The sequence below is a fragment of the Ancylobacter defluvii genome (genome assembly GCF_018390605.1).
Classification (GTDB): Bacteria; Pseudomonadota; Alphaproteobacteria; order Rhizobiales; family Xanthobacteraceae; genus Ancylobacter; species Ancylobacter defluvii.
In genome coordinates this window covers 1-49,722 of sequence record NZ_JAHBGD010000025.1, presented here as the reverse complement: position 1 = coordinate 49,722, position 49,722 = coordinate 1, and the positions used below count along the sequence as shown (strand labels likewise).

Below are 49,722 nucleotides of genomic sequence, written 5' to 3'. Positions count from 1 at the left end.
GATCTTCCAGGTTGCCGACTATGGGCTCGTCGGCGACCTGTTCCAGATCGTCCCCGAACTCACGGCGGAAATTGCTGCCCGACACCGGCTTGGCTGACCATGACATGCGTCCCGCAGCCACGGCGCGGCGGCCCCTCCACTCCGCTTCTTCGATTTTCTGATCTATCGGTCGGCCATGCCGTGCGGTTGAACGGTGCGTGCACCCGGTTCTCGCCCCGACCCTCGCGGTTCGAGGTCGGGGCTCCAAACCAGAAATGGGTGGCGGACTTCACCTACATCTGGACTGCGGGGACTGGCTCTACGTTGCCGCCGTCGTCGATCTATTCTCCCGGCGTGTCGTCGGCTGGTGGATGAAGGCCGAGAGACCGCGCAGCTCGTCACCGATGCCTCCTTATGGCCACCGGGCGCGGCGGCAAGCCGGACGGACGTCCTGATGCATCACTCCGATAGGGGCCGCCGACACGCCAGCGAGCCGCTCCAGCGCCTGATGGCCGATCATGGCATCACCTGTTCGATGAAGCGGTCGGGAAACGTCTGGGACAATGCTGCGATGGAAAGCTTCTTCTCGTTGCTCGAGATCAAACGCACGGCGCGCAAGATCTATAGGACGAAGGACGACGCGAGAGCGGACATGTTCGACTACGTTGCGCGCTTCTACAATCGCCGGCACAGGCATAGGCTATCCGAGCCCCGTCGAGTTCGAGGAACGAGCTAAATCAGCTTCACCTCGTGTCCACAGAACCGGCAGCAGGCCACTGCGACGGTATGTACGCTGCGGCTAGCCTGGTCGGCGCGCTTGCCGGCTCGAGCGTCGGCAAGCTGGTGGGTGGCGGGAAGCTGCTCTTCGCCTTCTCATGCTGGCGGGCGGTGTGCTGATGCTTTGAAGGCGCAGCAATCCGGGCGAGCTGGGTACGGAATGGAATCGCGAGAAGGTGGCTTTCGCGTTCATTGGTGGTGGCGCGCTCGGCTGCCTTGTCGGATGGAATGCGCGCGGCGCCTCGCCGGCGATCCGGCCAGTTCACGACGGCGTTCGCAACGCTTATTTTCGTCGGCATGACGATATGCTGTTCCGTAGCGTCTCCGCATTGCTCTCTGAGGGTGCGCCAGAGCTGCGATGGCCGCCAATGCCGAGAGAGAGACGTGCGTCGGCGAATGCGCCGGCACTTGCGCGATCGGTCTTCGGCGAGGGCCGAGCCGCGTTGGATTCTCAGTCCGTCCGTTCCGCCAGCATCCGGGCTGCCCCCATTCCTACGAGCATGGCCGGTACGAAAACCAGCGTGCCGGGGGCGAGCAGGCCGAGCGCTGTGAAAGCCGGTCCCGGACAGAACCCCCCGAGGCCCCAGCCTATGCCGAACAGAGCCGGCCCGATAATGAGGCGCACGTCGATGTCGGTGCGCTTCGGCACCTGAAAGCGTGGCGCGAGCAGCGGCGCCGGGCGCGCCCAGGCGAGGCGGAAGCCGAAAAACGCCACCACCACCGCCCCGCCCATCACGAAGGCCAGCGAGGGGTCGAAGCTGCCGAACAGATCGAGGAAGTTCAGTACCTTGGCGGGGTCGCTCATGCCGGAGATCACCAGGCCGACGCCGAACAGCAGGCCGAGGCCGAGATTGACGAGCAGCGACATGGCGTCAGCCTCCAATCACATGGCGTGCGAACACATGGCGGACGATGAATACCGTGATGAAACCGGTCGCCATGAACACGCCGGTGGCGACGAAGGAGCGCGGCGAGAGGCGAGCGATCCCGCACACCCCATGCCCGGAGGTGCAGCCCCCGCCCCATACCGAACCGAAGCCGACCAGCACCCCTGCGGCCGCCATCAGCGCGGCGTTGGAGGAGACGGTCTGCACCACCGGCGCGCCGGTCACGGCCGCGACGAGGAAAGGCGCGGCGACGAGCCCGATGATGAAGGCGAGCCGCCCGCCGAAGCCGCCGTCGCGATAGGGCGGCAGCAGGTGGCCGGCAATGCCGCTGATGCCGGCGATGCGGCCTTCCAGCAGCATCATCAGCACGGCGCTCAGCCCGATCAGGGCGCCGCCGATCAGCGAGGCGACGGGAGTGAACTCGGTCATGGCCGCGGCTCCGTCCCCACCGTCGCGCCGGGCGCGCAGAACAGGGCGTGCATGGTGGCGATGAAGGTTTCCACCCGCGGATCGGCGAGCCGGTAGAACACCTGCTTGCCCTCCTTGCGGCCGACGATCAGCCCTGCCTCGCGCAGCCCCGCGAGTTGCTGCGACAGGCCGGGCTGGCGGATTCCGAGCATATCCTCCAGCTCGCGCACCGAGCGCTCGCCATCGACGAGGGCGCAGGCGACGAGCAGCCGGTCGGGGTTCGACAGCTTCTTGAGGAAGGCCGAGGCGTCGCCCACCCGGGCCTTCATGTCGGCGACGTCGCCGGAGAGCTTCTCGGTCATCGTCTCAGCTCCAGGGGGCTCCCTTGAGAAGGTCGAGCGGGATCTTGAGATAGCGGACCCCGTTCGATTCCGGCACCGGGAGCCGCCCGCCATTGGTGTTGACCTGCAAGGACTGCAGGATCAGCTTCGGCATGGCGAGGCTTCTGTCGCGCGCTTCGCGAATGGCGACGAACACCTCTTCGGTTCTGCAGCGCGCCATGTGGATGTTCTTCGTCTTCTGCTCGGCCACGGTGGATTCCCACATCGGCTCGCGCCCGTCCGGCTGGTAGTCGTGCCCGGTGAAGATGCGGGTCTCGTCGGGCAGCGCAAGGATGGTCTGGATCGACTTCCACAGCGCTTTTGCGCTGCCGCCGGGAAAGTCCGCCCGTGCCGTGCCACTGTCCGGCATGAATAGCGTGTCGTGCACGAAGGCGGCGTCGCCGATCACATAGGTGACGGAGGCGAGCGTGTGGCCGGGCGAGAACATCACCTTCGCGTCGATTGAGCCGACTTTGAAGCTGTCGCCATCGGTGAACAGACGATCCCATTGCGAGCCGTCGGCCGGGAAGTCCGGCCAATTGTAAAAGCCCTTCCAGAGCGTCTGCACGTCCTTTACTCGCTCGCCGATCGCGGTCGGAGCGCCGGTCTGCTGTTTGAGATAGTGCGCCGCAGAGAAATGGTCGGCATGGGGGTGGGTGTCGAGGATCCACTCGACCTCGTAGTTCCTGGTCCGGATGAAATCGAGCAGACGGCCCGCATTGATCGCGGCGGTCTGGCCGGATTTCTCATCGAAGTCGTAGACCGGATCGATAATGGCGCAGCGCCTTGTCGCCGGGTCAGCGACCACATATTGGATCGACCAGGTTCGCGGATCGAAGAAACCGGTAACTTCGGGCTTCTGTGTCATGGCAGGCTACCTTCCCTGGCGCGGATGCCTATCTGTGCGCGCGCTTGAGCGGGCAGGTGGAGAGGCCGGGGATGGAATAGGGCGGGCAATTGCTCAGCAGAGCCGTGACAAGTGGTAGAGCCCCAATCAAGCCGATCCAGCGCAAACTCCCTTCGAGAAGGAAAATTAGCGAAAATAGGCCGATGACGATGCGCATGCGCGCGATCCGCAAGGCCGACATTGTGGGTCATGATCTTACCCTTGTGTGGCAGCTCTGCCCCCGTCACACAGGGATAATATTATTTACGATAAAACGCAATCGATATTTTGCAATTATCAATCCTTAGGACGAAACCAGGATCGCCGGGCCATCTCAGCCGCCGGTCATAGAAGTCGACCACGTCCTGGTGCATCATCTGGATGCATCCGGAGGAACGGCCTTCCCGGGACGCCTACTCGTGACGGCCGCAGCGGGACTTCTGGATTTCTGCGCTGCCTAGACCAGCCCTGCGAGCACCATGAAGCAAGCGGTGTGGGCAATGGCGAAGGCGACGATTCCGATCGCGCTCAGCGTCTTGATGCCGGCGAGGCCCTGACCGAGAGCGGGCAATACGATGCCGGCGTTGATCAGCCAGACCAGCAGCGCATAGACGAGCCCTTTCTCGAACGCGGCTCCCGGCAGGAGCGCTTTGATCCGCACATAGATCAAGGCCATGCCAAGCCCCACGGCGACCTTGAAGCCGTTGGTGAAGAGCGGGCCGTTCGGATTGGGGAAATGCAGCGTGGCCCAAGCGCGATCGACGCCCAGCCGGTGCAACGCCGGCCCGGTCCACAGTTTCACCAGCCGCTGGAAGCCGCCGCGCGCGGTGACGACGCCGAACCGGTCGGCCAGGCCCAGCAGGAGGAAATTGACCGCCAGCGCGACCAAGCCCGCCAGCAGCGCTTTCAGATAGGCGGAAAGCATCGTCCTCTCCCGCTCAGGCTTCGCTGCGGATCTGGCGGCGCATCTCGTCCGCCAGCGGGTGCAGCCGGTCGGGCGCTATCGCGCCGACGAGGCTGTAGCCTAGTCCGCGGTCTGCCCAGGCGAGGCCGTTAAGATCGCCGTCTGCATGCGGCACCATCGGCACGTCGCGCTCGCTGCGCATCGGACGCGCCAGCATTACGAGCCGCGTTCCGCGGTCGTCATCATACATGAACAGGGCGGCCGGACCGTGCTCGGTCGGCACCACGCGCCCGCCCATGAGCCGATAGCCCGCCGCCGTCAGGTCCGGAATGCCGATCGGACGGCCGATACGCTTGGTGGTCCAGGCTGCGAGCACGTCGCGATCGCTCGCACGGATCTCGACCGGCCGCACCTGGTCGGGCGCATAGGTCGCATAGCTCGCGGCGGCCTCGCGAGCGAGCGCCTGGGCCCCTTCGGAGGTCGGAGGCGTCATGCCGCGCAGCGACCAGCCTCCGGCGGCACCCACGGACAACAGCAGCACCGCAGCGGCCGCCATCGCCCAGCGCGGCGCCCGCCGAGGACGGTGCCGCGCCTCGATCATGCGCGAAAGATCGAGTTCCGTCGGCACCGGCTCGTCGATCACCGGCGCGAAAGCCGCGCGCAGCATGTCGGCCTGCTCACTATGGAGGGCGATGCGCTGCGCAACATCCGGGTGAGCGTCGAGATAGGCAATCACCTCCGCATGACGCGCGGGATCGAGCGTGCGGTCCAGGAGACCGTTGAGGTCGTCTTCGGTGATAGGGCGAGAACTCATTTCACGCTCCGGAGATAGGGCGGCGAGAGGGTCGCGCGCGGTTCGGCGCACATCAGCCCGGCAAGCCGTTCGCGGGCGCGCGAAAGCCGCGACATCACGGTACCGATCGGCACGTCGAGCACCCGCGCGGTTTCGGCATAGGAGAGTTCCTCGACCGTGACCAGCAGCAGCACGGTACGCTGCTCGTCCGGCAACCGTGCCAGCGCCGCGAGCAATTCGCGGTGGCGCAGCCCATCCTCCTGCGGCGCGGCGAGTGACAGGTTCGCAGCATCGGCATCGTCAAGGGCGACATGAACCGGCCGCTGCGCCGAGCGGCGCAGCCGAGTCATGGCGAGATTGTGCAGGATAGCAAAGATCCATGCCCGCGCATCGCTCTCATGGCGCCGCTGGTGCCAGCGGCTGATGGCCCGCTCCAGGCAGTCCTGCACCAGATCGTCCGCCGCCGCCCGCTCGCGCATCAGGGCGCGCGCATAGCGCCTAAGCGCAGGGATGAGCGGCTCGATGAAGCGTACCATCTCCTGGTCCATGCCGTCTCCTTATCGAGAGAAGGCGGGCCGCTCGCCGTTGCGAGACGGTCCGCCTTCATCCCGCGCGGGATGCCTGTCAGTCGAGCGTCTGGCGCTGCACCACGGCACCGAGCCGCGCGGTCGAGCCCTCGGCGATGACAAGATAACGCCGCTGCGCCTTCGCGTCGTTCTGCACGATCTGGCGGATCGGACCGGCGGCGTTGACGATGGCCGACCCGGCCGGATTGGTCATGAAGGCGGAGAGCGGCTCCAGTGCGCCCTTGCCGTCCGGCTGACTGGCCAGCGCGAGCACATAGGGCTTCTTCGGCGCCAGCCCGGTGACCGAGGCCTGCAGGATCTGGATCAGCCCCTGATCGAACAGCGAGACGCTGGTCGGAGCCTTGTCTTTCGCCTTCCCGTCGCTGGCGAGGCTGAGATGGGCCGCCTGCCCGGCGACACCAAGCGGCTGCAGGTTCTGCGTCCCGTCGCCCTCCGCCACTGCGCCGGGGACGTAGTTCACCGCCTGCGGCGCCTGACCGATCGGGATGGTGGCGATCACCTTGTTGCTCAGCGTGTCGATGGCGGCGAGCGCATCGGCGTTCTCCAGCCCGACATAGACCCGCGAGCCGTCGCCCGACGGCCAGATGCCGTGTGGCAACTTGCCGACCGGAATCGTCGCCAGCTGCGAGAAGTCGTCGGTGCGGAACACCTTGATCTCGTTGAGCCCGCCGACCGTCACATAGGCGAAGGTGCCGTTGGCGTTGTGGGCGAAGTTGACGTGATTGGTGATCGGGCCGGTGTCGAGCGTCTTGATGACGTCGAAAGGCGGCTGCGCGTTGAACACCTGCGTCTTGCCGATGTCCTTCAACGTGAACCAGACCTGCTTGCCGTCGGGCGTCACGGCGATGTTCGGGCAGAACGGGCTTTCCTGCTTCACATGGCCGACGATCATATGGTCGGCGACCGAGATCACCACGGTCTCCGGCATGAAGGAGGAGCAGACATAGCCGTATTTGCCGTCGGGCGAGAAGATCTGCATACCCGGGCCGTTCGGCACCTTGATGCGGGTCTTCTCCTCATAGGTCGCCCCGTCCAGCACGGCGATGTAGTCCTCGCCGCGCACCGTGACCCAGACTTCCTTGCCATCCGGCGTGAAGAACGCCTCGTGCGGCGAGCGGCCGACATAGGTGGTGTGCTTTACCATATTGGTCGCGGTGTCGATGAAGGTGATGGAGTTCGAGCCGATCGACACCACGGCAATGGTCTTGCGATCCGGCGAGAAGCCCATGCCGTGCACCAGCACCTGCCCCTTGTAGAGCGGGCTGAAATTCACCGGCTGCGGCTCGCCCAGCCGGATGACCCCGACCAGCCTGTTGGTGGCGGGATCGGTGACGGAGATGGTGTTGGAGAACTGCTCGGCGGCATAGACGCGGTCGCGGCCGCTCAGCGGAATGTCGGGGGCGGAGGCGGCGAACGGTGCTTGTCCGGCGAATGCGGGCACCGCACAGGACAGCATGGCGCCCGCGAGCACGCCGGTCAGGAAAGGATTGTTCATCGGTCGGTTCCTACTTCGTCGGCATCGACATGGCTGGCATCGTCATGTTGCCGGCGGACATCGTGCTGTGGGGTGTGGCAAGGTCGGGCATGGCGGAATGGGCGTGGACGGGGCCTGCCTCCGGCTCGGTCGGCGCCGGCGCGGAAGGCGGCAGCTTCTGGCCGAGCGCGAGGCGCATCGCGGCGATCTCCTGCTGCTGCTCGACCACGATCTCCTGCGCGAGGCGCCGCAGTTGCGGGTTGGTGCCGTAGCGCAGATAGGCAACCGCCATGTCGATCGCGCCCTGATGGTGCGGGATCATCATCGCCGTGAAGTCGGCGTCGATATCGCCGGTCGGCTTCACCTCCATCTCCGCCATCATCTTGTCCATGGCGGCGGTGTTCTCGGCGAGAAACGGCGCTTCGTCGCGGGTGGCGGAAGCCACATCGGTGCCATGGCCGTGGTCGTGCGCCTCGGCCGCGCTGCCGGCCAGGCAGAGCGCGAGCAGCGCGCCGACATGGGACAGGTGTCGTTGTCGCATGGGCTTTTTCCTTCCGGCGCGATGGCGCCTTCGGAAGGTTGGACTCCGGGCCCTCGCGATTATTCCGGCCCGGCACGAATTTTCTCCAGCCCTTCACATTGGCCCGTCCGACGCCCAAGCCGGGCTGGGAGAAATTCGGGGAACTAAGCCCTGCGGGGCGGAATAAATCGGTGTGGCGCGAGTCTCCCGTGTGCAGGCCACATCTGGAGATACACGCACATGCGCCTTTCAATCCTCGCCGCCACCCTCGCCCTCGTCACCGCTTCCGGCTCGGCCGCGCTGGCAGGACCCACTGAGGACCTCGCCAAGTCGCGCGTCGACGCCATTGCCGGCGGCGACCTCGCCACTGTCACCGCCGCTTACGGCCCCGCTGCGACATTGCACTGGGTCGGCGGCCCGCTCGACGGCACCTACAGCCAGCCGGGCAAGATCAAGGAGGTCTGGTCGAAATTCTTCGCCGCCCAGGGCGCCCAGAAGGCGACCATCGCCACGGCCGCCGAGGCGGCCAATCCAAAGGGCGGAACCGTGACCGTCGAGGCTACTTTCGCCGGCAAGAACACCGTCAAGGTGCGCTACGTGCTGCTCTATCGCGACGGCAAGCTGGTCGATGAGATCTGGCAGGTCAATCCCGCCGCAACCTACTGAGCAATCAATCCCGTGGGGCCGGCCAGGATGCCGCCTCACGGGAACTCAACGATCGAGACGTCGTTTGTCGGGGCGGGACCCGCCGACTCATACTCGGCTTGCTGCTCGCCGCATCGACGCGAAGGTTAGGACAAAACGGGCATTGCAAACCTTCGATGCACCGCCTCTCCTGGACCACCATCCCACTCAGGGCATCACGGTGCCGCAGTTGGGATCGAGTATCTGACCGGTGAAGGCATCGCCATCGGCGGAGGCGAGGAACACCACCGAGCGGCCGACATCGCGCGGATGACCCCAGCGCTTGAGCGGGATCTTCTCGCGCACCGCATCCGTATATTCCGGGCCGGCGCGGAAGCGGCCGGTGGCCGTCGGCCCCGGCGCTACACAATTGACGGTGATCTCGGGGGCCAGCGCCAGAGCAAGCGACTTCGACATCGCGATCACCCCCGCCTTGGCCGCCGCATAATGCGGCAGATGCGCGTCGCCGATATAGGCCTGCTCGGAGGCGATGTTGACGATGCGCCCGCCGCCGCGCGCCCGGAGATGGGGAATCGCCGCCTGCGTGAGGAAGAACGGGCCGCGCAGATTCAGATCCAGCATCTCGTCATAATCCGCCTCGGTGATGTCGAGCAGCGGCTTGTGACGTGAATAGCCGGCATTGTTCACCAGAAGGTCGAGGCCCCCCAGCGCGCCCACCGCCTCTTCCATGAGGCGCCGGCATTCGGCGACCTCCGAGACGTCTCCCGCCACCGGAAAGGCGCGCCGGCCCAGCCGCTCGATCTCGCCGACCGCCTCAAGGGTTTCCTCCGGCCGGTTGAAGTCGGCGACGGCGACATCGGCGCCTTCCTCCGCGAGGCAGATGGCGATTGCCCGGCCGATGCTCTCGCGGCGTCCGGCGCCCGTCACCAGCGCGAGCTTTCCCTCAAGCCGTCCCATCGATCCACACTCCAAGGCGCATCACGGCGCCGCGCCGCCAATCGTTGCCGGCTCCAGGGCGAAGGGCCCGCCCCAGCGGCTCAGCCCCACGGGGTTCCGTCCCGCCAGAACGAGACACTTCCACAAAGTGACCGAAATAGAGTCCAGAACGGCGATACCAAGCTCGCGCTCCAGCGTCGGCGCGATCGCCGAGCCCTTGAGATTGGTGCAGACGATGGCGACGGCATCGCAGCCTTCCCGCGCCACTTCGCGCGCCATGCGGGCGATCTCGTCTTCGTCGACCTCGCCAAAGGCGAAATTGTCGCTGAGGCCGAGATGGCGCTCCGCCGTGACGGCAAAGCCGGCCGCCCCCCAATTCGCCTGGATGCGTTCCTGCACGTCGGCACTGTATGGCGTGACCAGCCCGATGCGGCGAAAGCCACCGAGGCGGAACAGGTCGCGGAAGGCGAGCACCGCCGTGCAGGCTTCGATTCCGGTCCGCCGACGGATCGCCGCGCACAGCGCCTCGTCGCGCTCGAAGCCGAGCCAGGCGGCGGAGGTGCCGTTCCAGCCGATGACGTCGACCTTGGCGTCGGCCAGCAGATCGGCGGCGGCGAGAATGCCCTCGGGTGCGAACTGGCCGAGAGCGGCGGGCGACAGGCCGATCTCGGTGACGCGAAAGCGTGAGAAATGCGCGCTTGCATTGTCGAGGTCGGCGAGCATGGCCGAGGTCAGCGGCTCCAGCACCGTGTTCGATGACGGGGTCAGCATGCCGAGCCGTGCGACGGTGCTCTGGGGATGGGATGTTGTCACGACAGTCTCGCTGAGTAGGTCGAAGCATCGATCGGATGACAGGCGCAGCGCGCCCGGATGCGCCGGAGGGCGGGCACCATGCGGGCCACCTCGGCCTCGGCACGGTCGTAGAATGGCGCGAGCGAGCGGAACTCCTCCCGCGCCTCGGCGAGCAATGCGGGCTCGTCGATGCGGGTCAGTCTTCCGCCGTGCATGACGATGGAGCCGTCGACCACGACCGTGTCGATGGATTGTCCGCGCTCGGCGTGAACCAGTTGCCGGAGCAGGTCGTTGGCCGGTGTGAAGCCGACGCCGTCGAGACGGTACATCACGAAGTCGGCCGTGGCACCGACCTTGACAGTCCCGAGGTCATCGCCGCGGCCGAGCGCGACAGCCCCGCCGTGTGTCGCCGCCCGCCAGGCCTCCTCGGCACCGACCCAGTCCTCGGGCTCCTCGCCGCGCAAGCTGTGCAGTGCGGTGGCCAGTCCGACCGAGTTGAGCATGTTGGCGGTATCGGTGGAGGCACAGCCGTCGGTGGCGACGCTGACATTGACGCCGGCATCGAGGAGGGCGCGCAGGGGAGCGATGCCGGAGCCGAGGCGCAGATTGCTCCACGGATTGTGCTGGACGGTGGCGCCGCTGCGCGCGATCAGTTCGATATCGCGCGGGGTCAGCCACACGCAGTGGATCAGCGTCGTCTTCGGCCGCAGCAGACCGATGCGGTCGAGATAGTCGACATAGGTGCAGCCGTGCTCCCGCAGCGCGGTGACCACCTGCAGCCGGGTCTCCTGCACATGGATGATCAGCGGCAGGTCGTGGCGGTCGGCGAGAGCGCGGCAGCGCCGCAGGAAAGCCTCCGAGCAGCGCTGCGGCGCCGAGGGCGAAACGACGAAGCCGACGCGGGAACGTGTCGGATGCCGCTCGGTCGCCAGTTGCTCGGCCAGCGCGAGCAGGTCCTCGCCCGAGGCGCGCGGCGCGGCGTGCAACTCGTCCAGCAGATCGGGCTCGAACTCCTCCTGCACGAAGGGCAGCGCCTCGAAGAATGGCCTGTCCATCATGCTGAGCCCGACGAGGGCGCGGATGCCGATATCCTCGTAAGCCTGGTGAACCGCCGCCAGATGCTCGCGGTCGAGAGCCGCCCCGAGATTGAGGTCGTCGACGAGGGTGGTGGCGCCCGACCGCAACGTCTCGATGGCGCCGATCAGCGTGCGCAGATAGACCTGCCGCGCGGTGAGCGGGATGGGCTGCGGCGGGCGCACGAAATTCATCCAGAGTTCCAGCGGCAGATTGCGGAAGCGCCCCTTCTGGAAATGCTCGTGCGAATGGACGTGGCCGTTGATCATGCCGGGCGCGAGCAGCCTGCCGGCGCCGTCCAGCCGATTGCCGCCATAGTGGCCGGGATCCAGGCTGCCGGCCGGGCCGATGGCGGCGATGCGCCCGGCTTCCACGGCGAGGTCGGCAGGCTCACCGGCGCCGCTATCCCCGAGAATCCGGCAGTTCTGGATGAGAAACGGGTTCAATCGCGGCCACCTGCTGTCCCCAAGAGGCTTAGCCCCGAGGCGTCGAACCTGTCAATATTGAATGCAATCTATGTATGTTGAATTCATATGCATGATATTGAATTTTGTTCAAAAATCATGCACGCAAAATCAATAGTATGGAGGCAAATGGTGGGAGTGGTAGACGAAACAATGGTAGCATGTATTTTCCTGCCAGAGATTCGAGCAGCCCTTCCCATTCAGAGGTAACTTCGTCGATGACCACGCTTCTGAACCGCCGGGATCCGGGACAGGGCAGCGCTTCCGAACGCTCTCCGCTCCATGATGATGTCGTTGATCAGCTGCGGCAGATGATCATCCGCTGCGAACTCGTGCCGGGTGAGAGGTTTACCGAGCAGAAACTGGTCGAGAAGTTCGGCGTCTCGCGCACGCCGCTGCGCGAAGCCTTGAAGATCCTGGCGTCCGAGGGGCTGGTGGAGATGCGCCCGCATCGGGGCAGCTCGGTGTCTCCCATTTCCATCGAGGAGATATCGGAAACCTTCGCCGTGCTCGGGACTCTGGAGGAAATGGCCGGTCCGCTGGTCTGCGATCGGGTCTCGAATGTCGATATCGCAAGGCTCGAGCGCATCAAGGACGAGATGAGCAGCAAGCGCGACGCGACCGATCGCAACAGCTATTTCGAGCTCAACGTCGCCTTCCACCAGTCGATGATCGCGCTCAGCGGCAATGCGGTGCTATCCGCCACCTATAATCAGCTGTTCGGCAAGCTGCAGCGCGCCCGCTATTTGGTGAACGACGACCAGAACCGCTGGAGCGAGTCCGCGCGCGAGCACTCCTGGATCATGGAAGCGCTGCGCCAGCGCGACGGCGCCGAACTCTCCAAACGGTTGAGGGAGCACAATTCCCGCACCGCTCAGGCCGTGCTCGACAAGCTGCGCGGCTGATCCAGCGCGCCGGATCGGACGGCGCTGGCATCCTCCTTGCTGAGAAGGGCAGGGCCCAGCGGCGGCGCGCCGGTCGCGTCCGTCCGTGGCTTCCCGCCTGCATCGCCCTGCTCTTGGGGCATGCCCCCGAATTCGGTGACGCGAGCGCCCGTTGCCCGCGCGAAGGACGATCCATGTCTCAGCCCATGTCTCAGCCCATGTCTCAGCCCATGTCTCCGCCCCTGCATCTGCATATCGACAACCGATCCGCGCTCGGCCCCGTCTTCCAGGCGACGCCCGAGCGCGTCGAGGCGGCGCTGGCGAAGCGCCCGGACCTGCGGGAGCGGCTGAACATCACCATCGGGACGGACGGGGCGGAGTTCGCGCGCGCCATGCAGACGGCCGACATCCTGTTCGGCTGGCAATTCGATCGCGACCTGATCGCACGCGGGGAGGCGCCCCGGCTGCGCTGGGTCCACGCCCATGGCGCCGGCATCAATCATCTGCTGCCGCTCGACTGGCTGCCCAAGCGCGCCGCGCTGACCAATAGTCGCGGCATCCACGCCGAAAAGGCCGACGAATACACGGTCATGGCGCTGCTGATGCTCAACAACCGCCTGCCGGAAAGCGCCACCCACCAGCGCGCCGCGCGCTGGCAGCAGGTGTTTTCCTCCTCCATCGTCGGCAAGGCCGTACTGATCATCGGTGTCGGCCATATCGGTGCCGGTGCGGCGCGCTGGGCCAAGCGCTTCGGCCTTCACGTGGTCGGCATCCGCCGCAGCGGCCGGCGCCATCCGCACGTTCACGAGATGCATACGCCCGACGCGCTGCACGCCTTGCTGCCGCGGGCGGATTTCGTGCTGGTGACCGCGCCGCACACCGACGAGACCACCCACCTCATCGGCGCGCCGGAACTCGGCTTGATGAAGGACGGCGCGGGGCTGGTGAACTACAGCCGCGCCAATCTCGTCGACTATGACTCGCTGCGCGCCGAGCTGGAGGCGGGGCGGCTGAGCGCCGTGCTCGACGTCTTCGATCCCGAACCGCTGCCGGCCTCCTCGCCGCTCTGGCAGACGCCCAACCTGATCATGACGCCGCATTGCTCGTCCGACGATACCGAGCGCTACACGCCGAAGACGCTCGATCTCGTGCTGCGCAACGTCGAGCGCCTCATCGCCGGCAAGCCGTTGCTGAACAAGGTCAATCCGGCCCGTCAGTATTGACGGACCGCCCTCGGGAGGCGCTCTGAATTTAATTCAGCGTCTTCCGTTTGGGGACAAGGCACACCTCTTGCATTCATTTCAACTGACGCAGGCGGCCCTGTCCAACCCCGCCCGCTGGAGGATATACGGATGACAGGTTTCAAGCTTCTGGCTCGTCGATGGGTGCTCGCGGCGCTGGCGCTGACGGCCGCCGGAACGGTGATCGGCACGCCCGCCCGCGCCGCCACGCTGGAGGAGATCAAGGCCCGCGGCTACATGGTCGTGGCCACCGAGGACGACTACAAGCCGTTCGAGTTCCTCGAGGACGGCAAGCCGACCGGCTTCGACAACGAACTGCTGGTCGAGTTGCGCAAGTTCGTCCCCTTCGAGATCCGCCAGGAGATCATTCCGTGGTCCGGCATTCTCGCCGGCGTCGCCAGCGGCAAGTACGACATGGCGCTGACCGCGGTGATCATCACCAAGCCGCGCATGGAAACGCTCGCCTTCACCACGCCGATCGCCGACGCGACGCATTTCTACGTCAAGCGCAAGGACGATAGCTCGATCAAGGAGATCAAGGACCTCACCGGCAAGAAGGTCGGCGTGCAGACCGGCAGCGCCCAGCTCGACAAGCTGCCCGAGCTCCAGGTCATGCTCGACAAGACCGGCGGCAAGCTCGGCGAAGTGGTCCAGTACGGTTCCTATCCCGAGGCCTATCAGGATCTCGCCCTCGGGCGCCTCGACTATGTGGTGAACACCATCATCAACCTGCGCTCGCTGGTGAAGGACAAGCCGGAGGTCTTCGAACTCGGCCAGGCGGTTTCCGGCCGCACCGTCCCGGCCTGGGCGATCAAGAAGGGCAACACCGAGCTCGTCGAGCTGATCAATGCCTTCCTTGCCGAGCAGAAGAAGAACGGCAACCTCGCCAAGTTGCAGGAGAAATGGTTCGGCCAGTCCTTCCCGGATCTGCCGGTCCACTTCGAGCCCTGATGTTCCCCGGGTCCTGATGTTCCTCGGGTCCTGATGTTCCCTTGCCGACCGCCTCGTGCGGTCGGCGGATGGCCGCTCATGACATTCAACGCCTTCCTCTCGCTGCTGCACGGCGCCGGCGTGACGATCTCGGTCTCCCTGGCCGGGATCGCACTGGGCGTGCCGTTCGGCCTGGCGCTGGCGCTGCTGCGCTGGCAGCGGGTGCCGCTGCTGGCGCCGCTCGCCACCGTCTATGTCAGCCTGCTGCGCTCGACGCCGGCGGTGACGCTGTGCCTGCTGATCTTCTTCGCGCTGCCGGTCATCGGCATCGAGATCGACGCGTTGAGCGCGGCGGTGGCGACGCTTACCCTCAACACCGCGGCGTTCAATTGCGAGATCTGGCGCTCCGGGCTGATGAATTTCTCGCGCGATCAGATCGAGGCGGCGCGCACCTTCGGCATGAGCGGCCCGCTCACCTTCCGGCGCATCATCTTCCCCCAGCTCTGGCGCACCTGCCTGCCCAGCCTCGTCAACGAGATGACGCTGCTCATCAAGTCGAGCACCGCCATCGCCGTGATCGGCGTGGCGGAGATCACCCGCGCCGCCATCCGCATCGGCGCGCAGACCTATGATCCGCTGCCGCCCATGCTGGTGGCGACCGGCATCTACATCGTGCTGGTGCTGGTCTTCGTCGGCCTCCAGCGCTTCACGGAGCGCGTCTACGGGCATGCGGGAGGCGCGGCATGATGCGCGACTTCTCCCTCATCTGGCAGAGCGCCGACCGCCTGCTCGACGGCTTGATCAACACCGTCCTGCTCAGCCTCGTCGGCGCCGCGCTGGCGCTGGCGCTCGGGGCGCTGCTGGCGATCCCGCTGATGGCGTCCAATCCGGTGCTGCGCCTCGTCAGCCGCGGCTTCGTCGACCTGATGCGCTGCGTGCCGTTCCTGATGCTGACCTATCTCGTCTATTACGGCCTGCCGCGGCTGGGGCTGCGCTTCGACAACTGGACGGCCGGTCTCGTCGCCATCGTCGTCTACAACACCGCCTACATGGCCGAGATCATTCGCGGCATCTGGAGCCGGCTGGAGCGCGAGACCATCGAGGCGGCCGTCGCCTTCGGCTTCCACGGCTGGCGTCTCGTTTCCCGCATCATCCTGCCACAGGTCATGCTCGCCGCTGGACCAATGATCGGCAACCAGCTGATCCAGATCATCAAGGACACCGCGTTCCTGACGATCATCGCCGTTCCCGAGCTGACCCACGCCGCCAACAGCATCCAGGCGCAATACTTCATCCCGTTCGCGACCTTCATCACCGCCGTGCTTATGTACTGGGCCCTGTGCATGGTGGTGGAGGTAGGGGTCTATGCTGTCGAACGTATCGCGGAGAGGCGACGCTGATGACTGACACTGCCGTCAAAGCTAATGACATCTCGGTCTTGGAAATCAGCGGCATCACCAAGACTTTCGACGACAAGGTTGTACTCGACGGCGTCTCGCTGACCGTCGCGCGGGGCCAGACCGTTTGCCTGCTGGGACCGAGCGGCTCGGGCAAGTCGACACTGTTGCGCTGCGTGAACTGGCTGGAGAGGCCCGACCAGGGCACCGTCCTGCTGTGTGGTGAACGCATCGGGATGCGCAAGGGCGGCGTGGTGCCGATGGGCAACGCCGAGCTCGCCAGGCTGCGCATGCGCATGGGCACGGTGTTCCAGCACTTTAATCTCTGGCCGCACCTGACGGTATTGCAGAACATCATCGAGGCGCCGGTCCATGTGCAGAAGCGGCGGCGCGACGAGGTGATCGCCGAGGCCGAGGCGCTGTTGGAGAATGTGGGACTTGCCGACAAGCGCGATGCTTTCCCCAGCCGGCTGTCGGGCGGGCAGAAGCAGCGCGTCGGCATCGCCCGCGCGCTGGCGATGAAGCCGGAACTCCTGCTGTTCGACGAGCCGACCTCCGCGCTCGACCCCGAGCTGGTAGGTGAGGTGATCGCGGTGATGAAGAGCCTGTCGCAGGCGGGCAGCACCATGCTCGTCGTCACCCACGAGATGGGTTTCGCCCGTGAGACGGCCGACAAGGTTGTGCTGATGGATGGTGGGCGGATCGTCGAGCAAGGTGACCCGGAGCAGTTCTTCGGCAATCCACGTACCGAGCGCGCCCGCCAGTTCCTGCAGCGCTATGTGAGCGCCTGATCGCCCGGGGAGGAAGGCATGAACGAGACGACGACGCCCGCCGCGACCGAACTCGACGGCGTGATCTACGACCACGTGGTGCCCGCGCGCCAGCCGTGGAGCCGCGTGGTCCGGGCCGGGGAGATCCTGCGCATCATCGACCTCGAGGGCCAGCAGGCGGTTGACTTCCTCTGCTACAACGCCGCCGATCCCGGCGACCGCTACAGCTCGATGAACACCATCAAGGTGCAGGGCAATTCCTATGTCGGCAAGGGAACGGTGCTCTACAGCGACGCCGGCGTGGCGCTGTTCACCGTGACCGAGGACACGCTCGGGCGGCACGACACCGTCTATGGCTGCTGCAGCATCCCCAACAACTTCCTGCGCTATGGCGTGAAGACAGCCGAGAGTTGCTATTCGAACTTCCTGAGCGAGCTGGCGAAGCACGGCATGGACCGCAGCGCCATCGTCTCCAACGTCAATTTCTTCATGCAGGTGCCGATCCTCGACGACGGCAGCGCCGGCGTCGCCGCCGACGTGTCCCCGCCTGGCGGCTTCGTCGATCTGAGGGCGGAGGTCGACGTGCTGGCGGTGATCTCGAACTGCCCGCAGATGCACAATCCCTGCAACGCCTACAACCCGACGCCGATCCGCGTCATCGTCCGCGCGGCGGCCTGACAGGCGAGCGAATTTGGAGGCTCGGCCCGCTCATCTGGACGCCGAGCCGGGCGGAAGCCCCCATATGCGGCCGCCCGCCGGCTCTGCGTCCACGCGTGAGAAGCCTCAGCCATCGCAACCTCAGGCATAGGCGCTGATGTCGCGCGGCAGGTAGATGCCGCTTCCCTTCGTGCCTTCCAGCGCGCCGTCCCGCACCATCACCCGGCCGCGCACCAGGGTCGTCATCGGCCAGCCGGTAATCTCGAGGCCCTCATAGGGCGTGTAGTCGGAGCCGTCCTGCAGCATGTCATGCGTCAGGGTTTGCCGGCGCTCGGGATCCCAGATGGCGAGATCCGCATCGGCCCCGACCGCGACCGTGCCCTTGCGTGGATAGAGGCCATAGGTCCTGGCGTGGTTGGTGGCGGTCAGCGCGACGAAGCGGTTGATGTCGATACGGCCTTTCATCACGCCTTCGGAGAACAGGATCGGCAAGCGGGCACCGACGCCGGGAATGCCGTTCGGCACCCAGCGGAAGCTGGAGCGCCCCTTCGGCACCAGCTTGCCCTGCGGGTCGTCATAGCGGAACGGGCAATGGTCGGAGGAGAACACCGAGAACACACCCTGCTGCAATCCCTCCCAGCAGGCCTGCTGGCTGGCGAGGTCGCGCGGGGGCGGCGAGCAGACATATTTCGCGCCTTCCATGTCCAGTCCGTCGAGATCGCCCTCGGTGAGCACGAGATATTGCGGGCAGGTCTCGCCGAAGATCTTCAGCCCGCGCTGGCGGGCGCGCCGAATCTCCTCCATCGCCTCGCGATTGGAGACGTGCACCACCATCAGCGGCACGTCGGACAACTCGGCGAGCGAGATGGCGCGATGGGTGGCTTCGCGCTCGGCGATCACCGGCCGGGAAGGGGCGTGGAATTTTGGCGCGGTCTTGCCGTCGGCTTCGAAGCGGTCGGTGAGGAAGCGGATGATGTCGTAATTCTCGGCATGGACCATGACGAGGGCGCGGGTCTCGCGCGCCACCGCCATCACTTCCAGCATCTGCCGGTCGTTCAGTGCCAGCCCCTCATAGGTCATGAACACCTTGAAGGAGGTATAGCCATCGCGCACCAGTGCCGGCAGTTCCTGCCCGAGCACCTGCGCCGTCGGGTCGGAAATGATCAGGTGGAAGGAGATGTCGGTGTAGCACTGGCCCTCCGCCTTGGCGTGATAGGCCTGGACGCTTTCGCGCAGCGAGGCGCCACTTTCCTGCAGGCAGAAGGGCAGCACGGTGGTGTTGCCGCCGATCACCGCCGAGCGCGTGGCGCTCTCGAAGTCGTCGGCCATCACGATGCCCTCGCCGGAGGGCTGGGAGATATGGACATGGCTGTCGATGCCGCCGGGCAGCACCCAGCGGCCGGTGGCGTCGATCACCTCGCGCGCGGGCCCGAGATCCGTGCCGAGCGCGGCGATCCGGCCGTCGCTTATGCCGATATCGCAGCTGAACGTGTCGGCGGCCGTCGAGATACGGCCGCCCCGGATGACAGTGTCGAACATGGTCTGAAGCCGATCCCCTCGCTGGCAGGATGAAAACGGTCGAGAACGCAGGCATATGCTACTTCGTCGACGGCGCGGTATCCGCCCTCTGCGCGCGATGCTCGATCCAGGAGCCGAGCGCCGGCGTCAGGCCCGTGCCGGGCTTCGAGGGAGGGCGGGCGAAACGCCCCGCGCGCGCCGGGCTGGTTCGCAGCCGCGCCAGCAGCGCGGCCTGGCCGATAGCTGCGTCCAGCGGATCGATGAGCGGTATCGGCACGCGATCCGCCACCTTGGCGGCGAGGCCGGTGAGCGGCGCGCCGGCAAGGATGACGGCATCGGCCCGGTCGTCGGTCATGGCGCGCAGGCACAACTCGACCAGTTCCGCCTCCAGCTCGGCCTGTACATTGTCGATCGAGCGGAACGAGACGTCGGGAACGCGGATGCCGGCGAAGCGCGACTGCAGGCCGGACAGCGCGACGGCGTCCTCGTACCAGGCGATCATCACCTGCGAGAAGGTCACGATGGCGAAGCGCGGCGCCAGCATGCAGGCGGTGAGCATCGAGGCTTCCGCCATGGCGGTGACGGGCAGGTCGAACAGTTCCCGGGCCGCGATCAGGCCGGGGTCGCCGAAGGCGCCGATGACCACCGCGTCCATGCCGTTCTGGTGCGCGGCGATCATCTCCAGCGTGGTGCCGCCGGCGATCACCGATTCCGCGCGGCTGGCAATGTAGGGCAGGCCATGCGGCGCCGTCAGGGGAACGAGTTCGACGTCCGGCGCGAGGGAGCGGGTGGCACTCGCCACCATGCGTTCCGTCATGGCAACGGAGGTGTTGGGGTTGATCAGGAGGATACGCATCTGTTCAGTTCCCGCGCGCCCGCTTCCACAGGGCATCGATGGCAAGGGCGGCGTCGCGGCGAACGGCGTCGGCATCCACCCGGGTCGGCTTGCCGTCCTCGACCATCAGCTCGCCGTCGACCGCGACGATCTCGACATCGCGCCCCTGCGCGACATGGACGAGGTTGCCGAGCGCATTGGTCGCCGGCGTGAGATGGGGGCGCCGGAAATCGAAGGCGACGAAGTCCGCGCGCTTGCCGACCTCGATGCTGCCGATCTGGTCTTCCAGACCCATGGCGCGCGCGCCGGCCATCGTCGCCATCTCGAACACGGTCTCGGGCTGCCAGTCGGGGGTGACCGCGCCGAGCTGGATGCGTCCGACGCACAGCGCCCAGCGCATCACCTCCACCATGTCGGCGTGCATGTTGTCGGTGCCGAGCGCGAGCTTGGCGCCGGCGGCGCGCAGTCTGTGCGTCGGAGCGATGGTCGCGCCCGTCGCGTTGCCCTTGGCGATATGGGCGACATGGATGCCGGCCCGGCCGATGCGGGCGATGTCGCTGTCGGTGACGTGGATGCAATGCGCCGCGGTGAGCCGATCGTTCAGCAGGCCGACCTCGTCGAGCAACTCGGGCGGGCTCATGCCGTCACGCTCGCGAATACGGGCAAGCTCGACCTTGCTCTGCGAGAGATGGGTGGTGACGCGCAGCCCGGTCTCCTCGGCCGCGCGGGCGATGCGGCGCAGGAAGGGCGTCGAACAGGTGTCCGGCGCATGGGCGGCGAGTTGCACGCCGATGCGGCCATTGCTCTTGCTCTCGAAGCGCTCCGCCAGGGCGATCGCCTCGTTCAGCGTCCTGTCGCCGATGGCGTCGACATAGTCCCAGCGCCCGACCGACACGCCGGAGAAGTCGACATCGTGGATGCGTCCGCACGACCAGACCCGCAGGCCGATCTCCGCCATGGCGGGGGTGACGATGTCGGCATGGACGAAGGTGTCGTTGATCAGCGTGGAGCCGAACAGCAGCGCCTCCAGCGCGCCGAGCCGGGCGATGGCATAGGCCTCGTCGGGCGTCACCATGTGGCCTTGCGGGATGCCGGGCGTGTAGGCCGGCGCGAAGCCGAGATCCTCGGCGACCCCGCGCACCATGCTGAGATTGGCATGGGTGTGGACGTTGACGAGGCCCGGCGTGATGACGCGCCCGGAAAGGTGGAGGCTCCGCCGGGCGCGGAGCGGCGCGGCGTCCTTCGTCGCGGCTTCCACCCGCGCGAAACGGCCCTGCGCGATCGCCACGACGGCATTCTCGATGACGTGCGAGGCGGGAGCTCCCGTGAGGACGGTGGCGCCGGTGATGACCAGATCATAGAGCGGTTCGGCGATTTGTTCGGACATGGGAACTACCGATGGAGAACATGAGCGAGGAAGCGCCGGGTCTTCTCCTCGCGGGGGGCGGAGAAGACCGCCTCGGGCGATCCTTCCTCGACGATGTGGCCGTCAGCCATGAAGATGAGCTTGTCGGCGACGCGGCGGGCAAAGCCCATTTCGTGGGTGACCACGATCATGGTCATGCCTTCGCGGGCGAGATCCCCCATGACGTCGAGCACTTCGTGGACGAGCTCGGGGTCGAGCGCGGAGGTAGGTTCGTCGAACAGGATGAGGCGCGGATCCATGGCCAGCGCGCGGGCGATGGCGACGCGCTGTTGCTGGCCGCCGGACAGCTGGGAGGGGCGCTTGTGCATGTGCTCGGCGAGGCTGACGCGGGCGAGCTGCTCGGCCGCGCGCGCCTCCGCCGCCTCGCGCGACAGGCCGAGCACCTTGCGCGGGCCGATGGCGACGTTCTGCACCGCGGTGAGGTGCGGAAACAGATTGAAACGCTGGAAAACGAAGCCGAACTTCCGGCGTTGCAGGGCGAGCTGGGCCTCGGGAAGCGGTGTCCAGCGGGGCGGCTCGCCGATATGGGCACCGCCGATAGGCTCGCCCATGAGCTCGATGGTGCCGTCGTCCGGCGCCTCCAGATAGTTGAGGCAGCGCAGCACCGTGGTCTTGCCGGAGCCGGAGGGGCCAATCAGCACCATCGTCTGCCCCGGCATGACATCGAAGGAGATGCCCTTGAGGATCTCGCGCTCGCCATAACGCTTGCGCAGTCCCTGCACCGAGAGCAGTGGCCTCGCATGCTGGGGCTGCGCCGTGCCGGTTCGTGTTTCAGTCGTCATGGCGATCACCAGGCCGGAAGCCGCCGCTCGATCACCCGCGAAATCCACGAAAGCACGGAGATGATGGCGTAGTAGTAGATGGCGAGAAGCGCGAAGATCTCGAGCGGGGCGAAGTGCGAAGCGATGATCGCCTGGCCCGAACGCGTCAGCTCGTAGACCGAGATCACCGATAGCAGCGAGGTGTTCTTCAGCAGTGTGATGACGTCGTTGGTCAGGGCCGGGACCATTGGCCGGATCGATTGCGGCAGCAGGATGTAGAGCAGGATCTTACCCTGCGTCATGCCGATCGACCTGGCGGCTTCGGTCTGCCCTTTCTCCACCGCTCCGACCGTGCCGCGCACGATCTCGGCGACATAGGCGGCGCAGTTGAGCGAAAGCGCGATCACGCCCGCCCAGAACTCACCGAGGCGCCACCCCATCAGCGGCAGGCCGAAGAACACGATGAAGATCTGGATCAGCAGCGGCGTGCCGCGGACAAAGTCCACATAGGCACGCACCAGCCAGCGCGCCCAGGGCCAGCCGCCGAGCGAGACGAGGCCGAGGGCGATGCCGCCGGCGAGGCCGAGCAGCGCGGCAAGCGACGCGATCTTCAGCGTCATTACCGTACCGACGGCCAGGAGAGGGATGGCCATCTCGACGACGGCCCAGTCTATGGTCATTGCATCGCATCCGCGATCGGCAGGCCGGGCGCATCCGGCGGGAGGGGCGGGACGGGCGTGTCGGCAGACCGCCCCGCGCGAGGGCTCAGGAGAAGTCCGGCACCTTGTCGGCCAGCTTCATCCGCGTGCCGAACCACTTTTCCTGCAGCTTGTAGATCTCGCCATTCGCCTTCAGGGCTTCGATCCGCTCGTTGAGGAAGGCGATCAGCTGGGTGTCCTCCTTGCGGGTGCCGATGCCGGCCCAGTTGCGCGGGCCGATGTCGCGCACGATGGCGTATTTGCCCGGCGCGTCCTTCAGCACCTGGGTCAGCGTGGCGAGCGAGTTGATGACGCCGTCGACGGATCCCTGGGCGAGGGCCAGATAGGCGGCCGGGTGGTCGTCATAGGCCTTCACCTCGGCAAAGCCCTTGCCGGTATCGGCCTTCAGCTTCTCCTCCAGCTTGGCCTTCATGGTGTCGCCGGCAGAGCCGAGCTTAACCGCCAGAATCTTGCCGGCCATGCCGTCGAGATTCTTGATGGTGTCGGCGTCGGAGGCGCGGATCAGCATCTCCTGGGTCGCCTCGGTATAGGGAATGGAATAGCCGACCTTGGCCACCCGCTCCTTGGAGTAGGTGAGCGAGGTCATGATGACATCGAAATTCCCGGCATAGAGCGCGGGGATGACGCCGGCCCAGGCGGTGTCGATGAATTCCACCTTCACGCCGAGCGGGGCGAAGATCTCCTTGGCGAGGTCGACGTCGTAGCCGACGATTTCGCCCTTGTCGCGGAAGGTGAACGGGCGATAGGCCGCCTCGACGCCGACTTTCACCACCCCGGCCTTCTTGATGGCTTCGAGCGTCAGCGGTTCGGCGGCGGCCGGGGAGGGAGCGCCGAAGAGCGGCAGGGCGGTTGCCGCCGCCAGGAGCAGGCCGGAAAGACCCAGGAAGCGGCGCCGCTCAGCGCCGGCAGCAGAAAGGCGGAATGACATGAGCAACTCTTTCTATCTCAAGGCGTTCGAGCAGGGGCGAGGCAGGGCATAAATTGCATTCCATTTGATTTATATAAGCATATACAATTGCTTAAGTGAGTTTATCCAGTGTTCTTCCGCTCATAGATTATGCAGCGCGCCGCCTGTTTGCGCGCCTTTCGTGACCAACCGTCAGGCAGCCGTTGTCGGCCACCGGCGACCATCGCGGCGGATTCCTGTTTCAGGAGCGGGCTTTGGGGCCGCGGTGCCACGCGATGGATGCGGTCCGGAGGCGGCTGCGGAATACCGCGCAGACTGCCAACTATTTGCGCATCCGCAAGGCGCTGTGATGCCGACGGCAACTGCCTGCGTCAGACCGCCGCCGGACTTGCGGCCACGGCTTCGGCCGACGACGGCTCGCGGCCGGCGGATGCGAGAACCGCGCAGACGGTCTCGCCGGTGCGGAGCAGATGGCGCTTCCAGACACGGCGCGCCGCCTCAGGGTCGCGGTCATGCAGGGCGGCCATCAGCGCGACGTGCTCGCCCACCGACTCCTCCCATCGCCGCGGGTCGATGATCGCCATGTAGCGACCGCGCCGCGCGCGCAGCATCAGGCTGGCATGGGTGGAAATCAGCACCGGATTGCGCGACAGGCGCACCACCCTGTCGTGGATCGCGCTGTTCAGTTCGAAATACGGATCTTTCTCCTGCCGCTCGTAATGCACCATCATCCGCGCGTGCATGTCGTCGAGCTCGTCGAGTTCCGCCGTGTCCACGCGGGTGGCGACGATCTCCGCCGCGAGGCTCTCCAGCCCGGCGATCACCTCGAAGAGGTTCGACGCCTCCGCCGCGGTGAAGGACATGATTCGGGCGCCCTTGTTCTGCGAAATCTCGACCAGTCCTTCAACCTCAAGCAATTTGAGGGCTTCACGCAGGGGTGTTCGGGAAACCGTCAGCATCTCGCACAGGCTGCGCTCGACGATTCGTTCGCCCGGCGGCAAGTCCCCGCGGATGATCCGATCTCGCAGAGTATTTGCGATCTGGTGAGCAAAGGGCACGCGCCGCGACAGCGAGGTCCTGCCGGAGGAAGGTCGAATCCGTCGTTTCTCGTCGCTTAGCCTCTCGGGCAATTTCATATACCTGTTGCGCGGATCGTGAGCCGCCGAGGGCATCTCGCGGTTAACTACCCATAACCTCCCCGCCTCGACCGGAAAAGCGGGTGGTATTGAAGCTCACGACGAACAACGGCGATTGACGAGCTGGACGTGCCCTGCCGGACTGAACTCGTAGCCAGCCCCCGCACCGGCGGACTGTTGTTGCCTTGTTGCTTCTGCCGCTCCTGCCGCATCGCGAAGAAGGTCAAATCCGGACTTCACCACGGCCTCAGCGGAGACGTTTGACAGGAAGCGCCAGGGGACCAGTCGGCCGCTGAGGTCCGCCATTTGGACCTGGTAGTGTCGAGGGCCTCGGGATCAGCCGGGTCCGTCGCCTGGCTGAGGGCGCAGTGAACGCGGCGACCAGGCCGACATAGTCCCGCTTGGTGTGCCCGCCGAACCCATAGATGGTCATGTCCTTTACCCTCCGCTGCCGCGGAGGGACGAAGACCGACTATGCGCGGTTGGAATATTCCTGAGATCCAAGCGGCCGTCCTGTTGAAAAAACCGTGATGTTCGACCCGCCTATGCCAGGCGCCATATCGAAACATCTATGCGCCTGTTACGCAGAGTGGTTGCCGCGGCAGTGTTTCAGTCCTCTGGCGCCAACAGCTGTCTGGTCGCGATGGCCGAACAAAGCTAGATTCCGGAGGTTTAGGCATTGCCTATCCGAGTGCCGGCAGCCCCGCTGGTCGCCTCAGCGACGCCATCGCAATCCCGTGACGGATGTAATCCATGAAGAGCGTATCTTACGTCTCCGCCATCCGTTCGGCACATCTGTTTCACCTCTTCGAGCGGCGCGCGGGCCTCTGGAGCGATCTAAAATGCTGACTGATCCCTTGACCGCTCTCTACGAACCCTTGTTGCGGCACCCCGGCTCCAAACCCTTGATTATTGCGCAGATTGGCCAGTCACTCGATGGCCGCATTGCGACGCCAACCGGCAAGTCGCGCCATATCAATGGCTTCGCTGGCCTGGACCATCTGCATCGGCTGCGCGCGCTGGTCGATGCGGTCGTCGTCGGCGTCGGCACGGTGCTGTTTGACAATCCCGAATTGACGACGCGGCGCGTCGAGGGCCGTAGCCCGACACGCGTCGTCATAGACCGGAGCGGTCGCTCTCCGCGCGATTCCCGATGGCTGCGCCAGGACGGCTGCCATCGCATCGTCTTCTCGGAAAACCCAGCGGGATGGCCGGAGGCGGTCGAGCGTATCGGCACGGATCTCGAGTCGGACATTTTCGAGCCCGGAAAGCTGATCGCGGCGCTGGCGGCGCGCGGTCATCAAAGAATTCTGATCGAAGGCGGTGCGACGACGGTCTCCCGCTTCATCGATGCCGGCATGGTCGATCGATTGCATATCTGCCTCGCTCCGATGATTCTGGGTTCGGGGCGCTCCGCCCTTGATCTCCGACCAATCGACAATTTGTGCGATGCGCTGCGTCCCCGCGTTCGTCCGTATTTGCTGGACGACGGGAATGTCCTTTACGATTGCGACTTGCGCAGCGATGCCGGCGGAGGACCCCATGGCGACGCTTGATACCACTGCCACGCAGGCCCCGGCCGCGCGGTACAGTTTCGCGGCGCGCGCGCTGCATTGGATCGTCGCGATCTTCGTCATATGCATGGTGCCGCTGGGGCTCTATATGGCCGCCCGCGGCGAGGCGACGAATTTCGACGCACTGACCGGGCAACTCTACGACCTGCACAAGCTGGCGGGTTTCACCGTGCTTTGGCTGGTGGTGTTGCGCTTCTTCGTCAGGTTGAGGCGCGGCGCGCCGCCGCCGCTGGCGACGCTGACGCCGTTCGAGCGCATCGCCTCGGGCGCGGTGCATCACCTGCTTTACATGCTGCTGCTCATAGTTCCTGTGCTCGGCTGGGCCGGAATTTCCGCCTATCCCGCGCTGAACATCTTCGGCTTCTTTAATCTGCCCGCGATTTTGCCGGTCAATGAGCCACTGGCGAACCGGATCCTCGGCATGCACGGCCTGCTGGCGCAATTGCTCGGCATTCTGGTGCTCGTCCATGTTGCGGCGGTGTTGCGCCATCGCTTCATCAAGCGCGACGGCGTGCTGCGGCGGATGTGGCCACTCAACTGATCGGCACGGCCCGTTTTCACCGGTCAGATCGCGCCGAACACGTCCTTGTGGGAGATCGTCACTTCCTCCGCGTCGATGCGTTCGCGTGCCCATGTCGCGAACGCATCCGCTAGAGTGGGTTCGATCTCGGCCGCAGCAGTGGCGAAGCCCGCATTGAGGGCGGCGACGAGTGACCTGTCGCCGGTCCCCAACTGCCAAGGGCTGTCTCCCTGCCAGCTGCGATAGCCATGCTGGGCAAGCAGGGCGGAGAAGGCATCGCTCGCAATGGGGCCAAGCGCCGGTCCAAAGCCCTTGTCGCGGCGCTGGTGCCGGTTGAAGGCCGCGACGATGCGCGCGTCGAGCGGTGCCTCCGGCCGCCATCGGGCCCCGCCGTCGTAGTTCAGCACCGCATAGAGTGACGCCCGGCGCCGGGCCGAGGCCATGACGAGACGTTCCAGCCATTCCAGCGACACCAGGTCTAACAGCGCCGCCGCCGTGACCAGATCGGGAGCGATGTCGCTGAAGTGCAGGTCCCGCATCGTCAGGTCGGCGCATTCAAAGCTGACGCGGATCCGGTATCCATCCTTGTCGAGTGCGACCTCATGCTCCGTCTCGCGCGCGCTGTCGGCCCAGCCAGTAAGGCTGCGCCGCGCCTCCTTGAGAAGCACGGTATCGCCGTCGACGAGATGCCAATGCTGGCGCGGCGGCAGGGACGAGGCCAGCGCGCGTAGATTGGAGCCGGTGCCGCAGCCGAGATCGACGATAGTGAGCGAATTCCGCCCAGCGAAATGCGCGCGAACTATCCCCTCGATCCGACGGCTGCGGGCCGCATGGTCGGCCGGCTCGCGCAAGGCGAGCCACGCAGGATCAAAGCCGCTCATCCGATGCCCCGCATCGTCGCCATGACGAGAGCTGCCGTCTCCTTCCATCGCGGCAGCACCCGCGCCCGTTCCCAGGCCGCATCTGCCATCCTGCGGCGCAACTGCGGTTCGTCCAGCAGACGTCCCATGGCCTCGGCGAGGACGCGCGCGTCGCCCGGCGCGACCAGCAACGATGCCTCCGCCGGCACGGTGTCCGGAACGGCGCCGGCACGGGTCGCCACGATCGGCAGGCTGCGCGCCAGCGCTTCGGTCAGCACCATGCCGTAGCCCTCGAATAGGGAGGAGGAGACGAAGATGTCGGCCGCATCATACTCGCCGTCCAGCGCCGCGTCGGGGATCGCGCCAGTCAGGACGATACGGCTCTCCAGGCCGCGCGCCGCGATCTTCGCTCGCAGCGCCCGGCTCTCGCCGGGATCGCGGTCCGTCGCGCCGACGATATGGCATGTCCAGTCGCGTGAACGCAGGTTATCCAGCGCATCGACCAGCACGCCATAGGCCTTGCGCGGAATGACCGCCCCGACGGCGAGGATGCGAGGCGGCTCCGATGTGCCCTTGGCGCGCGGAGATGGCTCGGTGCCCGGCACCGCGACGACGAGCTTTTCCGGATCGACCGAATAATCCCGTGCCAGAATGCCGGCGGTCGTCGGGCTGGTGACGATTATGGCGGCGGCCTCGGCGAGTGCCTCGCGCTCGCTGGCGACCAGCTGGGCATGTTGCACCTCGCTCAGCCCGGTTTCCAGCGCGAGAGGATGATGGATCAGCGCCACCAGCGGACGCCGGAGCGCGCGCAGCAGCTCGCGGGACAGCGCGCCAAAGGCAAGACCATCGACCAGAACAGCCCGCCCGGCCGGGAGCGCCCGCAGCAGGCTCTCGCTGCGCGCCAGCGCCTCCGTCAAGGGAAACGGAAAACCATCCGGCAAGGCGAGATATATCGGATTGCAGCCGGCACGCCGGCATTCCGCCAGAACGCGTCTGTCATAGGCATAGCCGCCGGTTGGCAGGCCAAGATCACCGGGAATGGCGAACGCGAAATCCTTCACCCATGAAGTCCTTCAATCGACGGTGCCCTCATAGCTGGCGCGCGCCAGGTCGGTTTCCTGCAGAGTGACGCGGATCTTCGCCAGCGCCTTGCCGTCTTCGCCCAAGGCACCGTCGCGGGCAGCCGCCGATACCGCGTCGAAGATGTGCCTGGCGAGGAATTCGGTGGTGGTGAGCTTGCCCGCGAATATCGGCAGCGTGTCGAGGTTCTGGTAGGCGAGCGGCTGCAGGGTCTGCTTCAGCACATCGAGCGCAGCGCCGATATCGACCACCACATTCTGCGCCGTCAGCGTCTCGCGGAAGAAGGCGACATCGACCACGAAGGTCGCGCCGTGCAGGCCCTGCGCCGGGCCGAAGAACGGGTCCGGCAGCGAATGAGCGATCATGATGCGATCACGGACTTCCACACAGTACATCGCCAGTCTCCCGCTTCCGCTCAATCATAAGTCAGCAGGATCGCCAGCGCGTCCGGCCCGTCGTTCAAAAGTTGCGGCAGCCGCACCGGCGCCTGCGCGAACGGAATGACATGCGTGATCAATCGGTCGAAACGCGCATCGTCGAGCAGGGAGAGCGCCTTGGCGAGCCGGCGGGCATGCGGCCAGCGCGGCCTGCGCTCCGGGGAGACGGTGCCGACCTGCGAGCCGATCAGCCGCAGGCGTCGACTGTGGAAGGCTCCACCCAACGCCACCGTCGTCGCGCTCGCGCCATACCAACTCAACTCGACGATCTTCGCTTCGAAGCCTCCCGCTCCGAGCGCGGTCTGCAGGCCGGCTGCGCTCGCGCTGGTGTGGAAGACGATATCGGCATCGTCGCCGATTTCAGCGGGCAGCGCGAAATCCGCCCCAAAAGCCACCGCGATCTCCGCCCGCTCGGGTCGCACGTCGACCAATGTCACCTCCGCGCCCGGAAGGCCTGCGGCGAGCGCCGTCAGCATCAGCCCGACCACGCCGCCGCCGACGATGACGATCCGGTCGCCGGGGCCGGCGCCGGCATCCCACATCGCGTTCAGCGCCGTTTCCATGTTGGCGGCGATCGCGGCGCGCGGCGGCGGAATGTGATCGGGCACGATCACAGCGGCCGAAGCCGGCAGGCGATACACGTCCTGATGTGGGTGGAGGGAGAATATTCGTCGTCCCTTCAGCGCCTCCGGTCCGGCTTCGACGACGCCGACGCTCTGGTAGCCATACTGGACGGGGAAAGGGAATTCGCCCTGCTGAAAGGGCGCCCGCATCTGCTGGAATTCGCTCTTCGGAACATCGCCGCGCAGGACAAGGCGCTCGCTGCCACGACTGACGCAGGAGGCAAGCGCCCGCACCGTCAGCATGTCGGCTTCCAGCTCGGGCAATATGCCGGTTCTCACCTCGTAGCGTCCCGGCGCAACGCACCAGAGCGACTGCGCCGGCATACCAACAGATGCTGGCATCGATTGCCATGTCCCTTTATCGACTTGATCGTCCCCTGGTCGGACGGGCGATGGAGTACTCGCGATAATGTGGTGCATCAACCAGCTGCGGGCTTCGTATAACGAAGTCGGGATGCCCGCAAATTCCACGTCGTTCATTGGCAGAGTCGGTCGGCATGAGCCTGGGTGAAGAGTTTGCGGGGAACCTGTCGCCGGCGGCCACGCTGGCGGCCGGTTGGACGCCGACCGGTGTGCAATCGTCGCGGCGGCTGTTTCGCCGGCGCGCCCTGATGGCGGCGCTCAACGGGTTGACCTTTGCCGGTCTGGTTCTGGTCTTCTCCAGATTGCTCGGCACGGGCGGGTGGACGCCGCTCGACGTTCTGCTGCTCCTTGCCTTCTGCGTGTCGACTCCCTGGACGATCCTCGGATTCTGGAACGCCCTGCTGGGCCTCTGGCTGCTGCACGGGCCGGTTGACGCACGGCAGGCGGTCTTCCCCTATGCCGGCCGGGCGAATGACGAGGGCCCGATAACCTCCCGCATCGCCATCCTGATGACCCTGCGCAATGAAGATCCCGCGCGCGCCCTCGCTCGGCTTCGGTTGATGCGCGAGGATCTCGAGCGTAGCGGAGCGGGTGCGCATTTCGCTTATTTTGTGCTGTCGGACACGACGTGTCCCGACATCTCAGCATCCGAGGAGGCGCTGTTCGAGGCCTGGCGATCCGCGGCCGGGACCAGCGCGAAGCTGTATTATCGTCGTCGCAGTGACGGCGCCGGCTACAAGGCCGGCAACATCCGCGACTTCCTCGATCGCTGGGGCGACGAGTACGACCTGATGCTCGGCCTGGACGCCGACAGCTTCATGGGAACATCGAGCATCCTGCGCATGGTGCGCATCATGCAGGCCAACCCGATGCTGGGGATCCTGCAGAGCCTGGTGGTCGGCCTGCCGTCGCATTCCGCCTTCGCCCGCCTTTTCCAGTTCGGCATGCGGCACGGCATGCGTTCCTACACGATGGGCGCTTCGTGGTGGGCCGGGGATTGCGGGCCCTATTGGGGGCATAACGCGCTCATCCGCGTCGCACCCTTCAAGGCTCATTGCGCCCTGCCGGTGCTTCCCGGCAATGGTGCGCTGGGCGGTCACATCCTCTCGCATGACCAGATCGAGGCCGTGCTGATGCGCCGTGCGGGCTACGAGGTGCGGGTGCTGCCGGAAGAGGCTGAAAGCTTCGAGGAAAACCCGCCACATCTGACCGAGTTCACCCGCAGGGACCTGCGCTGGTGCCAGGGCAATATGCAGTACTGGCGCCTGCTCTTCCTGCCCGGCCTGAAGCCGATGAGCCGCTTTCAGATCGCCTGGGCGATCCTGATGTATCTCGGTGCCTTCGCCTGGATCGCGTTCATGCTGCTGGCCACGCTGAAGGTGTTCGATAGGGAGCCGATCGACGAGCCGTTTCCGGCCGCGTTCGGCTTCGGCCTGTTCGTGGCGACCTTCGTCATGAGTTTGGCGCCGAAGCTCGCGGGCCTTCTCGACGTGCTGCTACGCCGCGAGGAACGACGGCGCTATGGCGGCGGTGGCGCGTTGATGGGCGGCGCCGTTCTGGAGTTCCTGTTCGGCATCCTTCTCGGGCCGATCGTCGCCTTTCGGGTGGCTCTGTTCATGGTCGGCCTCGCCTGCGGCAAGACCGTCACCTGGGAAGCGCAGGCCCGCGACGCCGAGCGCCTATCCTGGCGGACCGCGATCGCCGGCCTCTGGCCACAGTTTCTGTTCGGGCTCCTGCTCGCGACGACGCTGTACACCTTTGCGCCGGGCGCGCTCATATGGGCGGCGCCGCCGCTCGTCGGCGTGCTCTGCGCGGTGCCTTTCGCCGTGCTCACGGCGGAGCCAGCCATTGGTCGCTGGCTGGCGCGTCGCGGCTATTGTGCGACGCCCGAGGAGGTCGAACCTTCGGCTCAGATCGAGGCGCTGATGAAGATGACAAAGCCGACCTGAGTGCACATGCATGGCGGCAATGAATAACCGAAACGGTTCAATGCCCATGAGATCGGTTGCTTCCACATCCCTTGCCCGACAGTGATTTGTAAGCAAACCCCGAGGGGACATCGCCGAACCGCGCTACGAGGGCGGCAAGGCCTATCTGTTGGTGGCCATCGACCGCACCTCCAGGCTGGTCTTCGCCAGGATCTACCGGAAGGCGACGAAGCTCGTGGCGGCCGGCTTCCTCAAGGCGCTTGTCGGGGCCGTTCCATACAGGGTCCACACGGTGCCGACGGACAATGGCGTTCAGTTCGTCCAGCACGACAAGAGGGCCGCGGCCGGCGTCCTCGCTCACCTCTTCGGAAAAGTGTGCGCCGACAGCGGCATCGAGCACAGGCTCACCAAGCCCTCTCATCCCTGGACCAATGGCCAGGCTGAACGCATGGTCCGCACCATCGAGGACGCCACCGTCAGCGCCTTCAACTACGCCTCGATCGACGACCTGAGGCGCCATGTCCGGGATTGGCTGCCGGCGCGGGCCGGACTATTTCGCCGCCGCGCGCCGCCGTGCCCTTGATGCAGCGCCGTTTCGCAGCGCCCAGCGACCCACGGGCGTCGCCCATGTCGTCAGCCGGACCGCCCCGACCAGACGATGTCGCTCGCTCGGGGGGATCAAGTCTCTCACCGGAAGCGGCATCAGCTGGGTGCCGGCGCTCATCACGAAACGGCGAAACACACCCAGCACGGGGGATTGGACCGGAGCGGTCGAAATCACCTCCAGCACGTCTCGCGTGCGCTGGTCGAAGCGCAACTGCGGCAGCATCCCGCATAGATAATGGTCGACAGCCGAGGAGGTGACCGGCACGTCCCGCGCGCCCAGCATCTCGGCGATGACGGTCATTTCGCGCAGGTAACGGTCCTGCTCCGCCTCGCTCATGCTCGGATCGACGAAGGTGCGATAGGCCGCCAGAAAGCCCGATACCTCGGCCACATGGATCCAGGTCAGCAGGGCTGGATCGTCCGCTCGGTATTCCCGGCCGGAGGCATCCTTACCGGCCACGCTCATGTGCCGCTGCCGCACACGCCCGACGAGTGCTTCGGCCGTCGGCCTGGCAGCATAGGTCGTGCCGGCGACAAACTGGGCGGTGCGCGCCAAGCGGCCCATGACGTCGGCGCGAAAGTTCGAATGGTCCCACACCCCGGCGATGGCGAGAGGGTGGAGCATCTGGGTCATCAGCGCCGAGACCCCGCCGACGATCATCGGCACGAAATCCGCGTGCACTTTCCACGCAACGGACTCGGGGCCGAACAGGCCGGGATCGCCCGGCGGTTCATCGAAATTGATCACCCCGGCGCCGGTTATCTGTCGAATGTTGCGCTCTATCGCCTTGCGAATGTCGATCAATGTCTTCTCGCGAATGGGCCCGTGTTCAATCCCCTGCTCGCCCTGTGATCTTGCCGCCTGCCGCGACGATAGCTTCCGGCGTCAATGGTAGCAGTCCTAAACTCACCATCTGGAGGCGATCGCGCGACCGAGATCCCTCCAGACCGTGAGATAGCTGAGCCGCCATACGTGCGGAACAGTCTCAGCCGGCGTGGATGAAGTGCAAATGCGGCTGCCGCGCCGCCGCCGGGGTGGCTTCAACCGCTTTGTCGGCCGCCCGCTGGGCAAAGGCCGGGATGTCGTAACGGCCGAGGCCGAAATCGGCCAGTTGACGGTCGGAATAGGCCGCAAGCTCGGTCGCGACCCGTTTATAGATGTGGTGCCGCGCGAAGGCCGTCCACAAGGCGATGCGGATCTGATCGATCTGCACGATAGTCCTCCCGAATGCTCATGCTGCGTAGCAGCAAGTATCCGGGAGGATAGTGTGCGGTGCAGCATCGCAGAAGCGCGAAATCCGCGCCGGAGCCATGCGTTCTGATCGGACAAGGAAAGCCGGACAAAAAGTCCGCCGACCCGCTTTGACGCGAGCGGGTCGGCGGCACCACGCGGGTCGGCGGGAGACGGCCCACGATCTCGGGGGACGGGGAGGTTGCCGGCCCCCGAAACTCTTTCCGATCGGCTGGAACGGCAGGTCGGCGGGAAAGCGCCCCGTGTTCATCCTGTCCTAGGCCGCCAGTTCCTCCGCTGGAGCCTTGGCGCCGGTCATGAAGGCCACCGCGTCGGACATGGTGTAGTCCTTCGGGTTGATGACGCAGAGCCTGCGGCCGAGCCGGTGGATATGGATTCGGTCGGCGATCTCGAACACATGCGGCATGTTGTGGCTGATCAGCACGATCGGCAGGCCGCGCGAGCGCACGTCGAGGATCAGCTCCAGCACCCGGCGCGATTCCTTGACGCCGAGCGCCGCGGTCGGCTCGTCCATGATGACGACGCGCGAGCCGAAGGCTGCGGCGCGTGCCACCGCCACGCCCTGCCGCTGGCCGCCCGAGAGCGTCTCCACCGGCTGGTTGATGCTCTGCACCGTCATCAGCCCGAGCTCGCTGAGCTTGTCGCGGGCGATCTTCTGCATCGCCGGACGGTCGAGCATGCGGAGCACCGAGCCGAGCATGCCGGGACGGCGGATTTCCCGTCCGAGGAACATATTGTCGGCGATGGACAGGCTGGGTGAGAGCGCCAGCGACTGGTGCACCGTCTCGATGCCGGCTCGCTGGGCGTCCATCGGCGAACCGAACCTCGTCACCTCGCCGTCGAGCCGGATCTCGCCCTCGTCAGGGATCAGAGCGCCGGACAGTGCCTTGATCAGCGAAGACTTGCCGGCGCCGTTGTCGCCGATCACCGCCAGGATCTCGCCGGGATAGAGATCGAAATCGGCGCGGTCCATGGCGGTGACCCGTCCGTAGCGCTTCACGAGACCACGTGCCGACAGGACGGGCGTGGCGGGCTGGGAAGAGGGCTTCAGTTCCGTGAGAGTCGATTGCGTGATCATGCCGACACCTTGCGGATCCACTGGTCGAGGGCGACCGCGACGATGATGAGGATGCCGACGGTGAATTCCTGCCACAGCACATCGACGCCCGAGAGCGCGAGGCCGTTGCGGAACACGCCGACGATGAGCGCGCCGATCAGCGTGCCGATGATCGAGCCACGTCCGCCGAACAGGCTGGCACCGCCGATCACCACCGCGGTGATGCTGTCGAGATTGGCGGTCTGGCCGGCTTGCGGGCTCACCGAGCCGATGCGCCCGATCAGCGCCCAGGCGCCAAGCGCGCAGATCACCCCCGCCGCCACATAGACGGTGAACAGCACCTTGCGGGTGCGGATGCCGGAGAGTTCGGCTGCCGCCGGATCGTCGCCGACCGCATAGAGATGCCGGCCGAAGGCGGTGCGATTGAGCACGTACCAGACCAGCGCCACCAGCCCCAGCAGGAAGAAGGAGCCATAGGTGAAGCGGGCGCCGAGCACGTCCACCGGAGTTCCAAGGAACTGCAGGAACGGTGCCGCCTTGGCGACATCCTGCGAGCGGATGGTCTCGGAAGCGGAGTACCAGAGATTCAGCGCGAAGAAGATCGACCAGGTGCCGAGGGTGACGATGAAGGGCGGCAGCCTCAGCCGTGTCACCAGCACGCCGTTGATGGCGCCGCAGCCGCCGCCGACCATGATGCCCATCATGAAGGCCAGCGGTGCCGGCACGCCCATGGTCACCGCCAGCTTGCCCATCACCACCGAGCACAGCACCATGATGGCGCCGACCGAGAGGTCGATGCCGGCGGTGATGACGATCAGCGTCTGGGCGATGCCGATAATGCCGATGATCGTCACCTGCTGGATGATCAGCGACAGGTTGAAGGACGACAGGAAGCGTCCGCCTACGATCAGGCTGAAGCCGGTAATGCCGAGCAGCAGTACGATGGCCGGCACTGCCGTCGGATTGGCGTGCAGGAAATGCTGCACGCGCTGAAGCGGCGATTTGGGCGCGACGTCGAACTCGGCAACACGGCTGTCGCGCTTTTCGAGTACCTGCTCGAAAGCCTGCATCGCCGGGGGACCCGAAGGGTTCGCGCCGGAACTGCTCACATCGGTCATCGCCATACCCTCCCGCAGACCGGCTTCGCGCTGGCGACGCACAGGGCCGGGAGAGGCACCCAGCGGGAGCCTCTCGGTTGATTCACATTGACGATCCGTGCCGCCGGGGGCGGCACAATGTCAGACCATCCGCGCCGCCTGGGGGGCAGCGCGGAGAGCGATCAGCCCCAGCACTTCTTCAGCGCTTCCGAGGACGGGATCGACTTGATGCCGGCGACCGGCTTGTCGGTGACGAGCTCGACGCCGGTGTTCACGAAGTCGAGGCCGGGGGTAGCCTGCGGCTTGGCGCCGGTGTCGGCAAAGGCCTTCACCGCCTCGATGCCCTTGGATGCCATCAGCAGCGGGAACTGCATGGAGGTGGCGCCGATGACGCCGTCGGCGACGTTACGCACGCCCGGGCAGCCGCCATCGACCGAGACGATCAGCACGTCCTTGTCGCGGCCGACCGACTTCAGCGCCTCGTAGGCGCCGGCCGCCGCCGGCTCATTGATCGTGTAGACCACCGAAACCTCGGGGTCCTTCTGGAGCAGGTTCTCCATCGCCTTGCGGCCGCCCTCCTCGTTGCCGAGGGTGGTGTCGTGGCCGACGATGCGCTTGTCCTTCTCGTCGCCGATCACCGCCGGATCGGCAAGATCGATGCCGAAGCCTTTCATGAAGCCCTGGTCGCGGGAGACGTCGACCGAGACCTGGTTCACGCTCAGATCGAGCAGCGCGATCTTGGCCGCGCCAGCCTTCTCGCCCAGCGTCTTGGCCGCCCATTGGCCGATCATCTCGCCAGCTAGGAAATTATCGGTGGCAAAGGTGGCGTCGGCGGCATTCGGCGGATCGAGCTGCGTATCGAGGGCGATGACCAAAATGCCGGCGGCGCGGGCCTTCTCTATGGAGGGCACGATGGCGCGCGAATCGCTCGGCGTGATCAGGATGCCCTTGGCACCGGCGGCGATGAGGTTCTCCACGGCCGCGACCTGCGAGTCGTTGTCGCCGTCAACCTTGCCGGCGAAGGAGCGCAACTCCATGCCGAGCTCGTCGGCCTTGGCCTGCGCGCCCTCCTTCATCTTCACGAAGAAGGGGTTGGTGTTGGTCTTGGTGATGATGCCGACAATCGGCTTGTCGGCAGCGGCGGCAAGTCCGGCGCCCGCAAGCGTGGCACTGGCGAGCGCGACGGCGGAAACAGCCGAGAAAACGAGGTGATGCCGGAACGAGCGGCGCATTCTTCCCTCCCTTGGGGCGATGTGAAATCGCGCAGGTTTGCCCCGCGACGTGCTCTTTGACGCTTTCATGAAGCCGCAGCGTCGCACCTCTGTCAATAAATAAATCACTCAGATTTAATAATTGACAGGCCCGGCTTGCCTGCCTCATCCTTTCGACGATAGACCTGCCCGATGAAGCGGCAGCGCGAGAACAAGACGGCGAGGAGCGCAAGGAGCATGGAGGAGACGGCGTCCTTTCCGATTCCGGACGAATCCGTGCCGCTCTCCCCTTCCGGCCGCGGCACCAACCCGACCGGCGTGCGGCTCTACAATGAGCGGGTCATCCTCTCGCTGATCCGCCGGCACCGGGCGCTCGGCAAGGTCGATATTGCCCGCCTGACCGGCCTCTCTACCCAGACCACCACCGTGATCATGAACCGGCTGCATGCGGATGGCCTGCTGACGGCCGGCGAGCGCCAGCGCGGGCGTATCGGCCAGCCCTCGGTACCGTTCTCGCTGAACCCGGACGGCGCCTTCGGCCTCGGGTTGATGATCGGCCGGCGCTCCTCCGATCTGGTGCTGATGGACTTCACCGCCGGCATCCGCGCCCGCGCCCGCCTCACCTACGCCTATCCGCTGCCGCAGACGCTGATGGACTTCGCGGAACGGGAGATTCCCCGGCTGACCGCCGTGCTCACCGAGGAGCAGCGCGGCCGCGTCACCGGCATCGGCGTCGCCATGCCCTTCGAGCTGTGGAACTGGGAAGCCGACCTCGAGACTCCGCCCGGCGCGCTCGCCGGTTGGCGGAGCTTCGACGTCACGCGGAAGCTGGAGCAGTTGTTCCCGGACTGGCCGGTGCGCATGTGCAACGACGCCACCTCCGCCTGCGCCGCCGAACTGACCTTCGGCCGCGGGGCGGCGTTCCATGACTTCGCCTATCTCTATATCGGCACCTTCATCGGCGGCGGCATCGTGCTCAACGGCAGCCTGTTCCCCGGCCACTCGGGCAATGCCGGCGCGCTCGGCTCGATGCCGATCCTGCGGCGCGAGGCGGATGGCACGACGAGCCTGCAGCAGCTGATCCGCACCGCCTCGATCTACCGGCTGGAGCGACGGCTGATCGCCCGCGGCCTTCCCGGCACCGACATCTGGCTGTCCCCGGACGACTGGTCGAAATTCGCCGCGCCGCTGGAGGAGTGGGTGGACGAAGCGGCCGATGGCCTCGCCCAGGCGATTGCCGCCATGCTGTCGGTGATCGATTTCGAGGCGATCGTGATCGACGGCGCCTTTCCCACCGATGTGCGGAAACGCCTGGTCGAGCGGACACGCCAGCGGCTCTCTGCCATAGACCAGCAGGGCCTTACCGACGCCGTGGTGGTGGAGGGCTCGGTCGGACGCGACGCCCGCGCCATTGGCGGCGCCGCACTGCCGCTGCTCGCCACCTTCGCGCGCGATTTCGACGTCCTCTTCAAGGAATAGACCATGCTCAAGGGCATCGATCCGCTCATCGCCCCCGACCTGCTCAGGACATTGCGGGCTATGGGGCATGGCGACGAAATCGCTATCGTCGACGCCAACTATCCGGCCGACGCCCATGCTCGGCGTCTCATCCGTATGGACGGACATTCCGCCCCGGCGATCCTCGACGCGATGCTGTCGCTGATGCCGCTCGACGCCGCGGTCGAGCACGCCGCCTTCCGCCCGTGCGCCCATGGCGATTGCGGGCGGCTGGAGGAGGTGTTCGTCGAGTTCCAGCAGATCATCGATCGCCGCGAGCCCGGCTTCCGGCTCGTGCCGATCCCCGGCGAGCCGTTCTACGAACGCATCCGGGCCGCCTACGCCGTCGTCGCCTCGGGCGAGCGGCGGCTCTATGGCAACATCATCCTGCGCAAGGGCGTCATTCGGCCGGAGGGAGCCACGGCATGATACTGGTCTGCGGAGAGGCGCTCATCGACCTGTTCGTCGGCCCGCCGGAGGGCACCGAGATGCCGTCCCGCGCGGTCGCCGGCGGCTCGCCCTTCAACGTTGCCATCGGCCTCGCGCGGCAGGGCGCCCGCGCCGCCTTTCTCGGCGGCATCTCGCGCGACCGCTTCGGCGTGCTGCTCGCCGACATTCTCGAGCGCGAGGGGGTCGATACGCGCTTCATCGTGCGCACCGACCGGCTATCCACCCTCTCGGCCATCGCCACCGCCCCGGACGGGCAGCCGAGCTATTCCTTCCACGGCGAGGCGGCGGCCGACCGCTCGCTGACGCCGGAGGACCTGCCGCCGCAACTGCCGGACGAGGTGCGCGCGCTCACTTTCGGCTCCTACACAATGGTAGTGGAGCCGGTAGGCTCGGCCTATGCGCTGCTGGCGGAACGCGAGAAGGGCCGCCGTGTGATCAGCGTCGACCCCAATGTGCGCCCGACCGTGGTGCGCGACATGAAGCGCTGGGGTATCGCCGCCGAACGCTTCTATCGCTGCGCCACCATCGTCAAGGCGAGCGACGAGGACGTGCGTACCGCCCTGGGCGAAGGCATCTCGCTTGCCGATGCCGCCGCCTACTGGCTGGGCCTTGGCGCCCGGTTGGTAGTGATCACCCGTGGTGCGGCGGGGGCGGTTGCTTTCAGCGCCGGCGGCACGGTAAGCGTGCCCGGCCGCGAAGTGAGCGTGCGCGACACGGTGGGCGCCGGCGACACATTCCATGCCGCGCTGCTCGCCCACCTCGCGGCCACCGGCCGGCTCGACGAAGCCGCTATCGCGGTGCTGGACGCCGAGGCGATCGGCGACCTGCTCACCTATGCGACGGCGGCGGCGGCGGTGACAATCACCCGCCGTGGTGCCGACCTGCCTCGCCGCGCGGACATCGAGGCGGTGCTGAGCGCGCAGGCCGTCTTGCCCGGCACGTCGGTTGCGGCCTTATGTGACAACTGAAATGCTGGCACATGGTGATTTTGGCCGCCGCGGGTATTGTTTCTCTCCCGGCCGCCGGAGCCTGATCTGAAGCTTTCGGATGTCCGGCGGCTTCCCAGGTATAAATGCCTGCAGGTTCGGGCCTGATCCGAGGCCGCCGGCGCGGGTCCATTTGGTGGCGGGCCGCCTCACATGCATCTCCTGCAATCGTCTCAAATCTTTCCGTTGGCTTCGGCGATGACCTTCGTCAAGCTTCCGGTTGCCGGGAAGAGGGGGATGAGGCAGGCCTGCAGGGCGTGATAGATGTCGCCCTTGCCGGGGAACAGGGTGTGCGAGGGCAGGAGGTTTTCCGTCAGTTCCTCGTGCCAGCCGCCGTTCTTGTGATCGATGAAGGCGCGCTCGATCAGGTCCCAGATCTTGCGGTAGTATTCCTCGTGAAAATCGCTGGGGAGATGCTCATTGAGGAAGTGCGCCGCGCCCGCGCCTTCGCAGGCGGGCCACCACAGCTTGTTGCGCTTGTCCGGCCTGTCGCTCCAGTCGAGCGTATAGAAGAACCCGCCCTTCTCTTCATCCCAACCAAGTACGATCGATTGCGAGAACAGATTCTTGGCCGCAATCGGCATCCAGTCGTGCTTTCGGCCGCCGAGAACCCAAAGCTGCAGGATGAGCCGCGCCCATTCCAGCCAGTGGCCCGGGGTGGTGCCGGCCGGGCGGAACATCTCGTTCGGATGATAGTAATGCGTGTCGAGATCCCAGTCGGCACTGAAATGCTCGGCCACGCGCCAGCCGACGCCACCGGCGATGCGACGTATGATGAGGTCGGCAATGCTCTCGGCCTTGCTGAGATAGCTGAGGTCGCCGGTCGCTTCGAAGGCGGCCATTAACGCCTCCGTCAGATGCATATTGGAATTCTGGCCACGGTAATCGTCGCGGCCGAGCGCCTGCCAGTCAGCGGTAAATTCCTCGACGATGGCGTTGTGTCTGTCTTCCCAGAATTTGGTGTTCAGGACGTCCGTAATATCGGCAAGCATGGTGTCGGCGAGCGGGTGGCCTATGGTCTTCGCAGAGGAAGCCGCAAGCAGAACGAAGGCATGACCGTAACCCTGCTTGCTTGCATCAACAGGTCCATTGTCGTCGAGCGACCAGAAATAGCCGCCATTCCTGGTATCTCGATGATGGTTCCAAATATACTCCATGCCGTGGTCGACCACGGCAGACGCACCGGGGCGCCCTAGTAAAGTGCCGATGGCGAAGCAATGCACGGCGCGCGCAGCGATATGAATCGGGCGGACCTGGCCGACGGGATTGAGAGGTCGGCCGATGTCGTCAAGGTCGTAGAAGCCGCCTTTGGGGTTGATCGAATTGTGCTGGAAAAACTCGAACAGGCCGTTTGCCTGTGCCAGAAGCCAATTGCGGTGATAGGCATGCTCCGTCCATTTCTGGAAAGAAGGAGACTTAATGTCGTTCGTCATGGGTGCCAGCGATAGAATCTGAGAGAATTTGCACGATACTACTGAATTGATGACTGGGCTCTTCAATAAATGTGGCAATTTGGCGCCGCTTGCAGTGCATTTTCTATCAGTGAGCCAGGTTGGCGCTAACAGTAACGCGAATATCGTCTGACGTTGCCCCCAACGTTGGACCGGCCTTCTGGCCTTCTTCCAAGGGAACATCGGTCACCGCGGGCTGCCTGGCGGGGGCCGATTGAGGAGCGATATCGGCGGCTTGTTGTCGATCACGCTATGTGGTCGTAGCTCGTTACAGTCCCTTCGCCAGCCTCCCCTGAAGCCCAAGCATATCTGGGCGCTGCGCACGCGGCTGCAGATTGCCAATCGGGTGCGCGATCTCGCCATGTTCAACCTTGCCATCGACAGCAAATTGCGTGGCTGCGATCTGGTCACACTGAAGGTCGGCGACGTATTCTCCGGCAGCGGCATTCGCGCGAGATCGTTGGTCGTCCAGCACAAGACCGGCCAGCCGGTTGCCTTCGAGATCACCGAACCGACGAAGGGTGCACTCGCTGCGTGGCTCGCAATCCGGCGCGCAAAGGGAAGCGACTGGCTTTGGCCGAGCCGCAGCCACAGCGGAGGACACGTCACCAGTCGGCAGTATGGGCGGCTCGTCGACCAATGGGTCGGCCTGATCGGCCTCAACCCGGGGGATTACGGTACGCCCAGCCTACGGCGAACAAAATTCTCCATTCTTTACAGGCGGACCGGAAATCTGCGTGCCTGCCAGCTCCTGCTCGGTCACACCAAGCTCGAAAGCACCGTGCGGTATCTCGGGATCGAAGTCGACGATGCCTGGAGTCTATCGGAGCAAACGGAGATCTGAGGTTTGGCACTGGCAATTCTAGGGATTGCCGGTGCCGCTGGCGCATTCGGCATATCAGCGACGCTTGCCGTGGCACCCAAGCCAGTCCTCGAGTATTGGGCCACATTGCTCATGGAACCATGGCTTCCAAGCGATTCCCGTCAAATTCAGATGGTAGCGCGTATAGCGGAGCTCACCGGCTCGCGTCAGGGCGCCTTTTCCGACCAGATCGTGCAGGTCGCGCGTGGTGGTCGGACGTGAGGTGCCGGTGATCGCGATGTAGTTCTCCGCGCTCAGAAGCCACCGGGGCCTTCACGGAAACGCCGGGCGATCACCTTGTCAAACGGCACGCAAAGTTGCCCCCCGATTGGAGTTCGCCGCTGCTGGTAGACAGGATCAGGCTGCGGTTTTGACCGAGAGCCGGGCGTGTTGATCCTCGAACTGCTGAGGGCTGAGATAGCCGAGCGCGGAGTGCAGTCGGCTGGCATTGTGGACCTGATCGATAAAGCGCGGAAGGTCGGCAGCGACATCGTCGAACGTCTCATAGGCCATCGGATAGACGGCCTCGACCTTGAGCGTTTTCATGAAGCTCTCGGCCTTAGCGTTATCATAGGGATTGCCGCGGTGCCCCATCGATCCGACCTGGCCATGTTCGGCGAGGGCTTGCCGGTAGCGTCCAGCCGCGTATTGCGAGCCGCGGTCCGTGTGGTGGATGCAGCCGGGTAGCGGTCCTCGCTTTTAGATAGCTGTGCGCAGGGCGGCCAGCGTCAGCCGGACGTCGATCGAGCGGCCGATGGCGTAGCCGACGACCTTGCGAGACCAGGCATCGAGGATGACGGCGACATAGACGAAGCCGATGGTGATCGCGACATAGGTGATGTCGGCCACCCAGAGCTGGTTCGGCCCGTCGGGAATCATGTCCCTCGCCAGGTTCGGGAAGGTCGGCAACTCGTGATCGCTATCGGTGGTGGCGATCTAGCGCCGACGCCGTCGAGGCTGGAGGCCGTGCTCGCGCATCAATCGCCGATCTTCTTGTGATTGACGATCAGGCCGCGATGCCGCAGCGCTGCCTGCATCCGGCGATAGCCATAAGCCTCGAAGCTCTCGGAGATCGCCGCCATCGTCTCGACGAGCGCGGTGTCGTTGATGCGGATGGCCGGCTTGTCGTAGTACACGGCGGATATGCGCTGGCGGACCCGCTTCGCCGTCTCAATGGCCGGTCGATCCTCGATCGCTCGCAGCACGTCGAGTACGTCGGTCGCCGAAATGTCTCCTATCTCGCGGTTGCCGAGCGTCGGAAACACGTCACGCTCAAGGGAGTGGAGCACGTCATAGCAGTGGGTTTCGGTCCACTGGGGTGCTGACATTTTGTGCCAGTCGCGCGCCAAGCGCTCGAACGTATTCTCCGATCTATCGACGTGGCGATGTCGAGCGCGCTGCTTTTCGACCGACGGGTCTTTCTCTGCCGCTCTCCTGGGTCTGGCATGTGCCGGATCTGTGCCGCCATGCGCGTGCTGGTGAGCAACGGCCGATCCTCCCGCGACTATTGCCGGTGGGCGACATAGGAACTGTATGCAACTCTCCCCTTATGCGCGGTCCCACCGCCCCGGAAAACGCGCGTTATTCCGCGCGCGAAATTCGCACTCCGCTCCGGTTTTGCCAGCGCGGCCAATTGCAAGGAAAACCCCTATGAATGCTTCATCTGGCGGCTTCCTCATCGTTGCCGGAAAAGTGCATATGTGGGGGGTCGAAGACCTTGTCCCGTACGCGCGGAAAGCGAAGAAGCACCCGCCGAAGCAAATCAGGTAGCTCGTCGCGGGTATGTGCGAGGTCATCGGCATCGATCCCAAGGTCGCGGAATACGAGGGCGCTGCGCCGCCGCTTCGTGCCTTCAAGTCGCATTGATGCGGCAGTGCATGGCCTAGCAAGTTGGCTTAACGATAGGCACCCTGATCGATATCGTGACGGCGCAGTTTGTCGTACAGCGTCTTGCGGGGGATGCCGAGGCGCTTCAGCGTTGCCTGGATGTCGCCATGAGTGGCGGCGAGGGCGTTACGGATCTGCGCCGCCTCGTAAGCTTCCATCCGCTCGGGCAGGCTGGCGGTCGATGCGTCGTCCTCCGCCGACGCCGGCGGCGGGATGTCGTCGGCGAGGCCAAGCGCGACCCGCTCCGCATAATGGGCGAGTTCGCGCACGTTCCCCGGCCAGTCGTGGTTGGCGAGATGATCGCGGGTCGCAGCCGTGATGAGCGGCGCCGGGCGACGGAAACGCTTAGCGGCTTGGCCTAGGAAATGGCCGAACAGCAGCGGCACGTCGGCCTTGCGCTCGCGCAGCGGTGGGATGCGCACCGCTGCGACGTGCAGGCGATAGTACAGGTCTTCCCGGAAGCTGCCGCGGCGCACCAGCTCTTGCAAGTAGACCTTCGAGGCCGCCACGACCCGGATGTCGACCTTGCGGATCTCGTTGGTACCAAGCGGGGTGATCTCGCGCGCCTCCAGTACCCGCAGCAGCTTCACCTGTAAGGCGGGGGACATCGCCTCGATCTCGTCGAGGAACAGCGTGCCGCCATGGGCATGCTCGATGCGCCCGACCCGCTTCTTCACGGCGCCGGTGAAGGCACCGGGTTCATGCCCGAACAGTTCGCTCTCTATAACGGTTTCCGGCACGGCCCCGCAATTGACCGCCACCAGCGGCCGCGCCATGCGCCGGCTCCAGCGGTGCAGCGCGCTCGCCACCACTTCCTTGCCGCTGCCAGTCTCGCCTTCCACCAGCACGTCGATATCGGCGTCAGCGATCTGGCGCAGCGTCTGGCGCAGCCGTTCCATCACTGGCGTGGTGCCGAGCAACGGCATGTCGACGCTTGCCGTCTCTGCCGCCTGCCGCAGCGCTCGATTGTCGAGCACGAGGCGCCGCTTCTCCAGCGCGTGGCGCACCGCCCCGAGCAGCCGGTCGAGCGCATATGGCTTGGCGATAAAGTCGTAGGCACCTTCCCGCATTGCCTCCACCGCCATCGCTATGTCGCCGTGGCCGGTGATAAGGACGATCGGCAGGTCGGCGTCCATGCGCTTCAGGCGGCGGAAAAGTTCGAGCCCATCCATGCCCGGCATGCGTACGTCGCTCACCACGATCCCGCTGAACGAGGCGTCGAGCTCGGCGAGCGCGGCGGCGGCGGAATGGTAGGGTGCCACCGCATAGCCTGCCAGCATCAGCGCCTGAGTGTTGGCGGCGCGCAGCGCGTCGTCGTCGTCGATGAAGGCCACATCCATTACGGCACTCGCGGGAGTATGAGAGTGAAGACCGCACCGTCGCGATTGGCGGCGGCGAGCGAGCCGCCGAATTCGGCGACGATGTCGTGAGAGATCACCAGCCCCAGTCCGAGCCCGGCCGGCTTGGTGGTGGTGAAGGGCATGAAGAGTGCCTGCAGCACTGCATCCGGCAGGCCGGGACCATTGTCCATGAGGGTGATCACGGCGTTGCCGCCTTCGGCGCGCGCCTCTACCCGTATCCGCCCGCCAGTCTGGCCGGTTAACGCCTCCAGCGCGTTTTGCAACAGGTTGACCAGCACCTGCTCCAGCCGCACCCGCTCGGCCACCACCAGTATATCGCCGGCACTCAGGTCGATCTCCAGTGTGATGTCCTGCTCGCGCAGCCGGTGGCCGAGCAGCAGCATCGCGCCCTCCATGGCCTCGCGCAGCGATACCGGCCCGAGATGGCCCGGCGTCTTGCGCGCGAAGGCTCGCAATTCGCCGGTGATGACGCCGATGCGCTCGGTCAGCCCGACAATGGTGGCGAGATTGCCCCCCGCGCTCAAAGTATCGCCGCGTGCCAGCAGCAGCCCGCCGCTCTCGGCGAAGGTGCGGATCGCCGCCACGGGCTGGTTGACCTCGTGAGCGACGCTGGCCGCGATCTGGCCGAGTACCGCGAGCTTGCTCGCCTGCACCAGTTCATCCTGAAGCCCCTGCAGGGCCGACTGGGCATGCTGGCGCTGGTCCATCTCCTCGCGCAGCCGGTCGTTGGCGGTGCTCAGTTCGAGTGTGCGCTCCTCCACCCGCCGCTCCAATTCGCGCCGCGCCCGCTCTTCGCGCCGGCGCTTTTGCAACGCCCGGCGGCGGCGATACCAGCCAAACGCGAGCGCGATGACCAGCAGCGCGCCGCCGAGCAGCGCCAGCACTCGCGCCGCGGCGATAGCGACGTTGGCGGTAGCCGCCATCGGCTCCAGAACATGAAGTGTCCAGCCGGTGCTGGGTACCGGGGCGGCGGCCTCGACGAACACGCGCTCCGCTCCGCCGTCCGGCATCGTCACGCGCACCTGGTCGTCGCCCTCAACCACGATCGGCAGCGGATCGAGCGAGGCATCGCCGAATTGGAGGCTGGCGCGGATCCGTACCCGTTCCTCGTTGGTGATTTCGGCGATGGCGCGGAACTGCCAGCCCGGTACGCTGGTCACCAGAACGATATGGCGTGTGTCGGTGACGAAGGTTGGCCCGGCGAGCCGGCGCCAATCATCCTCGACCCCGGAGAACTCCGCCTTGACCACGATGACACCGAGCGGTCCGTCCTCGCCGTCGATCCGCCGTGTCAGATATAGGCCCGGCCGGCGGCTCACCGTGCCGAAGGCGAAGTGCTCGGCCGCGCCCTCCGCCATGGCGTGCCGGAAATAGGGGCGGAACGAATAGTCGCTGCCGACGAACGAGGTTGGCTCGCGATAGTTGCTTGCCGCGAGCGTGATGCCTTTGGAGTCGAGTAGATAAATGACGCTTGCGCGTGTGCCGGCGGCCAGCGTCTCGAATCTGGCGTCCAGTGCGCGCAGCATCACCGGGTTGTGCTCCGAAAGGGCCGCGCGCACGTCCGGGTCCTGCGCCAGCACCACCGGCAGCGAGCGCTGCTTCTCGATCTCGCTGCGCAGTACCGCCGCACGCAGTTCGGCGGCGGCCTGCGCGTCGGCGCGAAGCTGGACCAGCACCCAGCGCTCGGCGCCATAGCGGGCGATCTGGTCGAGCGCGACCAGAAGCAGCGCCGTCGCGAGCAGCGGGACGGCACGCCAGGCGAGGCGGCGCCACCGTTTGATCAGGCGAGGACTGCCGAGACGTTTCAATAATCGCACAGCGATCTTCCCAGTGTGCGATTTTTCGCACATTCTGCAAGCCCACTTGTGCGGTATTTCGCACTTCGTGTCGAGTCGGCATTTTTTGTGGTATAAATATCTATTAAAAATCAGAGTGTTACGATCGAGCCGCGAAAGGCGCGCATCTGGCATGCCCCTTGCGCAGGAGTCGGCGTACGGCGCGTAGACGCCGTTCCCGATCCATCGATCCCGGCTCCCAACGCCGCCCACTCAATGAGGCGACGACGGATCCACTAGGAGGACGCCAATGGCCTACGCCATCAGCCCGAGCCCGGTGAAAGCCGCGCCGCGCAAATTCTATAAGCAGCTCTACTTTCAGGTGCTCTTCGCTATCGCGGCGGGCGTAGCGCTTGGCCATTTCTATCCCAGCCTCGGCGCAGACATGAAGCCGCTCGGCGACGCCTTCATCAAGCTGGTGAAGATGATCATCGCTCCGGTCATCTTCCTGACGGTCGCGACCGGCATCGCCAACATGCGCGATCTCGGCAAGGTCGGCCGCGTCGCCGGCAAGGCCATGCTGTATTTCATTACCTTTTCGACGCTGGCGCTGATCATCGGTCTCGTGGTCGCCAACGTGGTGCGTCCCGGCGCGGGCCTGAACATCGATCCGGCTTCGCTCGATGCCAAGGCCGTGGCCGACTATGCCGCCAAGGCGCACGAACAGTCCCTGATCGGCTTCCTGAGCAACATCATCCCGACGACGCCGGTAAGCGCGTTTGCGTCCGGGGATATTCTCCAGGTTCTTTTCTTCGCGGTTCTGTTTGGCATCGCCATGGCCGGCGTCGGTCCGCGTGCCGAACCGCTGATGCACGTGCTGAACTCGGCCTCGCAGGTCTTCTTCCGCCTGGTCGAGATTCTGATGAAGGCGGCGCCGATCGGCGCTTTCGGCGCGATGGCGTTCACCATCGGCAAGTACGGCATCGGCTCGATCGCCCATCTCGCCATGCTGGTCGGTACCTTCTACATCACCAGCTTCCTGTTCGTGTTCATCGTGCTCGGCGCGGTAGCACGCTACAATGGCTTCTCCATCGTCGCCCTCATCCGCTATCTCAAGGAAGAGCTGCTGTTGGTGCTCGGCACCTCCTCGTCCGAGGCCGCGCTGCCCAGCCTGATGGAGAAGATGGAGCAGGCGGGTTGCCGCAAGTCGGTGGTCGGTCTCGTCATCCCGACCGGCTACTCCTTCAATCTCGACGGCACCAACATCTACATGACGCTGGCGGCGCTGTTCATCGCGCAGGCCACCGGCATCGACCTCAGCCTGCAGGACCAGATCGTGCTGTTGCTGGTCGCCATGCTCTCCTCAAAGGGCGCGGCGGGCATCACAGGCGCCGGTTTCATCACGCTGGCGGCGACGCTCTCGGTGGTTCCCGCGGTGCCGGTCGCCGGCATGGCGCTCATCCTCGGCATCGACCGCTTCATGTCGGAATGCCGCGCGCTGACCAACTTCATCGGCAATGCGACGGCGACCGTGGTGGTGGCTCGCTGGGAAGGCGAACTCGACAGCAACCGTCTGAGCGCCGCTCTTGCCGGCCAGCCTATGGACCTGCCCTCGGAAGAGGAAGAACTCGCCCCGCTGCCGGTTGCGGCCGAATAAGGCGACGGCACTGTCGATCACGCCGCTCTCATTTGGGCGGCGTGATCCTGTTCGCGGCCCGCGCGCCGCTTTTTTCCTTTACCGATTGCATGACCTTGCCGCCGCGTGTGGCGTGACGAGGCTGGGGAAGCGTCTATGTCGTCTTACATCTCGGATGCTCTGCGTGCTTCTGCGCTGACGTATCACCGGCTTCCGCGTCCGGGTAAGCTTGAAATCCAGCCGACCAAGCCGCTTGCCAACCAGCGCGACCTGGCGCTCGCCTACACGCCCGGCGTCGCCGCGGTATGCGAGGCGATCGCCGCCGACAAGTCGCTGGCCGCCGAACTGACCACCAAGCAGAACCTTGTCGCGGTGGTCTCGAACGGCACGGCGGTACTCGGGCTCGGCAATATCGGGCCGGAAGCCTCCAAGCCGGTGATGGAGGGCAAGGCGGTCCTGTTCAAGAAATTCGCCGGCATCGACGTGTTCGACATCGAGATCAGCGCCCTCGAGATCGACCAT

The 49,722-nt window shown here is 65.7% G+C and carries 52 protein-coding genes and 4 pseudogenes; 19 read left to right on the top strand and 37 right to left on the bottom strand.

What is annotated here, in order from left to right; translation table 11 throughout:
- Nucleotides 1-225: 225 nt before the first annotated feature.
- Nucleotides 226-710, top strand: a pseudogene (locus tag KHC24_RS20880) (IS3 family transposase); the annotation flags it as partial.
- Nucleotides 711-722: 12 nt separating this feature from the next.
- Here KHC24_RS20880 and KHC24_RS20875 read toward each other — a convergent pair.
- From KHC24_RS20875 to KHC24_RS20825, 11 genes are all read right to left on the bottom strand, one after another.
- Complete coding sequence (locus KHC24_RS20875; protein WP_213365306.1) at nt 723-1,055, bottom strand: hypothetical protein; 333 nt, start codon at nt 1,053-1,055, stop codon at nt 723-725.
- Between the two features lie 152 nt (nt 1,056-1,207).
- Complete coding sequence (locus KHC24_RS20870; protein WP_213365304.1) at nt 1,208-1,624, bottom strand: DUF6691 family protein; 417 nt, start codon at nt 1,622-1,624, stop codon at nt 1,208-1,210.
- A 4-nt stretch (nt 1,625-1,628) separates the two neighbouring features.
- Entirely contained in the window at nt 1,629-2,072 is a 444-nt protein-coding gene (locus KHC24_RS20865; protein WP_213365302.1) for a YeeE/YedE family protein, read from the bottom strand.
- Nucleotides 2,069-2,413, bottom strand: coding sequence for an ArsR/SmtB family transcription factor (locus tag KHC24_RS20860; RefSeq protein ID WP_213365300.1), 345 nt, complete (start codon nt 2,411-2,413; stop codon nt 2,069-2,071). Before KHC24_RS20860 ends, KHC24_RS20865 begins: the two co-directional genes overlap by 4 nt.
- A gap of 4 nt (nt 2,414-2,417) precedes the next feature.
- Nucleotides 2,418-3,299, bottom strand: coding sequence for an MBL fold metallo-hydrolase (locus KHC24_RS20855; protein ID WP_213365298.1), 882 nt, complete (start codon nt 3,297-3,299; stop codon nt 2,418-2,420).
- A gap of 28 nt (nt 3,300-3,327) precedes the next feature.
- On the bottom strand, nt 3,328-3,495 hold the full coding sequence (locus KHC24_RS20850) for a YgaP family membrane protein (RefSeq protein ID WP_213365296.1): 168 nt from the start codon (nt 3,493-3,495) through the stop codon (nt 3,328-3,330).
- 279 nt (nt 3,496-3,774) lie between these two features.
- Complete coding sequence (locus KHC24_RS20845; RefSeq protein ID WP_213365294.1) at nt 3,775-4,242, bottom strand: hypothetical protein; 468 nt, start codon at nt 4,240-4,242, stop codon at nt 3,775-3,777.
- Nucleotides 4,243-4,255: 13 nt separating this feature from the next.
- Nucleotides 4,256-5,035 carry an anti-sigma factor family protein gene (locus tag KHC24_RS20840; RefSeq protein ID WP_213365292.1) on the bottom strand — a complete coding sequence of 260 codons (780 nt, stop codon included), beginning with the start codon at nt 5,033-5,035 and terminating at the stop codon, nt 4,256-4,258.
- Nucleotides 5,032-5,562 (bottom strand): RNA polymerase sigma factor, encoded by a 531-nt coding sequence (locus tag KHC24_RS20835; RefSeq protein ID WP_246547368.1) that lies wholly within the window; start codon nt 5,560-5,562, stop codon nt 5,032-5,034. The genes KHC24_RS20840 and KHC24_RS20835 overlap by 4 nt, the downstream gene beginning before the upstream one ends.
- A 76-nt stretch (nt 5,563-5,638) precedes the next feature.
- Nucleotides 5,639-7,096 carry a YncE family protein gene (locus KHC24_RS20830; protein WP_213365290.1) on the bottom strand — a complete coding sequence of 486 codons (1,458 nt, stop codon included), beginning with the start codon at nt 7,094-7,096 and terminating at the stop codon, nt 5,639-5,641.
- A 10-nt stretch (nt 7,097-7,106) separates the two neighbouring features.
- Nucleotides 7,107-7,616, bottom strand: a complete 510-nt coding sequence (locus KHC24_RS20825; protein WP_213365288.1) for a DUF305 domain-containing protein — start codon at nt 7,614-7,616, stop codon at nt 7,107-7,109.
- 219 nt (nt 7,617-7,835) lie between these two features.
- On the opposite strand from KHC24_RS20825, the gene KHC24_RS20820 reads away from it, so the two are divergent.
- On the top strand, nt 7,836-8,261 hold the full coding sequence (locus KHC24_RS20820; protein ID WP_213365286.1) for a nuclear transport factor 2 family protein: 426 nt from the start codon (nt 7,836-7,838) through the stop codon (nt 8,259-8,261).
- A 186-nt stretch (nt 8,262-8,447) separates the two neighbouring features.
- Here the strand turns inward: KHC24_RS20820 and KHC24_RS20815 are convergent, their stop codons facing one another.
- Genes KHC24_RS20815 through KHC24_RS20805 form a run of 3 tightly spaced genes read right to left on the bottom strand, consistent with a single transcriptional unit; the run spans nt 8,448 to nt 11,488 of the window.
- Nucleotides 8,448-9,197 (bottom strand): SDR family NAD(P)-dependent oxidoreductase, encoded by a 750-nt coding sequence (locus KHC24_RS20815; RefSeq protein WP_213365284.1) that lies wholly within the window; start codon nt 9,195-9,197, stop codon nt 8,448-8,450.
- 21 nt (nt 9,198-9,218) lie between these two features.
- A complete protein-coding gene (locus KHC24_RS20810; RefSeq protein ID WP_213365319.1) occupies nt 9,219-9,947 on the bottom strand; it encodes a maleate cis-trans isomerase family protein in 729 nt (242 codons plus the stop codon).
- Between the two features lie 38 nt (nt 9,948-9,985).
- The gene (locus KHC24_RS20805) at nt 9,986-11,488 is read right to left on the bottom strand and encodes an amidohydrolase family protein (RefSeq protein WP_246547366.1); all 1,503 of its coding nucleotides are present in this window, start codon (nt 11,486-11,488) and stop codon (nt 9,986-9,988) included.
- A 179-nt stretch (nt 11,489-11,667) separates the two neighbouring features.
- Here KHC24_RS20805 and KHC24_RS20800 point away from each other — a divergent pair, with 179 nt between their 5' ends.
- From KHC24_RS20800 to KHC24_RS20770, 7 genes are all read left to right on the top strand, one after another.
- Nucleotides 11,668-12,411: a GntR family transcriptional regulator gene (locus KHC24_RS20800; protein WP_213365282.1), complete on the top strand. Its 744-nt coding sequence runs from the start codon at nt 11,668-11,670 to the stop codon at nt 12,409-12,411.
- 209 nt (nt 12,412-12,620) lie between these two features.
- Nucleotides 12,621-13,613: a D-2-hydroxyacid dehydrogenase gene (locus KHC24_RS20795; protein WP_213365280.1), complete on the top strand. Its 993-nt coding sequence runs from the start codon at nt 12,621-12,623 to the stop codon at nt 13,611-13,613.
- A gap of 129 nt (nt 13,614-13,742) precedes the next feature.
- Nucleotides 13,743-14,582, top strand: coding sequence for a transporter substrate-binding domain-containing protein (locus KHC24_RS20790; protein ID WP_213365277.1), 840 nt, complete (start codon nt 13,743-13,745; stop codon nt 14,580-14,582).
- Between the two features lie 78 nt (nt 14,583-14,660).
- Nucleotides 14,661-15,308, top strand: a complete 648-nt coding sequence (locus KHC24_RS20785) for an amino acid ABC transporter permease (protein ID WP_213365275.1) — start codon at nt 14,661-14,663, stop codon at nt 15,306-15,308.
- The gene (locus KHC24_RS20780) at nt 15,305-15,961 is read left to right on the top strand and encodes an amino acid ABC transporter permease (RefSeq protein ID WP_213365273.1); all 657 of its coding nucleotides are present in this window, start codon (nt 15,305-15,307) and stop codon (nt 15,959-15,961) included. The genes KHC24_RS20785 and KHC24_RS20780 overlap by 4 nt, the downstream gene beginning before the upstream one ends.
- Nucleotides 15,961-16,749 carry an amino acid ABC transporter ATP-binding protein gene (locus KHC24_RS20775; protein ID WP_213365271.1) on the top strand — a complete coding sequence of 263 codons (789 nt, stop codon included), beginning with the start codon at nt 15,961-15,963 and terminating at the stop codon, nt 16,747-16,749. Before KHC24_RS20780 ends, KHC24_RS20775 begins: the two co-directional genes overlap by 1 nt.
- Nucleotides 16,750-16,767: 18 nt before the next feature.
- Entirely contained in the window at nt 16,768-17,406 is a 639-nt protein-coding gene (locus KHC24_RS20770) for a DUF1989 domain-containing protein (RefSeq protein ID WP_213365269.1), read from the top strand.
- Between the two features lie 120 nt (nt 17,407-17,526).
- On the opposite strand, the gene hydA is transcribed toward KHC24_RS20770, so the two are convergent.
- From hydA to KHC24_RS20735, 7 genes are all read right to left on the bottom strand, one after another.
- Entirely contained in the window at nt 17,527-18,924 is a 1,398-nt protein-coding gene (gene hydA, locus KHC24_RS20765) for a dihydropyrimidinase (protein ID WP_213365267.1), read from the bottom strand.
- A 58-nt stretch (nt 18,925-18,982) separates the two neighbouring features.
- Entirely contained in the window at nt 18,983-19,759 is a 777-nt protein-coding gene (locus KHC24_RS20760; RefSeq protein ID WP_213365265.1) for an aspartate/glutamate racemase family protein, read from the bottom strand.
- A 4-nt stretch (nt 19,760-19,763) separates the two neighbouring features.
- Nucleotides 19,764-21,125, bottom strand: coding sequence for an amidohydrolase family protein (locus tag KHC24_RS20755; RefSeq protein WP_213365263.1), 1,362 nt, complete (start codon nt 21,123-21,125; stop codon nt 19,764-19,766).
- 5 nt (nt 21,126-21,130) lie between these two features.
- The gene (locus KHC24_RS20750) at nt 21,131-21,946 is read right to left on the bottom strand and encodes an amino acid ABC transporter ATP-binding protein (protein WP_271180692.1); all 816 of its coding nucleotides are present in this window, start codon (nt 21,944-21,946) and stop codon (nt 21,131-21,133) included.
- 5 nt (nt 21,947-21,951) lie between these two features.
- Nucleotides 21,952-22,605 (bottom strand): amino acid ABC transporter permease, encoded by a 654-nt coding sequence (locus KHC24_RS20745; RefSeq protein WP_213365261.1) that lies wholly within the window; start codon nt 22,603-22,605, stop codon nt 21,952-21,954.
- An 85-nt stretch (nt 22,606-22,690) separates the two neighbouring features.
- Nucleotides 22,691-23,572, bottom strand: a complete 882-nt coding sequence (locus KHC24_RS20740) for a transporter substrate-binding domain-containing protein (protein ID WP_213365259.1) — start codon at nt 23,570-23,572, stop codon at nt 22,691-22,693.
- A gap of 350 nt (nt 23,573-23,922) precedes the next feature.
- A complete protein-coding gene (locus KHC24_RS20735) occupies nt 23,923-24,687 on the bottom strand; it encodes a GntR family transcriptional regulator (protein ID WP_213365257.1) in 765 nt (254 codons plus the stop codon).
- Between the two features lie 842 nt (nt 24,688-25,529).
- Here KHC24_RS20735 and KHC24_RS20730 point away from each other — a divergent pair.
- Nucleotides 25,530-26,243, top strand: a complete 714-nt coding sequence (locus tag KHC24_RS20730) for a RibD family protein (protein WP_213365255.1) — start codon at nt 25,530-25,532, stop codon at nt 26,241-26,243.
- A complete protein-coding gene (locus KHC24_RS20725; RefSeq protein ID WP_213365253.1) occupies nt 26,230-26,802 on the top strand; it encodes a cytochrome b in 573 nt (190 codons plus the stop codon). The genes KHC24_RS20730 and KHC24_RS20725 overlap by 14 nt, the downstream gene beginning before the upstream one ends.
- Before the next feature lie 23 nt (nt 26,803-26,825).
- Here the strand turns inward: KHC24_RS20725 and KHC24_RS20720 are convergent, their stop codons facing one another.
- The 4 genes from KHC24_RS20720 to KHC24_RS20705 are packed head-to-tail and all read right to left on the bottom strand — an operon-like array spanning nt 26,826 to nt 30,123.
- Entirely contained in the window at nt 26,826-27,662 is an 837-nt protein-coding gene (locus KHC24_RS20720; protein ID WP_213365251.1) for a class I SAM-dependent methyltransferase, read from the bottom strand.
- The gene (locus tag KHC24_RS20715; protein ID WP_213365249.1) at nt 27,659-28,702 is read right to left on the bottom strand and encodes a glycosyltransferase family 4 protein; all 1,044 of its coding nucleotides are present in this window, start codon (nt 28,700-28,702) and stop codon (nt 27,659-27,661) included. Before KHC24_RS20715 ends, KHC24_RS20720 begins: the two co-directional genes overlap by 4 nt.
- A 12-nt stretch (nt 28,703-28,714) precedes the next feature.
- Nucleotides 28,715-29,116 (bottom strand): 6-pyruvoyl trahydropterin synthase family protein, encoded by a 402-nt coding sequence (locus KHC24_RS20710; RefSeq protein ID WP_213365247.1) that lies wholly within the window; start codon nt 29,114-29,116, stop codon nt 28,715-28,717.
- 20 nt (nt 29,117-29,136) lie between these two features.
- Nucleotides 29,137-30,123 (bottom strand): zinc-dependent alcohol dehydrogenase, encoded by a 987-nt coding sequence (locus KHC24_RS20705; protein ID WP_213365313.1) that lies wholly within the window; start codon nt 30,121-30,123, stop codon nt 29,137-29,139.
- 155 nt (nt 30,124-30,278) lie between these two features.
- On the opposite strand from KHC24_RS20705, the gene mdoH reads away from it, so the two are divergent.
- Complete coding sequence (gene mdoH / locus KHC24_RS20700) at nt 30,279-32,093, top strand: glucans biosynthesis glucosyltransferase MdoH (RefSeq protein ID WP_213365245.1); 1,815 nt, start codon at nt 30,279-30,281, stop codon at nt 32,091-32,093.
- Nucleotides 32,094-32,120: 27 nt separating this feature from the next.
- Nucleotides 32,121-32,613: pseudogene (locus KHC24_RS20695) on the top strand (DDE-type integrase/transposase/recombinase); the annotation flags it as partial.
- 9 nt (nt 32,614-32,622) lie between these two features.
- Here KHC24_RS20695 and KHC24_RS20690 read toward each other — a convergent pair.
- The 5 genes from KHC24_RS20690 to KHC24_RS20670 all read right to left on the bottom strand — a co-directional run bounded on the left by KHC24_RS20690 (nt 32,623) and on the right by KHC24_RS20670 (nt 37,316).
- Entirely contained in the window at nt 32,623-33,483 is an 861-nt protein-coding gene (locus tag KHC24_RS20690) for an oxygenase MpaB family protein (protein WP_213365243.1), read from the bottom strand.
- Between the two features lie 181 nt (nt 33,484-33,664).
- On the bottom strand, nt 33,665-33,892 hold the full coding sequence (locus tag KHC24_RS20685) for a DUF1127 domain-containing protein (protein WP_271180690.1): 228 nt from the start codon (nt 33,890-33,892) through the stop codon (nt 33,665-33,667).
- A gap of 294 nt (nt 33,893-34,186) precedes the next feature.
- Complete coding sequence (locus KHC24_RS20680) at nt 34,187-35,008, bottom strand: ATP-binding cassette domain-containing protein (RefSeq protein WP_213365241.1); 822 nt, start codon at nt 35,006-35,008, stop codon at nt 34,187-34,189.
- Nucleotides 35,005-36,105, bottom strand: coding sequence for an ABC transporter permease (locus tag KHC24_RS20675; protein WP_246547363.1), 1,101 nt, complete (start codon nt 36,103-36,105; stop codon nt 35,005-35,007). Before KHC24_RS20675 ends, KHC24_RS20680 begins: the two co-directional genes overlap by 4 nt.
- Nucleotides 36,106-36,266: 161 nt before the next feature.
- Complete coding sequence (locus KHC24_RS20670) at nt 36,267-37,316, bottom strand: sugar ABC transporter substrate-binding protein (RefSeq protein WP_213365240.1); 1,050 nt, start codon at nt 37,314-37,316, stop codon at nt 36,267-36,269.
- Between the two features lie 216 nt (nt 37,317-37,532).
- On the opposite strand from KHC24_RS20670, the gene KHC24_RS20665 reads away from it, so the two are divergent.
- Genes KHC24_RS20665 through KHC24_RS20655 form a run of 3 tightly spaced genes read left to right on the top strand, consistent with a single transcriptional unit; the run spans nt 37,533 to nt 40,210 of the window.
- On the top strand, nt 37,533-38,774 hold the full coding sequence (locus KHC24_RS20665) for an ROK family transcriptional regulator (RefSeq protein ID WP_213365239.1): 1,242 nt from the start codon (nt 37,533-37,535) through the stop codon (nt 38,772-38,774).
- 3 nt (nt 38,775-38,777) lie between these two features.
- On the top strand, nt 38,778-39,221 hold the full coding sequence (locus KHC24_RS20660; protein ID WP_213365238.1) for an RbsD/FucU family protein: 444 nt from the start codon (nt 38,778-38,780) through the stop codon (nt 39,219-39,221).
- Nucleotides 39,218-40,210, top strand: coding sequence for a carbohydrate kinase family protein (locus tag KHC24_RS20655; RefSeq protein ID WP_213365237.1), 993 nt, complete (start codon nt 39,218-39,220; stop codon nt 40,208-40,210). Before KHC24_RS20660 ends, KHC24_RS20655 begins: the two co-directional genes overlap by 4 nt.
- 191 nt (nt 40,211-40,401) lie before the next feature.
- Here the strand turns inward: KHC24_RS20655 and KHC24_RS20650 are convergent, their stop codons facing one another.
- The gene (locus KHC24_RS20650) at nt 40,402-41,661 is read right to left on the bottom strand and encodes an AGE family epimerase/isomerase (RefSeq protein WP_213365236.1); all 1,260 of its coding nucleotides are present in this window, start codon (nt 41,659-41,661) and stop codon (nt 40,402-40,404) included.
- Nucleotides 41,662-41,914: 253 nt separating this feature from the next.
- Between KHC24_RS20650 and KHC24_RS20645 the strand changes: the two genes are divergently transcribed.
- A complete protein-coding gene (locus KHC24_RS20645; RefSeq protein ID WP_246547361.1) occupies nt 41,915-42,523 on the top strand; it encodes a tyrosine-type recombinase/integrase in 609 nt (202 codons plus the stop codon).
- Between the two features lie 141 nt (nt 42,524-42,664).
- Here KHC24_RS20645 and KHC24_RS25190 read toward each other — a convergent pair.
- The 6 genes and pseudogenes from KHC24_RS25190 to KHC24_RS20620 form a co-directional block, all read right to left on the bottom strand.
- Nucleotides 42,665-42,843: pseudogene (locus KHC24_RS25190) on the bottom strand (DUF4172 domain-containing protein); the annotation flags it as partial.
- Between the two features lie 55 nt (nt 42,844-42,898).
- Entirely contained in the window at nt 42,899-43,135 is a 237-nt protein-coding gene (locus KHC24_RS20640) for an integrase core domain-containing protein (protein WP_213365235.1), read from the bottom strand.
- A 105-nt stretch (nt 43,136-43,240) separates the two neighbouring features.
- A complete protein-coding gene (locus KHC24_RS20635; protein WP_213365234.1) occupies nt 43,241-43,420 on the bottom strand; it encodes a DDE-type integrase/transposase/recombinase in 180 nt (59 codons plus the stop codon).
- A gap of 98 nt (nt 43,421-43,518) precedes the next feature.
- Nucleotides 43,519-43,890 (bottom strand): phage integrase central domain-containing protein, encoded by a 372-nt coding sequence (locus KHC24_RS25655; protein ID WP_213365233.1) that lies wholly within the window; start codon nt 43,888-43,890, stop codon nt 43,519-43,521.
- A 546-nt stretch (nt 43,891-44,436) separates the two neighbouring features.
- The gene (locus KHC24_RS20625) at nt 44,437-45,768 is read right to left on the bottom strand and encodes a sigma-54-dependent transcriptional regulator (RefSeq protein WP_213365232.1); all 1,332 of its coding nucleotides are present in this window, start codon (nt 45,766-45,768) and stop codon (nt 44,437-44,439) included.
- Nucleotides 45,768-47,759 carry a sensor histidine kinase gene (locus KHC24_RS20620; RefSeq protein ID WP_246547357.1) on the bottom strand — a complete coding sequence of 664 codons (1,992 nt, stop codon included), beginning with the start codon at nt 47,757-47,759 and terminating at the stop codon, nt 45,768-45,770. The genes KHC24_RS20625 and KHC24_RS20620 overlap by 1 nt, the downstream gene beginning before the upstream one ends.
- A 115-nt stretch (nt 47,760-47,874) precedes the next feature.
- Between KHC24_RS20620 and KHC24_RS20615 the strand changes: the two genes are divergently transcribed.
- Both KHC24_RS20615 and KHC24_RS20610 read left to right on the top strand, forming a co-directional pair.
- Nucleotides 47,875-49,221, top strand: coding sequence for a dicarboxylate/amino acid:cation symporter (locus KHC24_RS20615; protein WP_213365231.1), 1,347 nt, complete (start codon nt 47,875-47,877; stop codon nt 49,219-49,221).
- A 135-nt stretch (nt 49,222-49,356) separates the two neighbouring features.
- A pseudogene (locus tag KHC24_RS20610) lies at nt 49,357-49,722 on the top strand (NADP-dependent malic enzyme); the annotation flags it as partial.

What these genes read in the sequence shown, in the direction of transcription:
- KHC24_RS20875 (WP_213365306.1), bottom strand. Translation starts at nt 1,055, where the DNA reads ATGCCGACGAAAATAAGCGTTGCGAACGCCGTCGTGAACTGGCCGGAT.
- KHC24_RS20870 (WP_213365304.1), bottom strand. Translation starts at nt 1,624, where the DNA reads ATGTCGCTGCTCGTCAATCTCGGCCTCGGCCTGCTGTTCGGCGTCGGC.
- KHC24_RS20865 (WP_213365302.1), bottom strand. Translation starts at nt 2,072, where the DNA reads ATGACCGAGTTCACTCCCGTCGCCTCGCTGATCGGCGGCGCCCTGATC.
- KHC24_RS20860 (WP_213365300.1), bottom strand. Translation starts at nt 2,413, where the DNA reads ATGACCGAGAAGCTCTCCGGCGACGTCGCCGACATGAAGGCCCGGGTG.
- KHC24_RS20855 (WP_213365298.1), bottom strand. Translation starts at nt 3,299, where the DNA reads ATGACACAGAAGCCCGAAGTTACCGGTTTCTTCGATCCGCGAACCTGG.
- KHC24_RS20850 (WP_213365296.1), bottom strand. Translation starts at nt 3,495, where the DNA reads ATGCGCATCGTCATCGGCCTATTTTCGCTAATTTTCCTTCTCGAAGGG.
- KHC24_RS20845 (WP_213365294.1), bottom strand. Translation starts at nt 4,242, where the DNA reads ATGCTTTCCGCCTATCTGAAAGCGCTGCTGGCGGGCTTGGTCGCGCTG.
- KHC24_RS20840 (WP_213365292.1), bottom strand. Translation starts at nt 5,035, where the DNA reads ATGAGTTCTCGCCCTATCACCGAAGACGACCTCAACGGTCTCCTGGAC.
- KHC24_RS20835 (WP_246547368.1), bottom strand. Translation starts at nt 5,562, where the DNA reads ATGGACCAGGAGATGGTACGCTTCATCGAGCCGCTCATCCCTGCGCTT.
- KHC24_RS20830 (WP_213365290.1), bottom strand. Translation starts at nt 7,096, where the DNA reads ATGAACAATCCTTTCCTGACCGGCGTGCTCGCGGGCGCCATGCTGTCC.
- KHC24_RS20825 (WP_213365288.1), bottom strand. Translation starts at nt 7,616, where the DNA reads ATGCGACAACGACACCTGTCCCATGTCGGCGCGCTGCTCGCGCTCTGC.
- KHC24_RS20820 (WP_213365286.1), top strand. Translation starts at nt 7,836, where the DNA reads ATGCGCCTTTCAATCCTCGCCGCCACCCTCGCCCTCGTCACCGCTTCC.
- KHC24_RS20815 (WP_213365284.1), bottom strand. Translation starts at nt 9,197, where the DNA reads ATGGGACGGCTTGAGGGAAAGCTCGCGCTGGTGACGGGCGCCGGACGC.
- KHC24_RS20810 (WP_213365319.1), bottom strand. Translation starts at nt 9,947, where the DNA reads ATGCTGACCCCGTCATCGAACACGGTGCTGGAGCCGCTGACCTCGGCC.
- KHC24_RS20800 (WP_213365282.1), top strand. Translation starts at nt 11,668, where the DNA reads ATGTATTTTCCTGCCAGAGATTCGAGCAGCCCTTCCCATTCAGAGGTA.
- KHC24_RS20795 (WP_213365280.1), top strand. Translation starts at nt 12,621, where the DNA reads ATGTCTCCGCCCCTGCATCTGCATATCGACAACCGATCCGCGCTCGGC.
- KHC24_RS20790 (WP_213365277.1), top strand. Translation starts at nt 13,743, where the DNA reads ATGACAGGTTTCAAGCTTCTGGCTCGTCGATGGGTGCTCGCGGCGCTG.
- KHC24_RS20785 (WP_213365275.1), top strand. Translation starts at nt 14,661, where the DNA reads ATGACATTCAACGCCTTCCTCTCGCTGCTGCACGGCGCCGGCGTGACG.
- KHC24_RS20780 (WP_213365273.1), top strand. Translation starts at nt 15,305, where the DNA reads ATGATGCGCGACTTCTCCCTCATCTGGCAGAGCGCCGACCGCCTGCTC.
- KHC24_RS20775 (WP_213365271.1), top strand. Translation starts at nt 15,961, where the DNA reads ATGACTGACACTGCCGTCAAAGCTAATGACATCTCGGTCTTGGAAATC.
- KHC24_RS20770 (WP_213365269.1), top strand. Translation starts at nt 16,768, where the DNA reads ATGAACGAGACGACGACGCCCGCCGCGACCGAACTCGACGGCGTGATC.
- hydA (WP_213365267.1), bottom strand. Translation starts at nt 18,924, where the DNA reads ATGTTCGACACTGTCATCCGGGGCGGCCGTATCTCGACGGCCGCCGAC.
- KHC24_RS20760 (WP_213365265.1), bottom strand. Translation starts at nt 19,759, where the DNA reads ATGCGTATCCTCCTGATCAACCCCAACACCTCCGTTGCCATGACGGAA.
- KHC24_RS20755 (WP_213365263.1), bottom strand. Translation starts at nt 21,125, where the DNA reads ATGTCCGAACAAATCGCCGAACCGCTCTATGATCTGGTCATCACCGGC.
- KHC24_RS20750 (WP_271180692.1), bottom strand. Translation starts at nt 21,946, where the DNA reads ATGACGACTGAAACACGAACCGGCACGGCGCAGCCCCAGCATGCGAGG.
- KHC24_RS20745 (WP_213365261.1), bottom strand. Translation starts at nt 22,605, where the DNA reads ATGACCATAGACTGGGCCGTCGTCGAGATGGCCATCCCTCTCCTGGCC.
- KHC24_RS20740 (WP_213365259.1), bottom strand. Translation starts at nt 23,572, where the DNA reads ATGTCATTCCGCCTTTCTGCTGCCGGCGCTGAGCGGCGCCGCTTCCTG.
- KHC24_RS20735 (WP_213365257.1), bottom strand. Translation starts at nt 24,687, where the DNA reads ATGAAATTGCCCGAGAGGCTAAGCGACGAGAAACGACGGATTCGACCT.
- KHC24_RS20730 (WP_213365255.1), top strand. Translation starts at nt 25,530, where the DNA reads ATGCTGACTGATCCCTTGACCGCTCTCTACGAACCCTTGTTGCGGCAC.
- KHC24_RS20725 (WP_213365253.1), top strand. Translation starts at nt 26,230, where the DNA reads ATGGCGACGCTTGATACCACTGCCACGCAGGCCCCGGCCGCGCGGTAC.
- KHC24_RS20720 (WP_213365251.1), bottom strand. Translation starts at nt 27,662, where the DNA reads ATGAGCGGCTTTGATCCTGCGTGGCTCGCCTTGCGCGAGCCGGCCGAC.
- KHC24_RS20710 (WP_213365247.1), bottom strand. Translation starts at nt 29,116, where the DNA reads ATGTACTGTGTGGAAGTCCGTGATCGCATCATGATCGCTCATTCGCTG.
- KHC24_RS20705 (WP_213365313.1), bottom strand. Translation starts at nt 30,123, where the DNA reads ATGCCAGCATCTGTTGGTATGCCGGCGCAGTCGCTCTGGTGCGTTGCG.
- mdoH (WP_213365245.1), top strand. Translation starts at nt 30,279, where the DNA reads ATGAGCCTGGGTGAAGAGTTTGCGGGGAACCTGTCGCCGGCGGCCACG.
- KHC24_RS20680 (WP_213365241.1), bottom strand. Translation starts at nt 35,008, where the DNA reads ATGATCACGCAATCGACTCTCACGGAACTGAAGCCCTCTTCCCAGCCC.
- KHC24_RS20675 (WP_246547363.1), bottom strand. Translation starts at nt 36,105, where the DNA reads ATGACCGATGTGAGCAGTTCCGGCGCGAACCCTTCGGGTCCCCCGGCG.
- KHC24_RS20670 (WP_213365240.1), bottom strand. Translation starts at nt 37,316, where the DNA reads ATGCGCCGCTCGTTCCGGCATCACCTCGTTTTCTCGGCTGTTTCCGCC.
- KHC24_RS20665 (WP_213365239.1), top strand. Translation starts at nt 37,533, where the DNA reads ATGGAGGAGACGGCGTCCTTTCCGATTCCGGACGAATCCGTGCCGCTC.
- KHC24_RS20660 (WP_213365238.1), top strand. Translation starts at nt 38,778, where the DNA reads ATGCTCAAGGGCATCGATCCGCTCATCGCCCCCGACCTGCTCAGGACA.
- KHC24_RS20655 (WP_213365237.1), top strand. Translation starts at nt 39,218, where the DNA reads ATGATACTGGTCTGCGGAGAGGCGCTCATCGACCTGTTCGTCGGCCCG.
- KHC24_RS20650 (WP_213365236.1), bottom strand. Translation starts at nt 41,661, where the DNA reads ATGACGAACGACATTAAGTCTCCTTCTTTCCAGAAATGGACGGAGCAT.
- KHC24_RS20640 (WP_213365235.1), bottom strand. Translation starts at nt 43,135, where the DNA reads ATGGGGCACCGCGGCAATCCCTATGATAACGCTAAGGCCGAGAGCTTC.
- KHC24_RS20635 (WP_213365234.1), bottom strand. Translation starts at nt 43,420, where the DNA reads ATGATTCCCGACGGGCCGAACCAGCTCTGGGTGGCCGACATCACCTAT.
- KHC24_RS20625 (WP_213365232.1), bottom strand. Translation starts at nt 45,768, where the DNA reads ATGGATGTGGCCTTCATCGACGACGACGACGCGCTGCGCGCCGCCAAC.
- KHC24_RS20620 (WP_246547357.1), bottom strand. Translation starts at nt 47,759, where the DNA reads ATGCCAGATGCGCGCCTTTCGCGGCTCGATCGTAACACTCTGATTTTT.
- KHC24_RS20615 (WP_213365231.1), top strand. Translation starts at nt 47,875, where the DNA reads ATGGCCTACGCCATCAGCCCGAGCCCGGTGAAAGCCGCGCCGCGCAAA.